Origin of the sequence: Nocardia sp. NPDC051052, from assembly GCF_044456045.1 — a bacterium.
Taxonomy (GTDB): domain Bacteria; phylum Actinomycetota; class Actinomycetes; order Mycobacteriales; family Mycobacteriaceae; genus Nocardia.
This window is the reverse complement of the sequence record NZ_JBITFL010000017.1, coordinates 55,589-112,374: the sequence shown is the minus strand read 5'-3', so window position 1 is coordinate 112,374 and position 56,786 is coordinate 55,589. Positions and strand designations below refer to the sequence as shown.

General features: G+C 66.8%; 54 protein-coding genes (2 of these 54 running past the window's edge). 22 read left to right on the top strand and 32 right to left on the bottom strand.

Annotated features, from left to right (window positions below; translation table 11 throughout):
- Positions 1-820: the 5' portion of a tartrate dehydrogenase gene (locus ACIBCN_RS39335; protein WP_396997286.1), read on the bottom strand. The gene continues 278 nt to the left of window position 1, outside the view; the window shows 820 of its 1,098 coding nt (coding positions 1-820); it begins with the start codon at positions 818-820; the stop codon falls past the left edge of the window.
- Between the two features lie 144 nt (positions 821-964).
- Here ACIBCN_RS39335 and ACIBCN_RS39330 point away from each other — a divergent pair, with 144 nt between their 5' ends.
- Entirely contained in the window at positions 965-1,879 is a 915-nt protein-coding gene (locus tag ACIBCN_RS39330; protein ID WP_396997284.1) for a LysR family transcriptional regulator, read from the top strand.
- A 20-nt stretch (positions 1,880-1,899) separates the two neighbouring features.
- Here the strand turns inward: ACIBCN_RS39330 and ACIBCN_RS39325 are convergent, their stop codons facing one another.
- Entirely contained in the window at positions 1,900-2,331 is a 432-nt protein-coding gene (locus ACIBCN_RS39325; protein WP_396997282.1) for an SRPBCC family protein, read from the bottom strand.
- 647 nt (positions 2,332-2,978) lie between these two features.
- On the opposite strand from ACIBCN_RS39325, the gene ACIBCN_RS39320 reads away from it, so the two are divergent.
- From ACIBCN_RS39320 to ACIBCN_RS39295, 6 genes are read left to right on the top strand one after another with little or no spacing between them, the layout of a single operon-like run.
- Positions 2,979-4,391: a sensor histidine kinase gene (locus ACIBCN_RS39320; RefSeq protein WP_396997280.1), complete on the top strand. Its 1,413-nt coding sequence runs from the start codon at positions 2,979-2,981 to the stop codon at positions 4,389-4,391.
- Complete coding sequence (locus tag ACIBCN_RS39315; RefSeq protein WP_396997278.1) at positions 4,391-4,816, top strand: roadblock/LC7 domain-containing protein; 426 nt, start codon at positions 4,391-4,393, stop codon at positions 4,814-4,816. The genes ACIBCN_RS39320 and ACIBCN_RS39315 overlap by 1 nt, the downstream gene beginning before the upstream one ends.
- The gene (locus ACIBCN_RS39310) at positions 4,813-5,166 is read left to right on the top strand and encodes a DUF742 domain-containing protein (protein ID WP_396997276.1); all 354 of its coding nucleotides are present in this window, start codon (positions 4,813-4,815) and stop codon (positions 5,164-5,166) included. The genes ACIBCN_RS39315 and ACIBCN_RS39310 overlap by 4 nt, the downstream gene beginning before the upstream one ends.
- Positions 5,141-5,746, top strand: coding sequence for a GTP-binding protein (locus tag ACIBCN_RS39305; RefSeq protein WP_396997274.1), 606 nt, complete (start codon positions 5,141-5,143; stop codon positions 5,744-5,746). The genes ACIBCN_RS39310 and ACIBCN_RS39305 overlap by 26 nt, the downstream gene beginning before the upstream one ends.
- Positions 5,743-6,984, top strand: coding sequence for a cytochrome P450 (locus tag ACIBCN_RS39300; RefSeq protein WP_396997272.1), 1,242 nt, complete (start codon positions 5,743-5,745; stop codon positions 6,982-6,984). Before ACIBCN_RS39305 ends, ACIBCN_RS39300 begins: the two co-directional genes overlap by 4 nt.
- 10 nt (positions 6,985-6,994) lie before the next feature.
- The gene (locus tag ACIBCN_RS39295) at positions 6,995-8,224 is read left to right on the top strand and encodes a cytochrome P450 (RefSeq protein WP_396997270.1); all 1,230 of its coding nucleotides are present in this window, start codon (positions 6,995-6,997) and stop codon (positions 8,222-8,224) included.
- Between the two features lie 53 nt (positions 8,225-8,277).
- Here the strand turns inward: ACIBCN_RS39295 and ACIBCN_RS39290 are convergent, their stop codons facing one another.
- The gene (locus ACIBCN_RS39290) at positions 8,278-9,090 is read right to left on the bottom strand and encodes an SAM-dependent methyltransferase (protein ID WP_396997268.1); all 813 of its coding nucleotides are present in this window, start codon (positions 9,088-9,090) and stop codon (positions 8,278-8,280) included.
- Positions 9,091-9,262: 172 nt separating this feature from the next.
- On the opposite strand from ACIBCN_RS39290, the gene ACIBCN_RS39285 reads away from it, so the two are divergent.
- Positions 9,263-9,628, top strand: coding sequence for a VOC family protein (locus ACIBCN_RS39285; protein ID WP_396997266.1), 366 nt, complete (start codon positions 9,263-9,265; stop codon positions 9,626-9,628).
- Here the strand turns inward: ACIBCN_RS39285 and ACIBCN_RS39280 are convergent.
- Together ACIBCN_RS39280 and ACIBCN_RS39275 are read right to left on the bottom strand one after the other, a co-directional pair.
- The gene (locus ACIBCN_RS39280) at positions 9,615-10,733 is read right to left on the bottom strand and encodes a glutamate--cysteine ligase (protein WP_396997264.1); all 1,119 of its coding nucleotides are present in this window, start codon (positions 10,731-10,733) and stop codon (positions 9,615-9,617) included. The genes ACIBCN_RS39285 and ACIBCN_RS39280 overlap by 14 nt on opposite strands.
- Before the next feature lie 294 nt (positions 10,734-11,027).
- A complete protein-coding gene (locus ACIBCN_RS39275) occupies positions 11,028-11,945 on the bottom strand; it encodes a cupin domain-containing protein (protein ID WP_396997262.1) in 918 nt (305 codons plus the stop codon).
- Positions 11,946-12,076: 131 nt separating this feature from the next.
- Here ACIBCN_RS39275 and ACIBCN_RS39270 point away from each other — a divergent pair, with 131 nt between their 5' ends.
- Positions 12,077-12,946 (top strand): alpha/beta fold hydrolase, encoded by an 870-nt coding sequence (locus ACIBCN_RS39270; RefSeq protein WP_396997260.1) that lies wholly within the window; start codon positions 12,077-12,079, stop codon positions 12,944-12,946.
- Between the two features lie 87 nt (positions 12,947-13,033).
- Complete coding sequence (locus ACIBCN_RS39265; protein WP_396997258.1) at positions 13,034-14,608, top strand: Na+/H+ antiporter; 1,575 nt, start codon at positions 13,034-13,036, stop codon at positions 14,606-14,608.
- Here ACIBCN_RS39265 and ACIBCN_RS39260 read toward each other — a convergent pair.
- Entirely contained in the window at positions 14,605-15,168 is a 564-nt protein-coding gene (locus ACIBCN_RS39260) for a dihydrofolate reductase family protein (protein WP_396997256.1), read from the bottom strand. The two genes, ACIBCN_RS39265 and ACIBCN_RS39260, sit on opposite strands and share 4 nt — an antisense overlap.
- Positions 15,169-15,345: 177 nt before the next feature.
- Here ACIBCN_RS39260 and ACIBCN_RS39255 point away from each other — a divergent pair, with 177 nt between their 5' ends.
- Both ACIBCN_RS39255 and ACIBCN_RS39250 read left to right on the top strand, forming a co-directional pair.
- On the top strand, positions 15,346-16,686 hold the full coding sequence (locus tag ACIBCN_RS39255) for an ABC transporter permease (RefSeq protein WP_396997254.1): 1,341 nt from the start codon (positions 15,346-15,348) through the stop codon (positions 16,684-16,686).
- A gap of 193 nt (positions 16,687-16,879) precedes the next feature.
- Positions 16,880-18,007 (top strand): acyl-CoA dehydrogenase family protein, encoded by a 1,128-nt coding sequence (locus ACIBCN_RS39250; RefSeq protein WP_396997252.1) that lies wholly within the window; start codon positions 16,880-16,882, stop codon positions 18,005-18,007.
- Between the two features lie 236 nt (positions 18,008-18,243).
- Here ACIBCN_RS39250 and ACIBCN_RS39245 read toward each other — a convergent pair whose 3' ends face one another.
- Positions 18,244-20,181 (bottom strand): glycoside hydrolase, encoded by a 1,938-nt coding sequence (locus ACIBCN_RS39245; protein WP_396997250.1) that lies wholly within the window; start codon positions 20,179-20,181, stop codon positions 18,244-18,246.
- A gap of 89 nt (positions 20,182-20,270) precedes the next feature.
- On the opposite strand from ACIBCN_RS39245, the gene ACIBCN_RS39240 reads away from it, so the two are divergent.
- The 4 genes from ACIBCN_RS39240 (at position 20,271) to ACIBCN_RS39225 (ending at position 23,882) form a co-directional block, all read left to right on the top strand.
- Positions 20,271-20,942: a response regulator transcription factor gene (locus ACIBCN_RS39240; protein WP_396997248.1), complete on the top strand. Its 672-nt coding sequence runs from the start codon at positions 20,271-20,273 to the stop codon at positions 20,940-20,942.
- Positions 20,939-22,327 (top strand): ATP-binding protein, encoded by a 1,389-nt coding sequence (locus ACIBCN_RS39235; RefSeq protein ID WP_396997246.1) that lies wholly within the window; start codon positions 20,939-20,941, stop codon positions 22,325-22,327. Before ACIBCN_RS39240 ends, ACIBCN_RS39235 begins: the two co-directional genes overlap by 4 nt.
- Before the next feature lie 79 nt (positions 22,328-22,406).
- The gene (locus ACIBCN_RS39230) at positions 22,407-22,874 is read left to right on the top strand and encodes a GNAT family N-acetyltransferase (protein WP_396997244.1); all 468 of its coding nucleotides are present in this window, start codon (positions 22,407-22,409) and stop codon (positions 22,872-22,874) included.
- A 165-nt stretch (positions 22,875-23,039) separates the two neighbouring features.
- Complete coding sequence (locus ACIBCN_RS39225; RefSeq protein WP_396997242.1) at positions 23,040-23,882, top strand: hypothetical protein; 843 nt, start codon at positions 23,040-23,042, stop codon at positions 23,880-23,882.
- A gap of 13 nt (positions 23,883-23,895) precedes the next feature.
- Here ACIBCN_RS39225 and ACIBCN_RS39220 read toward each other — a convergent pair whose 3' ends face one another.
- The 4 genes from ACIBCN_RS39220 to ACIBCN_RS39205 all read right to left on the bottom strand — a co-directional run bounded on the left by ACIBCN_RS39220 (position 23,896) and on the right by ACIBCN_RS39205 (position 26,807).
- Entirely contained in the window at positions 23,896-24,306 is a 411-nt protein-coding gene (locus ACIBCN_RS39220) for an RNHCP domain-containing protein (RefSeq protein ID WP_396997240.1), read from the bottom strand.
- 10 nt (positions 24,307-24,316) lie between these two features.
- Positions 24,317-24,691, bottom strand: a complete 375-nt coding sequence (locus tag ACIBCN_RS39215; RefSeq protein WP_396997238.1) for an RNHCP domain-containing protein — start codon at positions 24,689-24,691, stop codon at positions 24,317-24,319.
- 251 nt (positions 24,692-24,942) lie between these two features.
- Positions 24,943-26,166 (bottom strand): MFS transporter, encoded by a 1,224-nt coding sequence (locus ACIBCN_RS39210; protein ID WP_396997236.1) that lies wholly within the window; start codon positions 26,164-26,166, stop codon positions 24,943-24,945.
- Entirely contained in the window at positions 26,166-26,807 is a 642-nt protein-coding gene (locus ACIBCN_RS39205) for a GntR family transcriptional regulator (RefSeq protein ID WP_396997234.1), read from the bottom strand. Before ACIBCN_RS39205 ends, ACIBCN_RS39210 begins: the two co-directional genes overlap by 1 nt.
- Before the next feature lie 261 nt (positions 26,808-27,068).
- Here ACIBCN_RS39205 and ald point away from each other — a divergent pair, with 261 nt between their 5' ends.
- Positions 27,069-28,175: an alanine dehydrogenase gene (gene ald, locus ACIBCN_RS39200; RefSeq protein WP_396997232.1), complete on the top strand. Its 1,107-nt coding sequence runs from the start codon at positions 27,069-27,071 to the stop codon at positions 28,173-28,175.
- Between the two features lie 44 nt (positions 28,176-28,219).
- Here the strand turns inward: ald and ACIBCN_RS39195 are convergent, their stop codons facing one another.
- The 13 genes from ACIBCN_RS39195 to pruA form a co-directional block, all read right to left on the bottom strand.
- Positions 28,220-28,744 (bottom strand): Lrp/AsnC family transcriptional regulator, encoded by a 525-nt coding sequence (locus ACIBCN_RS39195; RefSeq protein WP_396997230.1) that lies wholly within the window; start codon positions 28,742-28,744, stop codon positions 28,220-28,222.
- 105 nt (positions 28,745-28,849) lie between these two features.
- A complete protein-coding gene (locus ACIBCN_RS39190) occupies positions 28,850-30,244 on the bottom strand; it encodes an amidase (RefSeq protein ID WP_396997228.1) in 1,395 nt (464 codons plus the stop codon).
- 124 nt (positions 30,245-30,368) lie between these two features.
- Entirely contained in the window at positions 30,369-31,649 is a 1,281-nt protein-coding gene (locus tag ACIBCN_RS39185; protein ID WP_396997404.1) for an enolase C-terminal domain-like protein, read from the bottom strand.
- Positions 31,646-33,097, bottom strand: coding sequence for an aldehyde dehydrogenase (NADP(+)) (locus tag ACIBCN_RS39180; protein ID WP_396997226.1), 1,452 nt, complete (start codon positions 33,095-33,097; stop codon positions 31,646-31,648). Before ACIBCN_RS39180 ends, ACIBCN_RS39185 begins: the two co-directional genes overlap by 4 nt.
- 15 nt (positions 33,098-33,112) lie before the next feature.
- Entirely contained in the window at positions 33,113-34,249 is a 1,137-nt protein-coding gene (locus tag ACIBCN_RS39175; protein ID WP_396997224.1) for a mandelate racemase/muconate lactonizing enzyme family protein, read from the bottom strand.
- On the bottom strand, positions 34,246-35,175 hold the full coding sequence (gene kdgD / locus ACIBCN_RS39170) for a 5-dehydro-4-deoxyglucarate dehydratase (protein ID WP_396997222.1): 930 nt from the start codon (positions 35,173-35,175) through the stop codon (positions 34,246-34,248). Before kdgD ends, ACIBCN_RS39175 begins: the two co-directional genes overlap by 4 nt.
- 21 nt (positions 35,176-35,196) lie before the next feature.
- On the bottom strand, positions 35,197-36,162 hold the full coding sequence (locus ACIBCN_RS39165; protein ID WP_396997220.1) for a LysR family transcriptional regulator: 966 nt from the start codon (positions 36,160-36,162) through the stop codon (positions 35,197-35,199).
- The gene (locus ACIBCN_RS39160; protein WP_396997218.1) at positions 36,159-37,190 is read right to left on the bottom strand and encodes a lactonase family protein; all 1,032 of its coding nucleotides are present in this window, start codon (positions 37,188-37,190) and stop codon (positions 36,159-36,161) included. The genes ACIBCN_RS39165 and ACIBCN_RS39160 overlap by 4 nt, the downstream gene beginning before the upstream one ends.
- On the bottom strand, positions 37,190-38,590 hold the full coding sequence (locus ACIBCN_RS39155; protein WP_396997216.1) for a sugar porter family MFS transporter: 1,401 nt from the start codon (positions 38,588-38,590) through the stop codon (positions 37,190-37,192). Before ACIBCN_RS39155 ends, ACIBCN_RS39160 begins: the two co-directional genes overlap by 1 nt.
- 78 nt (positions 38,591-38,668) lie before the next feature.
- Positions 38,669-39,472 carry an NAD-dependent epimerase/dehydratase family protein gene (locus ACIBCN_RS39150; RefSeq protein WP_396997214.1) on the bottom strand — a complete coding sequence of 268 codons (804 nt, stop codon included), beginning with the start codon at positions 39,470-39,472 and terminating at the stop codon, positions 38,669-38,671.
- Between the two features lie 284 nt (positions 39,473-39,756).
- Entirely contained in the window at positions 39,757-41,193 is a 1,437-nt protein-coding gene (locus ACIBCN_RS39145) for an amino acid permease (RefSeq protein WP_396997213.1), read from the bottom strand.
- Between the two features lie 178 nt (positions 41,194-41,371).
- Positions 41,372-42,340 carry a proline dehydrogenase family protein gene (locus ACIBCN_RS39140; RefSeq protein ID WP_396997211.1) on the bottom strand — a complete coding sequence of 323 codons (969 nt, stop codon included), beginning with the start codon at positions 42,338-42,340 and terminating at the stop codon, positions 41,372-41,374.
- Complete coding sequence (pruA, locus tag ACIBCN_RS39135) at positions 42,340-43,977, bottom strand: L-glutamate gamma-semialdehyde dehydrogenase (protein ID WP_396997210.1); 1,638 nt, start codon at positions 43,975-43,977, stop codon at positions 42,340-42,342. Before pruA ends, ACIBCN_RS39140 begins: the two co-directional genes overlap by 1 nt.
- A 135-nt stretch (positions 43,978-44,112) precedes the next feature.
- Here pruA and ACIBCN_RS39130 point away from each other — a divergent pair, with 135 nt between their 5' ends.
- A complete protein-coding gene (locus tag ACIBCN_RS39130; protein ID WP_396997209.1) occupies positions 44,113-45,372 on the top strand; it encodes a PucR family transcriptional regulator in 1,260 nt (419 codons plus the stop codon).
- 15 nt (positions 45,373-45,387) lie between these two features.
- Here ACIBCN_RS39130 and ACIBCN_RS39125 read toward each other — a convergent pair whose 3' ends face one another.
- The 3 genes from ACIBCN_RS39125 to ACIBCN_RS39115 all read right to left on the bottom strand — a co-directional run bounded on the left by ACIBCN_RS39125 (position 45,388) and on the right by ACIBCN_RS39115 (position 48,201).
- On the bottom strand, positions 45,388-45,687 hold the full coding sequence (locus tag ACIBCN_RS39125; protein WP_396997208.1) for a hypothetical protein: 300 nt from the start codon (positions 45,685-45,687) through the stop codon (positions 45,388-45,390).
- A gap of 215 nt (positions 45,688-45,902) precedes the next feature.
- Positions 45,903-46,625 carry a hypothetical protein gene (locus ACIBCN_RS39120; protein ID WP_396997207.1) on the bottom strand — a complete coding sequence of 241 codons (723 nt, stop codon included), beginning with the start codon at positions 46,623-46,625 and terminating at the stop codon, positions 45,903-45,905.
- 445 nt (positions 46,626-47,070) lie between these two features.
- Positions 47,071-48,201: a BTAD domain-containing putative transcriptional regulator gene (locus ACIBCN_RS39115; protein ID WP_396997206.1), complete on the bottom strand. Its 1,131-nt coding sequence runs from the start codon at positions 48,199-48,201 to the stop codon at positions 47,071-47,073.
- A gap of 341 nt (positions 48,202-48,542) precedes the next feature.
- On the opposite strand from ACIBCN_RS39115, the gene ACIBCN_RS39110 reads away from it, so the two are divergent.
- The 4 genes from ACIBCN_RS39110 (at position 48,543) to ACIBCN_RS39095 (ending at position 52,586) form a co-directional block, all read left to right on the top strand.
- Entirely contained in the window at positions 48,543-49,475 is a 933-nt protein-coding gene (locus ACIBCN_RS39110; protein ID WP_396997204.1) for a LysR family transcriptional regulator, read from the top strand.
- A 148-nt stretch (positions 49,476-49,623) separates the two neighbouring features.
- Positions 49,624-49,815 carry a biotin carboxylase N-terminal domain-containing protein gene (locus ACIBCN_RS39105; protein WP_396997203.1) on the top strand — a complete coding sequence of 64 codons (192 nt, stop codon included), beginning with the start codon at positions 49,624-49,626 and terminating at the stop codon, positions 49,813-49,815.
- Between the two features lie 143 nt (positions 49,816-49,958).
- Complete coding sequence (locus tag ACIBCN_RS39100) at positions 49,959-50,963, top strand: acyl-ACP desaturase (protein ID WP_396997201.1); 1,005 nt, start codon at positions 49,959-49,961, stop codon at positions 50,961-50,963.
- A gap of 225 nt (positions 50,964-51,188) precedes the next feature.
- Positions 51,189-52,586: a DUF222 domain-containing protein gene (locus tag ACIBCN_RS39095; protein WP_396997199.1), complete on the top strand. Its 1,398-nt coding sequence runs from the start codon at positions 51,189-51,191 to the stop codon at positions 52,584-52,586.
- Positions 52,587-52,608: 22 nt separating this feature from the next.
- Here the strand turns inward: ACIBCN_RS39095 and ACIBCN_RS39090 are convergent, their stop codons facing one another.
- The 5 genes from ACIBCN_RS39090 to ACIBCN_RS39070 form a co-directional block, all read right to left on the bottom strand.
- The gene (locus tag ACIBCN_RS39090) at positions 52,609-53,298 is read right to left on the bottom strand and encodes a DUF998 domain-containing protein (protein ID WP_396997198.1); all 690 of its coding nucleotides are present in this window, start codon (positions 53,296-53,298) and stop codon (positions 52,609-52,611) included.
- On the bottom strand, positions 53,295-54,467 hold the full coding sequence (locus ACIBCN_RS39085; RefSeq protein ID WP_396997197.1) for a lipase family protein: 1,173 nt from the start codon (positions 54,465-54,467) through the stop codon (positions 53,295-53,297). The genes ACIBCN_RS39090 and ACIBCN_RS39085 overlap by 4 nt, the downstream gene beginning before the upstream one ends.
- 216 nt (positions 54,468-54,683) lie before the next feature.
- Positions 54,684-55,496: a carbohydrate ABC transporter permease gene (locus ACIBCN_RS39080; RefSeq protein ID WP_396997195.1), complete on the bottom strand. Its 813-nt coding sequence runs from the start codon at positions 55,494-55,496 to the stop codon at positions 54,684-54,686.
- The gene (locus ACIBCN_RS39075; RefSeq protein WP_396997193.1) at positions 55,486-56,448 is read right to left on the bottom strand and encodes a carbohydrate ABC transporter permease; all 963 of its coding nucleotides are present in this window, start codon (positions 56,446-56,448) and stop codon (positions 55,486-55,488) included. Before ACIBCN_RS39075 ends, ACIBCN_RS39080 begins: the two co-directional genes overlap by 11 nt.
- A gap of 4 nt (positions 56,449-56,452) precedes the next feature.
- On the bottom strand, positions 56,453-56,786 hold the 3' end of the coding sequence (locus ACIBCN_RS39070; protein ID WP_396997192.1) for a metallophosphoesterase. It continues 530 nt past the right edge of the window; only the last 334 of its 864 coding nucleotides appear in the window; its start codon lies off the right edge, out of view; it ends in the stop codon at positions 56,453-56,455.

Genomic DNA, 56,786 nt, shown 5'->3' with positions numbered 1-56,786 from the left:
ACCGCTCCGGGTTGATGTTTCCGCTCGGCGCGATGCCGATGGTTCCGGTGCACGCGGGCCCGAGATCGGAAAGGATGTCGCCGAACAAATTACTCGCGACAACCACATCGAACCAGTCCGGATGCAGCACGAAATTGGCCGTCAGAATGTCGATGTGATATTTATCCACCTCGATAGCGGGATAGTCCTTCGCCATCGCCGCGACCCGTTCGTCCCAATAGGGCATCGTGATGGAAATACCATTGCTCTTGGTCGCCGACGTGAGATGCCGCTTCGGCCGCCGCTGCGCGAGCTCGAAGGCGTACTTCAGGATTCGGTCCACGCCGGTCCTGGTCATCACCGTCTCCTGGAGCACCGTCTCCCGCTCGGTGCCCTCGAAGATCTTGCCGCCGATACTCGAATACTCGCCCTCGGTGTTCTCCCTGACCACATAGAAATCGACCTCACCGGCCTGCCGACCGGCGAGCGGGCTGTTGATGCCGCGCAGCAGCCGGACCGGCCGCAGGCTGACGTACTGATCGAAGTGCCGCCGGAACTGCAGCAGACTGCCCCACAGGGAAACATGGTCCGGCACCACCTCTGGCCAGCCGACCGCGCCGAAGTAGATGGCGTCGAACCCGGCCAGTTCGTCGAACCACCGGTCCGGCAGCATTTGCCCGGTCGCGGTGTAATACTCCGCGCTCGCGAAGTCGAACTCCGTGAAATCGAGGGTGAAGTCGAATGCCGCCGCGGCGGCTGCCAGCACGCGAACTCCCTGCGGCACGACTTCTTTGCCGATACCATCCCCTGGAATGACGGCAATACGGTGCGTTGAACCCATCGTCGCGTTCTCCGATCTCCTCGATAGCGGCCCCGGAATCCGTTGTTGTGGGGCCGATCACAACGGTAGGCTCGGATATTCTGCGGCAAAAGCACGCAACGGGAAAGAGACACTTTCCTGAATGGAAAAGGCGAGGAGGCCGCCGTGGCCGGTGCAGCCACCGACGACGTCACGTTTTTCGACATCGTCGCTCGTTCGCGGAGCCTGACCGAGGCGGCGCGCGAATTCGGCGTCTCGGTGTCCTCGGTCAGTAAACGACTCGCGCAGATGGAGGCCAGGCTCGGCGTCCTCCTTGTGCAACGCAGTACGCGCAGGCTGACGTTGACACCGGAGGGGGAGCGCTATGCGGCGGGTGCCGCGGTGATCGCCGCGCAGCTCGAAGAACTGGAGGATTCGGTCGCCGAGCAACGTCACGAACTGCGCGGCCGAGTCCACGTCCGGTCGACCATCGGCCTCGGCCGGGCCCACATCGCGCCGCTGGTCGCCGATTTCGTCGAGCGGAACCCGCGGGTGCAGGTGGATCTGGAACTCTCGTCGCTGCCACTGAATATCGCGGGCACCGGCTTCGACATCGACATCAGGGTTGGCGCACTGCAGGATTCGCGATTGACCGCGACCCGCCTGTGGGTCAACCGCCGGGTGCTGTGCGCGTCACCGGAGTACTTGCGGCGCAACGGAACACCCGCGAATCTCAAGGAACTCGAACAGCACGACTGCATCATTTTGCGCGAGAACGAGTCCGACTACGCGCTGTGGCGGTTCGAGAGCGGCGGCAAGGAGGTCTCGATCCGCGTGGCGGGCAACCTGATCAGCAACGACGGCGACGTCATCACCCAATGGTGCCTAGCTGGAAGGGGTCTGGTGATGCGGTCGCTCTGGCACGTCGAGCCGCTGTTGCGTGACGGCTCACTCATCCAGGTACTGCCCGACTTCGCGACACCCAGCGCCGACATTTCCGCGGTCTACGCCGCGGCCGCCCCGCTACCGCGCCGAACCCGTGCCGTCATCGACCATCTGAAGGCCGGGCTCGGCCGCCGAATCACCGCCGCGGCGCGGTAACGCCTGCGGTACAGCCTGATTCAGGCGTACAGCGTGACGAACTTATCCAGCGAACGCTCGATGTCGCCCTTCACCGCCCGCGCGACGCCGGCGCCGATCGGCCCGAACAGCGGCCTGCCGCCGAGCTCGATGTCGACCGTCACCTCCGAGCCGGTGCCCTTCGGCGCCACCAGCAGTTCGAGACCGAGCTTGGTGCCGCCCTTGCCCGCACCGGTCAGCAACAGCCGCCGCGGCGGCTCGGCGGCCTTCACCGTCCATGTCACCCGGTTCCGCAACCCCTTCACCGAGGCGACGCCCACCAACTGGGTACCGACCGTCAGCTCCGCGGGCACCTCGCTGCGCCAGGCCTCATGCATCGTCAGCCACTTGTCCAGGTCGGCCAGATTGGACGTGTGCGACCACGCCTCTTCGGGCGAGATCGGCACATCGACGGAGACCTTCAGCTTTGCCATGGCCGCATAGTATCCGGTACCCGAGGTTCGCCGTAGTTGGTGTCCAAATGCGAGGCTCTGTTCTTTCAGTTCGGCTACATGATCGGCGTCGACCCCGCCCACCAGGTGCGCCCGGGCGACATCTGAGCAATCTTCACCGGATAGGCATCGCGACCGCTCCCGATGGCTTCACCCAAGAACAAACTGGACGTTCCAGCAAACTTCTGGTCGCGATAGCGCTGAATACCCTGTTCTCCCACCCGCTTCGGATAGGCGCGGTTGACACCATGTGCGTGATACGCGGCGCCGCCGATAGATCGGATGATGTGTCCTCTATCGCGATACCGGAAACGCCCCTGGTCACCGCGTGGCAAGCGGCCGTGATCACCAGTGGCGCAGCATTATTGCGCATCGCCCGGCACCCGTCATCTGTTGTCTGCAAACGCAATCATGTGAGTGGATCTGAAGAGAACTGGTTGCATAGCTGCTAATGTCGGAACGTCGGGTTCTGGTAACTGTTCGGACACAATCTGTTGTTCGGCGGGTAGCCGGTCCTCCGACGTGGACCAGATCCGACCAGGGTGTGCTGGTCGGCGTCGCGAGGAAGGCGAGACGAAGCACATGACGGAGAGTCGATTCCTCGGCGCCAATCGACGACGAAAGAACTGATGAATCAAGATATCGCCGTGGTGCTTTCATGGATCCTCGCCGCTGCTCTCGTGGTAGTGGCAGCGGTCGCGTTGTACGCAGTGCAATACGCGCGACAGCAGCGAGCCAGGGCCGAAGCACTCAGCAGAGAGCAACGAGCCGCGGAGGAAGCCGTCGAGCGCTTCGCGACAACCACGATGCCTGCGGTAGCCGAGGCGATCAGACGCTTCGACAGCCAGGCTCCCAGCGTCGAAGTGCCGCCGGGCCTGGAGAATTCGCGCACCGCGCAGGTGTTGCGATGGATCGCCGAGCGCTACGCCGACGACCTGAGCCTGCTGCGGTCCGAGACCAGGGACCAGACCAACCACGAGGCGCAGCAGGCGATGAAGGCCGCCGAGGACAAGATGCGCACCGAGGTGTCCGACGCGTCCAGGCAGGCGACCAGCGCGGCCGTGCGTTCGTTCGGCACCTCGGTGGTCAGTCTCGGCGCCGACGTCAGCCAGGTGGTCAGCTCCGCGTTACGTGAGCACCGCAAGGACGAGGTGTACGAAACCCTCACCCGCATCGATCACACCGTGCAGCAGATGATCCGGCAGGCGCAGTCCTACGTGATCGTCTGCGGCGGTCTGCCCGGTAGACGCTGGCCGGCCCAGGCGCTCACCGACGTCGTCGGTGGCGCGGTCGGCCGCGTCCGTGACTACCTGCGGGTGCGCCCCGGCCAGCTGGACCGGGTGGTCATCAGCCGGGCCGTCGAGCCGCTGGTGCACACCTTGGCAACCCTGCTCGATAACGCGTTGCGCTATTCTCCGCCAACGTCTTTCGTGGATGTCAGCTTCCAGGAGGGGCACCACGGCGTCACCGTGATCATCGACGACGCGGGCGTCCGGATGAACGCCGAGCAGATGGAGGAGGCCAGGCAGGTGCTCGCGCACGAGCGCTCGGTCGACATCCACCAGCTCGGCCCCGCGCCCAAGGTCGGCTTCCCCGGCATCGCCGCGCTGGCCCGTCGCTACGGCTTCACCGTCTACATCGACGGCCCGAACGTCTACGGCGGCATGCGCGCGATGGTCTACATCCCCGAGGCCCTGCTGATGACCCCGCAGCCCGAGCATCAGGAGGTGGTGCCCGCGCGCGAGGTCGAGATACCCGCCGAACCCGTTCCGGCCGCGGCCACCGCCACCGCGTCGCACCGGGCACCGGAGATCGAAGAGCCTAGTGAGAGTGAGCCGTTCGCCGTGCACGAGATCACCAACGGCGGCTTACCCAAGCGACGCCGCAGGACGGTCGCGCTGGCCCCGGTCGGGCCGCGCACCGAACCCGGCCTCGCCCGGCCCGACGTGGCCGCGGCGTGGCACACCGGTTCCCAGAGCGGCCGCGCCGCCGCCACCGATCAGTCCGATAACCCCGATCACACGGAAGGGATGACATCCTGATGGTTACACCGGTGACCGACAGCAGCAACAAGCTGGGCTGGCTACTCGAAGACCTCAGCGTCCCGGGCGTCAGATTCTCGGTCCTCCTGTCCGAAGACGGCTTACGGATCGCGCACTCCGCGGGTATCGAGCGCGACCAGGCGGAGCGTTTCTCCGCCGCCGCGTCCGGCCTGCGCTCGCTCGGCAAGGCGCTCGGGGAGTTCTGCGGCGACGGCGACAACGGTGTGCGGCAGAACATGACCGAGTACGACCAGGGCATGATCCTGATCACCGCCGCGGGCGACGGCGCGCTGCTCGGCGTCGCGACCACCCCCGAGATCGACGTCGCACTCATCGCGCACCGGATGAACGAACTCGCCGGCCGGGTCGGGCACGAGCTGGGCAGCCAGCCGCGCAGGCGTGTTGATGGTGGCGAATTGCCATGACTTCACGGGCCCGGCGTGATCCCGATTTGGTTCGGGCATATGTGCGCACCGGGGGACGCACCCGTCCCACTCGCGAGTTGGACCTGGTCACCTTGGTCCGTGCCGCAAAGGACCCGTCACCGGGTGCCGCGCCCGATGCACGCCGGGTCATCAATCTCTGTAGCCGCCGAGGCACGTTGTCGATCGCCGAGATCGCCGCGTACCTCGACCTGCCACCGTCCGTTGTCAAGATCGTCGCGGCCGATCTGATGGACAACGGTCACCTGGTTACGCCTACCCCGGCCGAAAACCTGCCGGAGATCGCTCTGCTCGAGGAGGTACTTAATGGGCTCCGTGCTCTCGCCGTCTGATCGTCCAGTCGACTATGTGCCGGAGACCGTTACCCGTTCCGTAAAGCTGTTGGTGGCAGGCAATTTCGGTGTCGGCAAGACCACCTTCGTGAGCAGCGTGTCGGAGATCAAGCCGCTGCGCACCGAGGAGACGATCACCGAGGCCAGCGTCGGCGTCGACGACATGGCGGGCCTGCCCGGTAAATCTCAGACGACCGTGGCGATGGACTTCGGCCGCATCACACTCAACCCGCAGCTGGCGCTGTACCTGTTCGGTACGCCGGGCCAGCAGCGGTTCGTCCCGCTGTGGGAAGAGCTGGCCCGCGGCGCGCTCGGCGCGCTGGTGCTGGTCGACACTCGGCGTATCGAGAAGTCCGACGAGGTCCTCTCGGTGCTCGAGGAGCGCGGTGTGCCGTATTCGGTGGCGGTCAACCAATTCGAAGGCTTCAAGAACTTTCCGTTGGGCGAGGTCCGCGACGCGTTGGATCTAGCGCCCGACACACCGCTCACTTCCTTAGACGCGCGTGACCGGGGCACGTGCTTGCGATCCCTGATCACGCTTGTTGAATTCCTGTTCCATCGTCAGGAGTCACGACTTTGACCACGCCCCCGCGTTCCTGCCCGGTCCAGCACGGATCACCGATCGACACCGACGGCCCTCGGGTGTCGCTGTATTCGGAAGAATTCGCCGCCGACCCACACCTCGCCTACCGCGAGATGCGCCGCCAATACGGCTCACTGGTACCGGTGAATCTCGCGCCGGACGTGCCTGCCACGCTGGTGATCGGATATCACACCGCGCTGCGCATCCTCAACGACCCGGACCATTTCCCGGCCGACCCGCGCACCTGGCAGAAGGGTGTGCCCGGGGAGTGCCCGATCCTGCCGATGCTGGAGTGGCGGCCGAACGCGCTGCGCAGCGCGGGGCTCGACCATGGCAAGTACCGGCAGGCCAACGTGGCCGCCATCGCCGAGGTCGACCTGCACAGCCTGCACGCCACCGTCGAGCGGGTCGCCATCCCGCTGATCAACGCGTTCTGTCAGGACGGCGCCGCGGACCTGATCAGCCAGTACGCCTTTCCGCTCACCTTCGCGGTGCTCAACGCCACCCTCGGCTGTTCGCCGGAGATCGGCCAGCAGGTCGCGACCGGCATGGCCGCGATCTTCGAGGGCGTGAACGCCGACAAGGGCAACGCGATGCTCACCGACGCGCTGTTCGATCTGGTGAACTCCAAACGCAAGGAGCCCGGCGACGACATCACCTCGCGGCTGCTCGCCCATCCCGCCAAGCTCGACGACGTGGAGATGATCCATCAGCTCGTCACGCTGTACGGCGCCGGCATCGAGCCGCAGCAGAACCTGATCGTCAATACGCTGCTGCTGATGCTCACCGACGACCGATTCGCCGGAAACGTTCTGGGCGGTAGTCTTTCGACCCGCGACGCGCTCGACGAGGTGCTGTTCACCGACCCGCCGATGGCGAACTATTGCGTGTCTTATCCGAGGCAGCCGATACTGATCGATGGGGTGTGGCTGCCCGCGCACCAGCCGGTCGTGATCAGCATGTCCGGCTGCAACAACGACCCGACCATCAGTGTCGGCGAGTACGTGGACAATCGCTCACATCTGGCGTGGAGCGTCGGACCGCACGCCTGCCCCGCCAGGTCGATGGCCTACCTGATCGTGCAGGACGCCATCGATCAGCTTCTTGATGCGTTGCCAGAGTTGGGGCTTGCCATCCCCGCAGGTGAATTGTCTTGGCGGCCAGGCCCTTTCCATCGAGCACTGGTCTCCCTCCCGGTAGTCTTCCCTAAGTCACCACCGTTGAACGTGTTTTAAGGAGACCCCGATGGACACTGAGCCACTAGTCCTAGACCCAACGGGCACCGACATTCAAGGAGAATCCGCCCGCCTGCGGGAGCGTGGCCCGGCCACCCTGGTGGAGCTGCCCGGCGGCGTGCGCGCGTGGTCGATTACCGACGCCGATCTGCTCAAGCGACTGCTCGTCGATCCGAAAGTGTCCAAGGATGCCAGGCAGCACTGGCCCGCCTTCGCCAAAGGTGAAGTGCCGCAGGACTGGCCGCTGTTTCTCTGGGTGGCGGTGAACAACATGTTCACCGCGTACGGCGCCGATCACCGGCGACTACGTAAGCTCGTCGCTCCGGCGTTCACCCATCGGCGCACCGAGGCGATGCGGCCGCGAATCGACCGGATCGTCGAGCGGCTCATCGCCGAGCTCGCGGCCCTGCCCAAGGGCGAAGTGGTAGATCTGCGTGAGGGTTTCGCGTATCCGGTGCCGATCGAGGTCATCTCCGAGCTGATGGGCGTGCCGGAATCGTTGAATCCCGGCCTGCGCAAGTGCGTCGACGGCATCTTCGACACCGCGCTCAGCCCGGAGCAGTCGCAGGCCAACTACATGGAGATGTATCGCATCCTCGCGGAGTTGGTGGCCTACCGGCGCGAACACCCCGGCGACGACATGACCAGCCTGCTGATCTCGCACCGCAGCGAGGACGACGGCGCCAAGCTGACCGAGCAGGAGCTCATCGACACGCTGCTGCTCGTCATCAGCGCGGGCCACGAGACCACCGTCAACCTGCTCGATCAGGCGATCTACGCGATGGTAACCAGGCCCGAGCAGCGGGCGACCGTGCTCGAGGGTAAGGTCAGCTGGTCGGATCTGATCGAGGAGGCGCTGCGCTTCGAGGCGCCGGTCGCGCATCTGCCGCTGCGGTTCGCGGTCGACGACATCGAGATCGAGGGTGTGCGGATCGCCAAGGGCGAGCCGATTCTGCCCGCCTACGCCGCGGCCAACCGGGACCCGAAGGTGCACGGCGACACCGCCGACGATTTCGACGTGACCCGAGTTACCAAGGACCACTTGGCCTTCGGCCATGGCGTGCACCACTGCCTCGGCGCCCCGCTGGCCAGGCTGGAGGCTGCGCTCGCGCTGCCCGCCATCTTCGCGCGTTTCCCGAACATGCGTTTGGCGGCGGATCCGTCGGAGCTGGGCACCGTGGTCAGCTTCATCTCCAACGGCCACAGCAAGCTTCCCGTGATCCTGGAACCTGCTGATTAGTAACATCATTCGAGCAAGGGGTGCCGCAATCGCGTGGCACCCCTTTCGTATGTTTATACCTTACGTGCCAATCCGGTGACGATCAGCTGCTCCCAAATGGTCAGCGCGCGAGCGGGTTCCGTCTCGTCGGCCGCCGTCAGATCCGGCCGCCAGCTCGCGCAGGGCGTGATGCCCGGTTCGAGGATCTCCAGGTCACCGAACAGCGCCTCGATCTCCTTGTCGGTGCGCCACCGGCCACGCCCGAACGTCGACTGGAGTTTTTCCTCGGCGACGGTCGTCTCCCGGTTCTCGCCTGAACGAAAATGTGAGATGTACACCATGCTCCCGGCCGAGAGCCGCTCGGACCAGTAACGCACCACCGCGGCCGGGTCCTCGTCGTCGTTGAGGTGGTGCAGGATGGCGCTGAAGATGACGGCGACCGGCTGGTCGAAATCGATCATCTCGACGACCTCGCGGTGCTCCCGAATGGTGCGCGGGTCACGCAGATCAGCTTGGAAGACAGTCGTGTTGGTGTCGGTGGCCAGCAGCGCGCGGCCGTGCGCGAGCACGAGGGGATCGTTGTCGATGTAGACCACCTTGGCGTCGGGCGCGTGGCGGCGCGCGACCTGATGCACGTTGTCGGCGGTCGGCAGGCCGCTGCCGAGGTCGATGAACTGCCGCACGCCGTCGCGGGCTAGGTCGCGGACGGCGCGGATCAGCGCCTGCCGGTTGCTGGTGGCGATCGCGACCGAGCCGGGCAGGTTGTCCTTGAAGTGGTCGCCGATCGCCCGGTCGACGGCGAAGTTGTCCTTGCCGCCGAGCAGGTAGTCGTATACCCGGGCGATGCTCGGCTTGGATTGGTCGATCACGGGTGTCAGGTCGCTCATCTCGATTGCCCCCTCCGTTTACTGAACGTGTCCGCTCCATCGTAGGAGGCGCAACGGGCGCGGGTGCCTACTTCATCGGCGAGTCACATTTGACCACAACATGTTTCAGCGTGATGTTTGGCCGCTGTTGCCGCGGGTAGGCGACCAGGATGCCGATCGAAGGAGATTACTCATGACATCTGTCGGGCGTCTGCGCAGCGTGGTGCTGGATTGTCCGGAGCCGCGCAAGCTCGCCGAGTTCTATATCGGTCTGCTCGGCGTCGAATTGACCGCGAACGAGGACGACACCTGGGTTGTCACCGTAGATGGCGAAGGCAGGCGGATCGTCTTCCAGGCCGCGCCGCAATATAAGCCGCCGCGTTTCCCGGATCCCGAAGCGTCCCAGCAGATCCACTTCGATGTGTTGGTCGACGACATCGACGAGGCCGAACCCAAGGCGCTCGCACTCGGCGCAAAACTGGTGCAGCCCAACGATCACGATCAGTTCCGGGTCTATGCCGATCCGGTGGGGCACATCTTCTGCCTTATGTGGTTGTAGCCGCGCGGCACCCGGCCAAGGTGGCCGCCGTCAACTCTGTCACGACATCGCCGACGTCGCGCCGGGCGTGGAAAGCGTTGAGCTGCCGCATTGCTCCGTTGCCGCGAGCAAGCACGGCCGCGAGTGAGTCGGTGACCAGTTGCTGGTCACCGAGCTCCTTGAGCGCCGGGCCGACGTAGCCGAGCAGTTCGGCGAGCAGGCCTACCACCGGCATGATGCGTCCGTGTACCGGGTCGACGGCGTCGCCGTGGAGTCCGGTGCGTGCCGCCTTCCAGTACGCCGCGCGCAAGATCTCGTCACTGACCGGCGGCGGGGAGATGTTGCGCGCCAACGAGTGCTGCGCGGTCATCACCGTCGCGCGCACCAGCGTCGCGAGCAGCACCGTCTCCTCGACCGTCGCGGGCACATCGCTGACGCGGACCTCCACCGTCGGAAAACTCGGCGACGGACGGACGTCCCAGTAGACCATCTTCTTGTCCAGGATGCTGCCGCTCGACAGCATCATCGAGACCATCGCGTCGTACTCGGCGACCGACCCGAAATACGGTGGTGGACCGGCGCTGGGCCAGCGCCGCCACAGAATGCTGCGCCAACTGGCGAAGCCGGTGTCGACGCCGCGATAGATCGCCGAGTTCGCGGTGAGCGCCAGGAACAGCGGCAGCCACGGGCGCAGGAAATTGCTGACCTGCAAGGCGGTTTCGCGATCGGGCACGGCCACGTGCACGTGGCAGCCGCACAGTCCCTGCTCCTGCGCGAGCATGCCGAACGCGCTGGCGATCCGCTGATAGCGGGGTGTGGCGGTGACCGGAAACTTGTCCGGCACGGTGGGTGGGATCGCCACCGCGAGCAGCTGGGCACCGTTCTTCTCCGCGCAGGCGGCGATGCCGCAGCGCAGATCGCGCAATTCCGTCGCCAGCTCGGTGGAATCGGCGTGCACGCCTGTGCTGGTTTCCACCTGGCAGCGGGTGAGTTCGAGTTGGAGATCGATACCGAGTTCGGTCGCGGTCCGCGCGACCTCGACGTTTTTCGCGACAGGCAAGCCGGTGTCGGGTTCGACGAGGAGAAATTCTTCCTCGACGCCGACGGTCGCAGTGTCTGCGTCCATGCAGGTAGGTTACCCGTCCTCGAGGGCCGTACGCGTGGTTTGGCTGCCATGCGGCGCTGGGCGGGAGCACCGCGAGACCGAACGGCCCCGCGGTTCTCCGCGCGCTAGGCCATGCTTGGACCGCCGGGTCAAATGCCGATTAGATCTAGCACTGAACGAACCCAGTGGCTAACCATGCCGATGATCATCGGACTCTCCTTTCACCACTTCAGGGAACTGCGTCGTAAGCACCAGATTGCCGCAGTGCGGCATACCCCAAACGGCGATCGCCCGGACGTCCACCGGACATCTCGTTCACCGCACTGTCAGCTTGCGCCAGCGTTGCGGTGCGTCGCCGTAGCGGCGTTGAAAGGCCCGGCTGAACGCGGCATTGGAGGTGTAGCCGGTGTCGGCGGCGATCCGGGACACCGGGTCGGCGGTCGAGCGCAGCAGCTCGGCGGCGTGGTCGAGGCGGCGCTCGGTGACGTAGGCCGCCGGGGCCTGGCCGAGCAGGCGGGTGAAGCGTTCGGCGAACGCGGAACGGGACATCCTGGCGTCCCTGGCCAGCGTGGTCACGGTCCACGGTTGGGTCGGATCCCGGTGGATAGCGGCCAGCACCGGCCCGAGTGCCGGATCCATCGCCGCCGTGAGCCAGCCCGGCTCGGCGTCGTGCCCCGCGAACCAGGCGCGCAGGGTATGGATGAACAACAGGTCCAGCACCCGCGAAATCATTGCCGCGGCACCGGGATTCGGGCTGGTCACCTCGATCAGCAGCACCGGGAGGATGGCCGCGAGCCACGGCCGGTGGCTCGGGTCCGCCGGAATGTGGATCGCGCGGGGCAGCACCGACAGCAGCGGTGCCGCGATGGCCTCCTGCACCGCGAAGGTGCCGGTGACCCAGCGCGGCGCCTCCGGGTCGGTGAGCTCGGCGTCGAGGCGGAAGGTGTCCGAAGCCCGCAGCGGCCGCGCAGTCGCGCCGGCGCCTGCGCTGAGTGAGTGCGCGTCGCCACAGCCGAGCAACACCAGGTCGCCGGGCCCGAGCAGGATCGGCGGATCGTCACCGACGCGCAGCCGGATGCTGCCGCACTCGACGACGTGCAGCAGCCGGATGCCGTCCGGAATGGTCACCTCGAACGGAGCGGGCGGGGCGAACCGGGCCACGGTGTCCCCGTGCAGCCGGACGGCCTCCAGGATTTCCGAGAACGCGTCGAGGTCCTCGGTCTGGCTGAACACGATCGACGCTCCTGGAGTTTCGGCAAACTATCTCGACTTCTGAAGCATAGCTATTGCCTGATTGTCCGGCTAACTTGGAGCTTGCTCGCCGCGAGAGTCCTGCCGTTCCATCGTTGAAAGGTCGAACAACCATGCGTAACAACAATTCTCGCGACACCGCCAGCCGTACCCGGGCGGCACGTCGCGGCCTGCGCACGGCCGCGCTGACCGTCGCCGCGGTCACGCTGGGCATGACCGTCTCGGCCTGCACCGCGTCCGCCGACAGCGACCCGACGCCCGCGCCGAGCGGCCACAAGCCCGCCGTGCTGCTGGTACACGGTGCCTTCGCCGACGGGTCGAGCTGGAGCAAGGTGGCCGCGCAACTGCAGCGCGACGGCTATCAGGTGACGACGGCGGCGGTGCCGCTGCGCGGGCTCACCTACGATGCCGCGTATATCCGCAGCGTGCTGGACGGGCTGCCGGGCAAGACGATTCTGGTCGGCCACTCCTACGGCGGTGCGGTGATCACCAATGCCGCGACGGGGTCACCCAAGGCGGCGGGACTGGTCTATGTGGCCGCGTTCTCACCGGACGAGGGCGAACCGGTCGGCGCGCTGGACGCGAAGTTCGGCGGACCGGCCACCAAAATCGGTGTCCCGCACGAGTTCCCACTGCCCGGCGGCGGATCCGGTCAGGAGCTGACCATTGCGCCCGACAAGCTCCACGACAACTTCGCGCAGGACCTGCCGGAGAGCGAGACGACTGTGCTCGCCGCCGCGCAGCGCCCGATCGCGGTGGTTTCGTTCATGGAACCGAGCGGTGTGCCTGCCTGGAAGTCGCTGCCGAGCTGGGCCCTGGTCGCCAAGGACGACCACATGATCCCCGCCGACGGACAGCGGGAGATGGCCAAGCGGATGAACGCCACCACCGTCGAAGAGGCGGGCAGCCACGCGGTCGCGCTATCGCAGCCGAAGGCGGTCACAGCGCTTATCGAGAAGGCCGCGGACAGCGTGCAGGGCTGAGCGAGAATCCGCCGAGCGGCAATACAACAGCGTTTCTCAGGAGAACACAGCTGCTTTTCTCAGACAGCCGATCAACACTGTGTTGGCGTGAGTCATCTGGAATTGCCGTTTCTCGTGCTGTTCGGCACGATCCTCGCCCAGCCGATCGGTAGGCGGCTCGGCGTGGCTCCGGCCGTCTTGATGACGGTGTTCGGTTGCGTGCTCGCGTTGATCCCGGCGGTGCCGGATGTGCGGGTCGCGCCGGATCTGATTCTGCCGCTGCTACTTCCGCCGCTGCTGTACGCGGCGGCCCGGCGCACCTCGTGGCGGACGTTCGCGCAGAACTGGAGCGCGATCGCGCTGCAGGCGGTCGGGTTGGTCGTCGCCACCGCGGCGGTGGTCGCGGTGGCGGTGCATCTGTGGGAGCCCGCGGTGCCGTTGGCCGTCGCGTTCGTGCTCGGCGCGCTGGTGGCGCCGCCGGACCCGGTGGCCGTCGGCGCGCTGGCCGGTCGGCTCGGGCTGCCGCGCAGGCTGGTCGCGGTGCTGGAAGGGGAGGGGCTGTTCAACGACGTCACCGCGATCGTGCTGTACGGGATCGCGGTGCAGGCGGTGGTCACCGGTCAGTTCTCCGCGTGGTCGGCGGCGCTGGATTTCGTGGTGTCCGCGGTGGTCGGCGTCGCGGTCGGCCTGGTGTTCGGCTGGGGCGGCAGCTGGCTGATGCGCCGGCTCGACGAGGCCGCCTGGCAGGTGGCGTTGGGTCTGGCGCTGCCGTTCGCGGCCTACCGGCTCGCCGATGCCTGGGGCGGGTCGGCGGTGCTCGCGGTGCTGGTGTGCGCGCTGTATCTGACCGACGCTGCCACCGATTTCGGCGACAGCGACTATCGGCTGATCGGCGACTCGTTCTGGTCGATCATCGAAATGCTCGTCACCGGAATCGCTTTCGGCTTGATCGGGCTGGAACTGGCCACCGTGTTACGCGACGCCGGCCCGGATTGGCCGCGCTTCCTCGGTGTCTCCGGCGCGGTGATCGCCGCGGTCGTCGGCGTCCGGCTGGTCTGGTTGATGGCGACCTGGGCGTTGTTCGGTCGGTGGTGGCGGCGTCGCGAAGCCGACGAGCCGTACACCTGGCGCGAGACCATGGTGACCTGGTGGGCGGGGCAGCGCGGCGTGGCCACGGTCGCCTTGGCCCTGGCCGTGCCGCTCACCACCGAGTCGGGCGCCGACTTCCCCTGGCGCAGCGGAATCCTGTTCACCGCCTTCGCTTTGGTGCTGTTCACCCTGCTGATCCAGGGGCCGACGCTGTCACTCGTGGTGCGCGCCACCGGGGTTCGCGTCGACACTGAGGCGGAGCGGAATATGGAGCGGCAGTTGTGGACTCGCATTCTGCGCGCGGAGCTGAGCCGTCTGCAGGAGGTGGCGCACACCGAGAACCTGCCCGACGAGGTCTATGACCGATTGCATGTCGGCATCGAAAGACGGCTCGCCAGAGCCGATCCCGAGGCCGCCGACGATGCCAAGGCGGCGGCGGAGCGCAGCTTTCGGCTCAACCGCAAGCTCGCCAGGATCAATCAGGAAATACTGACGGCCGGGCGCGCCGAAGCGATGTCCGCCCGGCGGGAACCCGGCGTGCCGCCGGATCTGGTCGATCGAGTGATGCGCCGCCTCGACCTGCGCTCGCCTTAGTAGGGCAGCTTGCTCGGTCGGTACCGCACGTTGACGACCGTCGGCAGATCGTCCGAGCCGATCTCGCGTAGGCGGACCGGCTCGCCGCCGGGGTTGTCGTACAACCGGATACCGTCGCCGAGCAAGACCGGCGCGATGTGCAGGTCGATCTCGTCGATCAGTCCGAGCTCGAGTAGCCGCCGGCCGATCGTCGGCGAGAACACCTCGAGGTTTTTGCCGCCCGCCGCCGCGCGCGCGATCCGCACCGCTTCGGCGACGTCGCAGTTCAGGAACGTGACTCGGTCGTCGGGTCGCGCGTCCTCGGGGTGGTGGGTGAGCACGAAGATCGGCCCGTGCCAGGCACTGCCGTACGGGCGGTCGTCGCCGGCGGCGTCCCAGCCCTTGCGGCCGCCGAGCACGGCACCGGTGGTCTCGACATATTCGCCGACCAGTCCCGGGCGGAACGCGAACCCGGTCATCCAGTCGTGCCCGTTGTTCGGCCCCGCGACGAAGCCGTCCAGCGACATCGTGAAGTGCCAGAGCACCTTTCCGTCGGCGGTCTGCGGTTCGGTGTCCTGCATCGTCTTCTCCCACCGTCTGATTGCGTATTGCAATCGGTAGATTCACCGTAAGGCATCTGCTTGCGTTTTGCAATCAGATGGCTCATCGGCGGTAGTAGGCCTACTTCGCATCCTCACAGCAAACAGCCCGGCGAAGCTCCCGAATCCGCGTCCGGTCTGCTGCTACCGTCCGAGACCGTGACTACGGACAGCGGGGAAGCAGCTCGTTCGGACCGCCGCCTCGGGCTGCGCATGTGGCTCTTACCGGTGGCCACCCTGGCCGTGTTCATGGCCCTGCTCGGCACGATGTACCTCGACTATGTGGTCGATCCGGAAGAGAACATGCACGATTTCCCGATCGCGCTGGTCAATCAGGACGTCGGCGACACCATCGGCGCGCCAGGGCAAGAGCGGCAGGTCAAGTTCGGCGACGAGGTGACCGAGGGCCTGAAGAAGGCGGTGCCCGCGGACAAGATCGACCTACAGGTGCTCCCCGTGAACGAGGCCTCGCAGCGGATGCAGGACAACAAGGTCTACGGAACCATCCTGATCCCGAGCGACTTCAGCAAACGACTGGGCATCCTCGGCGTCGGCAGTGTGATCCCCGGTGACATCCAGCGCCCGATCATCACGTTGCAGACCAATCCGCGCAGCGGCGCCTTCGTCACCGAAATCGTCACCCAGATCGGCAGCCAGGCGCTGGACCAGGTGAACAAGCAGGTCGGCGCGCAGCTCACCGAACAGGTCAAGGCGCAGCTCGCGCCACCACCCGGCGGGTCGCCCGCCCCCGAGCTGAGCGGCGCCACCCGCGTCGCCCTCGCGGAGCCGCTGCAGATCGTCACCGAACCATTCCATCCGCTGCCCAGCGGCACCGGCCAAGGTCTCACGGCCTTCTTCTACGCGCTGCTGCTCCTGCTGGCCGGTCTGGTCGGCTCGATGACCATCCACACGATGATCGACGCGCAACTAGGCTTCGTGCCCACCGAGTACGGGCCGTGGTTCGTGCACTTCCCGCCGACGCCCATCTCGCGGTTCCACACCCTGCTGATCAAGTGGGGCGTGATGGTGGTGACCGCGAATGTTGTTGCGGGCGTGTTCCTTATCGTCGGAAACGCGCTGGGCATGCCGATCGATCACCCGCTCGGGCTGTTCCTCTACAGCGCGCTCGCCATCATCGCTGTCGGCATCACGGGATTGTCGATCCTCGCGGCGGTTGGTTCGGCGGGCCTGCTGCTCAACTTGATCTTGTTCATCATCCTCGGTCTGCCCTCCTCTGGCGGTACCGTGCCGATCGAGGCGACGCCGAAATACTTCGGCTGGCTCGCGTCTTTCGAGCCGATGCATCAGGTGTTCCTCGGCGTCCGCGCGATCCTCTACTTCGACGCCAGCGGGCCGGCGGGCCTCAGCCGGGGCGTCTGGATGGCGGCGCTGGGCCTGGCCGTCGGCCTCATCCTCGGCACCATGATCACCCGGTTCTACGACTACAAAGGCTTGCGCCGCACCGGAACCGGGCGGCCCGCACCGGCATCGCGCGTGTGATGCTGGTTTGTCGAGGATCAGACACCGCTACCTGCGGTGGGCACGCTTGGTGCCGCCTATTGCGGTCTGTCCGACGCGAGGCGCCAGGCTCGTCCGTTCCTGCCGCAGCCGCGGCGTCTCCTGCGTAACCTGAGTCGGCGAGTTGCCCGGCGGCCTTGGTGTCAGCCGATTCCCTTCGACCAGAGAGCGTTTCGTGACTGCTGCTCAGCTTCCTTTTCCGGTCCGCGATGCCGAGCGCAAGGTGCTCGATCGAGTCGCCGAGTTGGCGGAGGGATTTCGGGCCGTCGCGGCCGAATACGACGAGCGGGCCGAGATCGCGGTCGGGCATCTGACGGCGCTACACGACGCGGACCTCGATCGGGCGGTGTTACCCGAACGAGTGGGCGGGCTCGGGCTGAGCTACGCGGCATTCGGGCACGTGGTGTGCGTACTCGCCGAGGCGGACCCGTCGACCGCGACGATCTGGACCATGCACGCGGGCGCGGGCGTCGCGCTCGCGGAACTCACCGGCGAAACGCTCGGCTCGTTCTTCGCCGACGAGTTCCTCGCGGGCAAGCGATTCGCCAACGCGCTGTCCGAACCGGCCAGCGGCAACCGCTTTCTCAATCCACAGCAGGATGCCGTTCCGGCCGCGCGCGGCTGGTCGCTCACCGGGGCGAAACGCTTCGTTTCCGGCTGCGAGATCGCCGAGTACCTGCTGGTGAACGCGCGGGTCGACAATGTGCCGGCTTTCTTCGGCGTGATTCCCGACGAAACGGTCTCGACCATCCCGATCTGGGACACCCTCGGCCTGCGGGCAACGCGCAGCCAGCTGCTGTCCTTCGACCACACCGTGCTGCGCGCCGAATATCGTGGTCGCGCACCGGGCTTCGGTGACTTCGCGGTGATTCCCGCCGGTCTGCCCGCGATCTCCCTCGGCATCGCCGACGCCGCGTTGGACGCGCTGGTCGAGCACGCGCGGTCGCGGGTGATCCTCGGTAAGCCGCTGTCGCATCAGCAGTGGGTGCAGTACGATGTCGCCGACGTGCAGACCAGGCTGGCGGCCGCACACGCCTTATACGAGCGCGCGCTGTGGGAGGCTGACAACGGGCTGCCGAGTTTCTTCCCCAACCTGTCGCGGGCCAAGTACCTGGCGAACAAGGTCGCCGTAGAGGTCGCGCAATTGGGCGTGCGGGTCGGTGGCGCCTCGGGTTACCTCAAACAATCACCCATCCAACGCCATCTACGTGACGCCGAAGCGGGGCAGCTGATGGCGTACTCCACCGAGGTGATCGCAGGCGAGATCGGCAGGCTGGTGCTCGGCGTGCCGGAAGACGAGTAACCCGCGGTTTTCGAGCGCGGACTGCGGGAGAACCTCGGCGTGCTGATCAATTCGGCCAACCGCGACGACGACGCGCGGACCGCCGACCCGAAGAACCCTGCTCACCGACACGTCGTTGTACGAGCCGATTGTCGTGATCCGTGGGATGGAGTCTCTGCCAACGCGATTCACGCCTGCATAACCGGCCTCGGTCAGAGCGGGGGGCCCGGAGCCGGAGGTGCGCCGGGTCCCTCGGTCTATTTGCCGGGGCAGAGTTGCCTCGATGCGCTGTCGGTCGCGAGTTTCGCGTCGACACAGCCCGCCGGTAGGTCGCCGTAGGTCTGTGTGCCGAAGTTGGCGGTGACTGTCAGCGTGCCGTCGCCGAAAGTGCTGCGCTGCACCAGGTGATCGTCGGTGAGCCACTGGAAGTCGGTCATCGGCGCAGTGCCTGCCGCTTGGTGCAGCGGTGCGAAATACTTTTGCAGGCGGGCGATTTCATGGCCGTGCGTGGTGAGCTGCTCCTGGTCCAGCACCAGGTTCAGTGGGGTGTTGTTCAGGATCGCGGTCAGTGCGCGCATCGTTTGTTGTTGCGGCAGTTTGTAGTACGGGAGTTCCCAGCGGTCCAGATTGATCACCGAGTCGTGCAGGACGGTCTCGTACAGCGGGACACGGTAAGCCGGGTCGAACATGGCCTTGGCTGCGGCGGCGGGTAGTTCGGCGGGCTGGAAGAACGTGCGGGGTGCGCGTGCCGGTGCCCAGCCGCCCCAGGTTTCCTTGTCGCGCTCGGCCTTCCACAGCAGATCCGACACCGGTGTCTGAGAGCCGTGGCTGTAGGCGAGCACCGTGCTCGCCCATGCGCCCGCGGACTCGGATCCGAGCACCTGCTTATCGGACAGGTTGCGCATGCGTGCCAGGCGATTGTCGCGGTCCTGTCGCTGGTTCATCGCGTGCTCGGGGCTGTAGTCGTCGAAGAGCTCGCCTGCGGCGTCGACGTCGAGAAAGTACGTGTTCGCACCGTTGGCGGTGATGCTCGCGTATCGGTCGTCGAGTAGGCGTGGATCTTGTGCCAGCGCTTGGGAACTGAGGTAGCAGCCGCGGTTACCGAAGCCGGTTTCGGGTGTGCCGTCCGCGTTGTGCACGCAGCCGGTCGGCCATATCCGGCCGGGCCAGCGCGAGCTCGGGTTGTCGGCGGTGGCGGGGTCTTGTGCGTTGGCGTACGAATCGTAGGGTCCGGCAAGATATCCGGCCTGTTTCGCGGCGTCGATCGCGTCGCGGGTCATCGGGTCGTCGCCGGCGTCGTAGCCGAGCCACATGCGGCTCAGGCCCAGATCCCGCATCTGGCGGATAGCCTCCGGTGTCCGGCCGTCGCCCCAGAGGTAGGCGTGAAATGCGCCCAATAGCTGGGAGATCGAGGGGTTCTGCCGGATCTTGTCTGCGAGCGAACGGAACTGGCCATGTTGGATCAGCCAGGCGCGGTAGTCCTTGGCGGCGGCGACGGGTGAGGCGTCGGTGAGGGCGAAAGTGACTGTGTAGTCCCGGGTATCGGCTCGGGCCGCGAACTGATGTGCGGCCGTTGCGCGCAGCTTTCCATCGGCGGAGGTGACCGTCAGAGTGGTGCCGATGTCGCTCGGGACGAGGTAACTCACGCCGCGTTCGCCGATGCGGTAACCCCAGAACGGCATGGTCAGGCCGGAGGTGAGGTCGAGGGGATTGTCGATCAGTGTGGCGTCGGGGGAGTTCCAGAAGGGGTCGCCGACGGGCAGGGATAAACCCTCACCGCGGGGGAGTCGCAGGGCGGTCGTGGTCGGGTCGGTGCCGGTTACCGGCCAGGCGATGCGCTCGTCGCGGTCGCTGCGCAGGGCGATGCGCAAGCGTCCATCGGCCGAGTCGGCGGAGACGGTCAGCCCCTTGTCCGGGTAGGTCCACGTCGCAAGGTCGCCGGTGATCCGAGCCGGGCCTGCCGCGCCGAGACCGCCCACCGCGCCGTCGGAGATCGCGATGCGCGCGCCGTCGCCGGTGACGCCGGTGATCGACAGCGATGTCGTGTCCACATCCGCCTGGCCGCCGTCGATCGGCACCAGCACGTGATTGCCGCGCTGCTCCGGTCGCGTGCTTCCGGTGTCGCGGTCGCAGGCGGTCAAGCCCGCGATCAGTAACACGGTCGTGAGGGTGGCCCCGATGCTCCGACGTCTCATGCCAGGCACGGTTCCGCGGCCGGATGAGAGTTCGATGAGACGACGCCGGGTCCCGGGCCTGCGCGGATCCGATCCGTAGTATCCGAACAATGCGCGTTTTGGTGGTGGATGACGAAGACGCGGTCCGCGAGGCTCTGGTGCGCGCGATGGACAGCGAGGGCTACGAGACCCGCGCCGCGGGCGACGGCGCCGCCGCGCTCGCCGAGATCGAACGATGGCCGCCGGAGGTGGTGCTGCTGGATGTCCTGATGCCGTTCATGGACGGGCTGACGGCGTGCCGCCGGTTGCGGGCGCGCGGGGATCGCACGCCGATCCTGATGCTCACCGCCCGCGACGCGGTCGCCGATCGGGTCGACGGGCTCGACGCGGGCGCCGACGACTATCTGGTCAAACCGTTCGACCTGGATGAGCTGCTCGCCAGGGTTCGCGCTCTGGTCCGGCGCACCTATCCCGACGACGGTGCCGTGCTGTGCTGCGCGGATCTCGTCATGGACACGACCGCGCACGAGGTCCGTCGCGGCACCCGCCTCGTCGAACTCAGCCGCACCGAGTTCGCGTTGCTCGAGGTGCTGCTGCGCAACGAGGGCCAGGCGCTGCCGCGCGAGACACTCATCGAACGCGTCTGGGGCGCCGGCCTCGGCTCGACCTCGAACTCGCTCGAGGTCTACATCCGGTACCTGCGCCGCAAGCTCGAAGCCGACAACGAACCTCGGTTGATCCACACCCTGCGTGGCATCGGCTACCGGCTGGCTCCGCCGTGAGGCTGCCGGGTTCGCTGCGCGCCCGCATCGCGCTGTTCTGCGTCGCCGCCATTGCACTCGCGCTGGCGGGCATGGGCTTGGCCGCCTATGCCGTGGTCGCCCACGAACTCGACAGCTCCCTCGACCTCGGCCTGCGCCGGGAGGCCACCCGCATCAGCCGCACGGTCGCCACGGACGCCGACGTCGCCACCGCCTCCGGACCGTGCCGATACCTGACCGCTCCGAGCTGCGTCCAGGTCGTCACCGCCGACGGGCGGATCGAATCCGAGCACGACCCGAACCAGCCGTTACCCGTCGACTCGGCCACTATGGCGGTTGCGGCAGGCAGTCGACCGGCCTACTTCAGCGACATCAGCCTCGACGGCTACCGACTCCGGATGTACACCGCGCCAATACATTCCGGTTCCGCAGTGCAAATCGCTCAACGCTCAGACCCCGTCGATACCAGCCTGCGCCGGGTCGCCTACGCACTCCTGGCCGCAGCCGCGATAGGTACCCTGCTCGCCATCGCGGCGGGGCTCTTCGCCGCCCGCCGATCGGTCGCCCCGGTCACCGCCTTGACCACGGCCGCCGAACGCATCGCCGGCACCCGCGACCCTCGCCACCACATCACCGTCACCGGTCCCGACGAACTCCAAAGCCTGGCAGGCAGTTTCAACGCCATGCTCGACGAACTAGACCAGGCCCTGACCGCCGAGCGCGACTCCCGCGCTGCCCAACACCGCCTGATCGCCGACGCCTCCCACGAACTCCGCACCCCGCTCACCGCCCTCCGCACCAATATCGACCTACTCGGCCGAGCCTCCCGCCTCAGCAGCGCGCAACTGGACGAAACAGCGTCCGCCTTACGAACTCAGTCCGACGAACTGTCCGGCCTGGTCACTGACCTCATCGATCTCGCCCGCGCCGACGACCCGTCGGCCTCACCCGAAACTCTCGAAGACCTACGCCTGGACCTGCTCGTCGCCGACTGCCTTCACGCAGCCGAACGTCATTGGCCCACTGTGGCATTCGAATCCGATCTGCACCCCACCACCATCCAAGGCGCGCCCGCCCGCCTGGCCCGCGCCATCACCAACCTCCTCGACAACGCCGCCAAATTCAGTCCACCCCACGCCTCCATCCACGTCGCTCTCCACCAGCACGACCTGACCGTCCGCGACCACGGCCCCGGCATCCCACCCCCTGATCTCCCGCACATCTTCGACCGCTTCTACCGCTCCACCGCCGCCCGCACCAAACCCGGCCACGGCCTAGGCCTCGCCATCGTCAAACAGGTAGCCGACCTGCACGGCGCTACTCCCACCGCCGAGCCAGCCCCGAACGGCGGCACCGTATTCCATCTGACCTTCCCGCCGCCAACGCCTGACCCCCGATCTCAGTGAGCACCGAAACTGCTTCGACCCCAACAGGCAATTGCGAGACCATGGCACAATGCATGATGGATGGCCCGATCGTCTGATAGTGCGCCCCCTGACCCACAGCGACGCTCACCAGGTGGCCGGCTGGCAGTACGACGGCCCGTGGGACATCTATAACCTCATCGCGACCGATGACCTCCCCACTGCCGCGGATGGCTACTCGGCAGTGACCGACAGCGCGACGGGCCGAATCGTCGGATTCTTCTGCACCGGCCCAGAAGCACGAGTTCCTGGCCTCGATGAAGACCTCGACGTGATCGATCTCGGCGTCGGCATGGATCCGAGATGGGTCGGCAAAGGTCACGGCATGGCGTTCGGCGGCACCGTGCTGAGTCACCTCCGCCGAGACCACCCGTCGACCCCGGTTCGCGCGGCGATCCAAGCGTGGAACGGCCGGAGCCGGCAGCTAGTCCGCCAACTCGGATTCGTTGAGCGCGAACAACTTCAGTGCGTCCAGGACGGCCGATCTGTCACCTACGTCGTCGCGATCTTGTCCACCACGGCCCGGTGAACGCGTACTCGCGTGCGCCGCGGTCGCCAACGCGCGGCGATCCCCAGATTTGCCGCTGGCGTGCTGCGCTCGGAAGGGGAAATATAGGCGTGCAAACCGCCTGCGGGGCGGCGCTGCGAAGTCGGGGCGCCGCCGCCATGTTCGGCCACGAGATGGGAGCCGACTGTGCACGACGTCACCGATACCACCGAGGCGCGGCCGGGTACGTCCGCCGACGAGCTCGCCGAAATCTACTCCTGGGAGGTCGTTCATGACGGCGCGACCGTCGAGTCCGGTGAGACGCGGCTCGGCGAGGCGCATCCGCTGACCGGCAGCACCGCGGGTCAGCATTACGAGATCGCGTGCGGGGTGTTCGAGCAGGCGTGCGACAGTGCGGTGGAGGAGCACCGCTATGAGGTGATGATGGCGCGGGTGGAGGAGCGAGCCGAACCCCACCCGGTCACGGTCGTCAGTGTGCATCTCCGCTACGGCGACGGGAGCATCGCGGTATCGATGACCGCGCATCCGCGGCACCGGCCGGTCACCGACACGGACATGGCCGAGTACCGTGACTACCTCGAGTGGGCCGAAGAAGACCACCGGCGCTTTCTCGAGCAGAAGGCGCTCAACGACGAAACCTTCGACCTTCCATGGGAATCTACCGAGGACGTCTGGGCCCCGGACCAAACGATCGACCAGTCCGATCCACGCCTTGCCCGCATCGCGGAACTGGAAGCCGAGGCCGCCGACATCCGTGCGGAGGTCTTCGACCCCGACCACTGCCGTGAACTCCAGTTCCGCGCCGAGCAAAAACTCCGCGAGGCAAGGACTGCGGCGGCCGCGGGCGACGAGACAGCGCTGGCCACGGCCGAACGAGAACTGGCCCACCGCGTCGAACGCGTCACCCGCTGGACCACTCTCCTCGCCGAAACCACCGCCGCCTACCTCCAGGCCGCCGCACTGGACGCCGAAGCCGCGCACGTGCGCCGCGCACTTCAGGCCGACACGCAACCGGCCGAAGCCGGTTAGATACCGGCAGCCGTCATAGCGCCAGCAGTGCGCGATGGCCGATGTGCGGATCGGCCAGTGGGCGCAACGCTATTCGCATCAAGGCGAGGGCGTTGTCGTCGCCGGCTATACGGTTCGCTTTGAGGGAACCGCAGGCCACGCATTGGTGAACGAGCTGCCATTCGCCGTTGTCCCGGGTGGACATGCTCACCGCCGCCATCCGCCCTCGGCACTGCTCGGCTCGATCGCCGGGGACGCGCCGGTCCACGTGGCGACTGGTCAAACAGTGCGGGCAGTGATTGCGGTGGGCGGTACCCGGCGCGGTGACCGATACGTCCATCCGGCATCCGATGCAGCGGAACGCGTCGCCGGATTCGCCTGCGCGGCCGTGCAATACGTCCTTGGCGCGTTGCGGGCGACGGCCCGCCGGTTTCTTGCGTGGCATGTCGCACCCCCTACAGATCGCCGAAGACTTCGAGCGGGAACGGTGGTTCGGCGAGCGGGCGGACGGCCATCCGCATCAGGATGAGCTGGTTGTCGTCGCCGCACACGGGGTGCAGCGCCAGCTCGTGACAGCGGGTGCAGCGATGCACCACGGCCCATTCGCCGGTGCGCAGCACGGCGATCGACAGCGGTGCCATTCTGGCGCGGCAGTCGGAGGTGCCACCCTCGACGTGGTCGTGGGTGTGCCGTGAGTTCAGGCAACTCGGGCAGTGGTTGCGCCGGCTGTTGTCCGGCGCGAGCGTGGCCACGACGAGACCGCAGCGGACGCAGGTGAAAGTGTCGGTGCGCAGTGCTGCGCTATGACCGTGAGAGGTGTTGTCTGACACCCGGATCACTCCTTTGCTGAGGGCTGAATGCAGTAGCAGCAGGAGCAGGCCGAGCGCGCCTCGAAGCTTAGGTAGCGGCTGTGGGCTGTGCGGGCGCGGACGAACCGATGCGGCTCGATTCCACGCGATGAGGCGCGCTCGGCGCGGTCCGGGTCATAGACACTTCTTTCCTTCTCTCGGGCGCTCTACCAGCGCGGCAGCAACCGTAGCAACGGCGGCTCGGGGGCCGCCACTGATTTTGGCGTGGGGGATCAGCTCCGATAGTTCCGGACCACCAGCACCACGCTGCCCGCCGCCGCGAGGATGGCGACCGCGAACATAGCGGGGTAGCCGAAGCCCAACTGCTGATTCAGGAAGGACAGCAGGGCGGGCACGCCGAAGCCGAGGTAGCTCACCGAGTAGAACACCGCGGTCAGCCCGGCCAGATCGTCTGGGCGCGCGATCCGTTCGATTTCTTGCAGGCCGGCGACCAATCCGATGCCGTATCCCGCGCCGAGAACAACCGCCGTCGCCAGCGTCGCCCAGAGCGTCAGCGCGCCGGAAGCCCAAGCCGCCGTGACCATTCCGCAGGTGACGAAGCCCAGCGAGACGACGGCCGCGCGTGCGGTGCCCGGTTTATCGATCCGCCGCGCCACCGACTGGATCGCGAAACCGCAACTCAGCGTGATGACTCCGACGAGCGCCGAGAACGCGATCGGGGCGCCATGAATGTGTGGCGCCATCAGCGCCGGCATGATCGCGTACGCGGTGCCCGCGGAGGTGAACAACCACAGCGCGACCGGCAGTGCCACGCAGCGGAATCGGCGGTGCGCGGCAGCGGGCACCTTCAGATCGTCGATCAGTCGGCCTGGATTCCCCTCAGGGAGTACTGTTTCCGGCGCTCGCGCCACCCACAGTGCGGCGACCAGGCACAGCGTCACATTGATCAGATAGGCGAGGGTGTTCGGCCACGGCGCCCACTGTGCAAGCACCCCGGCGGATCCCGCGCCGACCGCGAAACCCCCGGTGAGACTCATCGCCGACCGTCGCGCCCCGGTACCACCGGGCAGCGCGGGCCCGAACGGTGGCTGCGCGAGCTCCTTCAACCAACTGCTGCCCACCGCCATCGCCAGCCCGAGCGCCACCCCGCACAGCACCCGTCCGGCGGACAGCACCGGCACCGACGCGGACCCGAACGCCAGCAGCAGCGAACCCGCCGCACTGATCAGCGGCGCGGGCTGCAGCAGCGCGCGCCGCCCGAACCGATCCGACAGCGGCCCGCCGATCAACAGCGCGGGCACAATGCCGAGGACGTAGTAGAACAGCAGCAGATCCACCGTGGTGGCGGGCAGCCCGTGGTTCTTGTACATCACCAGCAGCGGGGTGAATTCGTTTCCGCCCCAGGCGATCGCGAACATCGTGGCCGCGACACCCCACCATGCCTTCGCCCTGACCTGGGCGGGCGCGGACCGGACCGCGGTGGTCGGCGTCGCCATCACAGTCCTCGTAGTTCTAGTTGGTGCACGCCGGAGAGGTGCTCGGCCAACGCGGTGGCGAAGCGTTCGACCTCGCCTGCCTCGATCAGCCCGGCCAGGTGGGCGTGCTGTTCGATGATCCGGTCGATGTCGATCGGACCGCGGCGCAGCGCCACGCTGTTCATCCGCCGCTGCCGCTCACGCAGCGAGTCGTAGAAGCTCGCCAGCAGCGGATTGCCCGCCGCGATCACGTACGAGCGATGGAAGTCGGTGTCTACCAGAGCGAACTGGTCGAGGTCCCCGGCCGCGGCCAACTCGCGTTGCCGGTCGAGCGACGATCGGAACAGCGACGTCAGCGCCGTGCGATCGGTCGAGGCCAGCGCGCGCACCGCGGCCGCCTCGACGACGTAGCGGGCGTACGCGACATGCTCGGCCTCATCGGGCGGAATCGGCACCACCAGCGCACCGCGCTTCGGGTATAGCTTCATCCACCCTTCGGTCTCCAGCCGGAGGAACGCCTCGCGCACCGGCGTCCGCGACGTGCCGAGGTCGGCGGCGATCTCGCCCTCGCTGATCAGCTCGCCACCGGCCAGTGTGCCGGTGAGGATGCGTTCCTTGACCTCGCGATAGGCCTGCTCAGCTGATGAATACGTCTTAGACACAAGTTGTATCTTAGGCAGGATGGAGCGCTAACCGACTGTGAGGTTTGTTACCCGCCGGCGCTGCTGACCGAACATCTTGCGAGTGAGGGCGCTCACGTTAGCTTCAATCTGAGGATTCGACGAAAGAACCGGCTTCAATGAGAATTATCTTCATAGATATAGACCTCAACACGCATGATATTCATACTTTTAGCAGTAACGGTCCATATTATGCGGATCGACTATCGACATCCATGAACATCCAGACATTCAGGAGCGCAGGTGAAGATCGGGGTCCCCCGCGAGGTCAAGAACCACGAGTACCGGGTCGCCATTACCCCGGCCGGTGTACACGAGCTCGTGTCGCGCGGGCACGAGGTGTACATCGAGTCCGGTGCCGGTCGCGGCTCGGCGTTCGAGGACGAGGCATACACCGTCGCAGGCGCGCGGGTGCTGAACACGGCCGACGAGGTCTGGGGCACCGCCGAACTGGTGCTCAAGGTGAAAGAGCCGGTCGCCGAAGAGTATTCACGCATGCGCGAAGGTCAGGTGCTGTTCACCTACCTGCACCTCGCCGCCTCCAAGGAATGCACGGACGCGCTGCTGAGCTCCGGCATCACCTCGATCGCCTACGAGACCGTCACCGGCCGCGACGGCTCGCTGCCGCTGCTCGCCCCGATGAGCGAGGTCGCGGGCCGCCTGGCCCCGCAGGCCGGCGCCTACCACCTGATGCGCAACGGCGGCGGCCGCGGCGTGCTGATGGGCGGCGTGCCCGGCACCCCGCCCGCCAACGTGGTCGTGATCGGCGCGGGCGTCGCGGGCGGCAACTCGATCGCCATCGCGCACGGCATGCGCGCCGAGGTGACCGTGCTCGACCTGAACATCGCCCGCCTGCGCGAGATCGACGCGCAGTACAAGGGTCAGGTGCGCACCATCATGTCCAACCGCCTCGAGGTCGAAAAGGCCGTGCGCGAAGCCGATCTGGTGATCGGCGCGGTGCTCGTCCCCGGCGCCAAGGCGCCCACGCTGGTCTCCAATGACCTTGTCGCGCAGATGAAGCCGGGCTCGGTGCTGGTCGACATCGCCATCGACCAGGGCGGCTGCTTCGCCGATTCGCGCCCGACCACGCACGCCGACCCGACCTACCGGGTGCACGAGTCGGTGTTCTACTGCGTCGCCAACATGCCCGGCGCGGTGCCTTACACCTCGACCGTCGCGCTCACCAATGCCACGCTGCCGTACGTGGTGTCGCTGGCCGGGCACGGCTGGCGCGAGGCCGTGGCGATGGACCAGGGCCTGGCGAGCGGTCTCAGCACGCATGGTGGTGTGCTGCTGTCCGCTTCCGTCGCGGCCGCGCACGGGTACGAGGCCGAAAGCCTGGCCGCGTAACCTGTTTCGCGAAGGCGGCCGACCCGGTGGGTCGGCCGCCTTTGTCATGCGGTGGGATTCGTCCTCGGCCGCATGTGCTCGAAGATGAGAATCGTCTCGGTGGAGGCGACCGCCGGATGCTCGCTGAGGTTGTTGAGCACGAACCGGCGCAGCTCGTCGGTGTGCGAGGTGGCGACGTGGATCAGGTAGTCGTCGGCGCCCGCGATGAAGTACACATTGAGCACCTCCTCGAACTCCGACATCTGCTCGCCGAATTCGGCGAGGTGCTGGCGTGCGCTGGCGCGCAACCGCACCGCGATCATGGCCTGCAGGCTCCGGCCGAGCGCGGCCGGATCGATATCGGCATGGAACCCGCGGATGACGCCGCGTTCCACCAGCGCGCGCACCCGCCCGAGGCAGGTGGACGGCGCGATCCCCGCCGCCGCGGCCAGCGCGTTGTTCGTCATACGGCCGTCCCGCGCGAGCTGGTCGAGCAGAATTCGGTCGATATCATCGATCGGCACTCCGGCCGGAGGATGGATCGGCGGCACGGGTGGAGTCGAGCCGCCGGGTGAATCACTCTTACGCATACCTCGACCGTACAGAATCTTGTTCGTGAATCCGCCTTATTTATGAATAATATTCGCCGCCACGCACTCCGCCGTAGCACGCGGGCTGTAATGTCACGCCCGGTCTCAGACCACCGGCCGGGCATGCGGCCGAGCCTGTTCCAGCTGCACGGCGACGGTGAGGATGGTCGTTTCGCCGTTGCTCGGTCCGACCAGCTGTACCGCGAGCGGCAGTCCGTCCGTGCCGATGCCCGCGGGCAGGGAGGCCGCCGGGTGACCGGTCACGTTCCACAGCGTCGTGTAGGCCACCAGCGGAATGGACCGCAGCTGGGCGCGCACCGTGCTCGCGCCGTCGAGCGCGCCGATGCGCGGCGGGCGGCCCGCGAGGGTAGGCGTGAGCAGCAGATCGCACTCGGCGAAGACCCGATCGACCTTGCGCGCCAAGCCTTCTCCCTGCCGGATCGCCCATTCGACGACGGGACGCCGGGCCCAGGTGCCCATCGCGATGGTCTGGCGGGTGCGGCGTTCGAGGCGTTCCGGATGCTCGACATGGTCGGCTTCGTCCCGCACGCCGCCGAAGAACTGAGGGAAGAAGGCATGCAGGGTTTCCGGGTAGTGCGGGTCCACCTCGAACACCGAATGCCCCAGGTCGGCAAGCAGTTTCGCGGTGTCGTGCACCGCGCGCACGTGCTCCGGATCCGGCTTCGCCAGCGCGTTAGGCGATTTCGTGCTGTAGCCGATCCGCAGGCCGGTGGTGGACCGCCGTGCGGCCTGCTCGAACGACATCGCGGGCTCAGGCGCGGTGAACCGGTCGTCGGGGGTGTTGCCGCGGATCACGTCGTACACGATCGCGGAGTCCAGAACGCCGCGGGTCAACGGCCCGGTGACCCCCAGCGACCACCAGAGATGCTCGAACGGCGCGACCGGCACCCGTCCGCGCTGCGGTTTGAGGCCGAACAGTCCACAGCAGGCCGAGGGAATCCGGATCGAGCCGCCGCCGTCGCTACCGATCGCGACCGGGACCAGGCCCGCCGCCACCGCCGCGGCCGAGCCACCGCTGGAACCGCCGGTCGTCCGGTTCCGATCCCAGGGATTGCGGGTCACCCCGTAGGTGCTCGACTCGGTGAACGGCCACTGCCCGAATTCCGGCATCGCGGTCTTGCCGACGATGACGGCGCCCGCGGCGCGCAACCGGCGCACCACCTCGGCATCGGCCTTGGCCGGCGTCGAGTTGGCCCTGGTGCCGAAGGTGGTCACCAGACCGGCGACGTCGATCTCGTCCTTGATCGCGATCGGGATCCCGTGCAGCGGGCCGACGGCACCCGCGGCGCGCTCTCGGTCGCTTTCGATCGCCTCGGCCCGCGCCTGCTCATGGCGCACCTGGGTGAAAGCGTTCAGATCCGCGGCCGCCTCGATGCCGATCAGTGTGGCGGTGACTAACTCCTGCGCAGACAGGACTCCCTGTTCCAGCAGCTCTCGCTGCTCGAGCACGCCCGCCGATACGACGTCCTGGAGATCCATCTACCGCTCCTCTCGGCCACACAGCGCTGCGTGACCAGCACGACGGAACCGTCGGGCCGAAGACCCGACAGTAGATAGCCGTATGACCATTTCGCAATCAATACGGATGCGGATCACAAGGAGTTCAGTATTTCGGCGAACTGGGCGGGCGGTACGCGGAATCGGCGACGCGCATGGCCGCGACGTCGTCGCGATCACGCATGGCGGGCATGGACTGCCAGCGCTCGTGCAGCCGGGCCACCGCGTCCCGGTCGAGCTCGACGCCGAGGCCGGGTATGTCGGTGACCTCGATGGCGCCGTCGGTGAAGGTGAACGGTGCAGTGATGACGTCCTCGGCCTGCCACGGGTAGTGGGTGTCGCACGCGTAGTCGAGGTGCGCGACAGTGGCGGCGACCTGAGTCATCGCCGCGAGGCTGATACCGAGGTGGGTGTTGGAATGCATGGAGATGCCTTTGCCGTAGGCGTGGCAGATCGCGGCGAGGTCGCGGGTGGCGTGCAGGCCGCCCCAGAAGTGGTGGTCGGACAGCACGACCTGGACCGCGTTCGCGTCGAAGGCGGGCCGGATCTCGTCGAGGGCGGTGACAATCATGTTGGTGGCCAACGGCATTCCGGTGCGGCGGTGGAGTTCGGCCATGTCGGCGACGCGGGCGGTGGGGTCTTCGAGGTACTCCACGACGCCGGTGAGTTGTTCGGCGACGGTCGTCGCGGTGGCCGGTGACCAGCCGCCGTTGGGATCGAGGCGCAGCGGGTGCTCGGGGAACGCCTTGGCCAGTGCGGTGATGGCGGCGACCTCCTCCTCGGGCGGGCAAACACCGCCCTTGAGCTTGAACGAGCGGAATCCGCCATGGGCGCTGAACTTTTCGGCCAGCCGGACGACGCCGTCCGGGTCGAGCACCGCGCCCCACTCGTCGGTCGGAGCGTTCGGTGTGGGATGTTCGGCCCACTTGTAGAAGAGGTAGCCGGAGTAGTCGACGCGGTCGCGCACCTTGCCGCCGAGCAGGGCGTGCAGGGGCAGGCCGAGCTCGCGGCCGTGCGCGTCGAGTGCCGCCGTCTCGAAGGCCGAGATCACGCTGAGGCGGACCTTGTCCGTGGTCACCGTGCCGCGCAGGCCGCCCGCGACCGGATTGTCCTCGAGCAGGCGGGTGCCACCCGCGCCGAGCAAACGGATCGCATTGCTGGCGGCGACCGGCATGCCGATCAGGTGCCGCGCTAGTTCCGTTGCACGGGAAAGGTATTGGTGGTCGCCGTAAGTTTCGCCGAGACCGACCGTGCCGCTGTCGGTTTCGATCTCGACGATCAGTCGTGGCGTGTACGGCTGGTGTACGCCACCGACATTGAGCAGGGGCGCGTCGGCGATGAGGATCGGGGTGAGGCGGACGTCGGTGATGACAGGGGACATGGTCAGTCACGCTTTCCGTCGATGCGGCGCGGTAGACGCCAGGGGTTGTCGTCGCGTAGCGCGGGCGGGAGCAGGCTGTCGGGGAAACCCTGCCAGGCGACGGGCCGCAGGAACCGGTCGATCGCGGCGGTGCCGACCGAGGTCGTGGTGGGCGCGGTGGTGGCCGGATAGGGGCCGCCGTGTTGTTGGGCCCAGGTGACCGTGACGCCGGTCGGCCAGTCGTTCCAGATCAACCGTCCGGCCAGCGCGGTGAGCGCGGGCAGCAGCGGGCGGACGTCGTCGATCTCGCTGTCCTCCGCGAAAACCGTTGCGGTGAGGCCCGGTTCGAGCTCGCCGAGCAGCGCCTGTAGCTCGGCGGAATTCGCGTACTCGACAATCAGCGCGGCGGGCCCGAAGCATTCCTGTTGGAGGAGTTCGCCTCCGGCAAGGAAATCGGCGGCGGACACCGTCAACAGTGTTGGTGCGAGCAGGTCGGCGTCGATATCGGGCAGGGAAAGCGCGGTGACAGATGGATGTTCGCGCAGGTCCATGACTCGGGCACGGAAGCCGTGGGCGATGCGGTCGTTGAGTAGCCGTTGTCCGGGTGCGTCACGAACGGCTGTGCGGAGGGCGTCGGTGAGACCATGGCCCGCCGGAAGGAATAGCAGGCCGGGTTTGGTGCAGAACTGTCCGGCACCGAGGGTGAACGAGCCGAGGAAACCTGCCACGATCTGGCGGCTGCGCGCGCGAACGGCCGCAGGCAGCACCACAACCGGATTGACGCTGCCCAGTTCGCCATAGAACGGGATCGGCCGGGGACGCGCGGTCGCGATATCGAACAGTGCCCGCCCGCCCGGCACCGACCCGGTGAAGGCCGCCGCGGCGATGGCGGGGTGACGCAACGCGGTGGTGCCTGCGTCGATGCCGTGAATGACCTCGAAGATTCCGGCGGGTGCGCCCGCCTCGACCAGCGCCTCGCGGACGATCACCCCGGTGCGTGCGGACAATCGCGGATGCCCTGGGTGCGCCTTGAGGACGACCGGACAGCCCGCGGCCAGCGCGGCGGCGGTGTCGCCACCCGCGACGCTGAACGCGAACGGGAAGTTGCTCGCGGCGAACACCAGCGTCGGACCGATCGGGACCACGCTGCGGCGGATATCCGGTCGCGGGCCCATCGGCCACTGTGGGTCGGCGTGGTCGACGGTGGCACGCAGGAACTCGCCGTCTGCCAGCACCTCGGCGAACAGGCGCAGCTGAAAGGTAGTGCGCGCCAATTCGCCACGCAGGCGCGGGTGCTCCGGGAGATGTGTTTCCTCGGCCGCGAGCGGGACGAGGTCGGCGGCGGCGGCATCCATCGCGTCGGCGGCGTGCGTGAGCCACCGGGCGCGCTCGGCCGGAGTCGATTCGGCGAGCGATGACGCGGATTCCGCCGCCGCGCCGATGATTCGGGATAGGTCGTTCGGGTCGGTATCCATGATTCCTCCGAAAGGTCAGGCGCGGACCGAATATTCGGCGACGGTCCAGGCGCGGGCTTGGTCGCTGACGGTCACGCCGAGGCCGGGACGCGCCGACAGGTGCATGCGTCCGTCGGCGATCTCCAGGCGCTCATCGAACAGTGGGTCGAACCATTCGAAGTGCTCGACCCAGGGCTCCCGTGCGTAGGCCGCGGCGAGGTGGACGTGCACTTCCATCACGAAATGCGGGGCCAGTTGCAGGTTTTCGCTGTCGGCCAGGGCCAGCACCCGCAGGAACGGGGTGATGCCGCCGATCCGTGGCGCGTCGGGCTGCACGATGCCTGCTCCGCCCGCGCGGATCAGCTGGGCATGCTCGGCCGCGCTGGTCAGCATCTCGCCCGTCGCGATGGGGGTGTCGAAGGTCGACGCGAGCCGGGCGTGGCCGTCGAAATCGTAGGCGTCCAAGGGTTCTTCGATCCACACCAACCCGAATGGCTCGAACGCCCGGCACATGCGGCGTGCGGTCGCCCGATCCCACTGCTGATTGGCGTCGACCATCAGGGGCACCCGGTCGCCGAGCTTTTCCCGCACCGCGGTGACCCGGGCCAGGTCGACGGCGCTGTCGGGATGTCCCACTTTGACTTTGATGCCGCCGATCCCGGCCGCCAGCGCTTCCGTCGCACGGTCGAGCACCTCCTCGATCGGCGCGTGCAGGAATCCGCCGGAGGTGTTGTAGCAGCGCACCGAATCGCGATGCGTACCAAGCAGTTTGGCCAACGGCAGCCCGGCCCGTTTGGCCTTCAGATCCCACAGTGCGACATCGAACGCCGCGATCGCCTGCACGGCGAGGCCGCTGCGGCCGACCGACGCACCCGCCCACATCAGCTTGTCCCAGATCTTGGCGATGTCGCTGGGATCCTCGCCGAGCAGCACAGGGGAGAGCTCCCGCGCGTGCGCGAATTGCCCAGGCCCGCCTGCTCGTTTCGAGTAACTGATGCCGAGGCCGGTCAACCCGGACGCGGTGGTGATCTCGGCGAACAGCACCGCCACCTCGGTCATCGGCTGCTGCCGCCCGGTGAGCACTTTGGCGTCGCTGATTCCGGTCGGCAGCGGCAGCGCGACCGAGGAGATCGAGACGGCGGTAATGGTGTCCAGCGTTGCCGCGCCGGTCATGCCGCGTCCGTTCCGGCGACGGCCCGGATCAGTGCGCCGAGTTCGCCGCGTTCGTCGTCGGTGAGGTTGGTCAGCGGCGGCCGCACCGGCCCGGCGGGGCGGCCGACCGCGGTCAGCCCCGCCTTGATGATGGATACCGCGTAACCGGGCCGCCGGTCGCGGATATCGAGGTAGGGGATCACGAACTCGCGCAGGTGCTGGTAGACGGTGTCCCGATCCCGCGCCCGCACGGCGCGGTAGAACGCCAGCGCGAATTCCGGCATGAAGTTGAAGATCGCGGAAGAGTAAGTGGTGACGCCCATTTCGGTGTACGGCAGGGCGAAGGTCTCCGCCGTCGGCAGGCCGCCGATGTAGGTGAGCCGGTCGCCGAGTCGAGCGTAGATCCGGGTCATCGTCTCGATATTGCCGACGCCGTCCTTGAAGCCGACCAGGTTCGGGCACCGTTCGGCCATCCGCGCCAACGTCACGTCGTTGCAGGTGGCGTTGGCACGGCTGTAGAAGATGACGCCGAGCGAGGTGGCCGCGCAGATCGTGGCGACGTGCTCGATGAGACCCTCCGGACCGGCCTCGGTGAGATACGGCGGCAGCAGCAGAATGCCCTCCGCCCCAGCGACTTCCGCCGCGCGGGCCTGTTCGACAGCGGCCGCGGTACCCGCGGTGGCTGGCGCGATGACCGGTATCCGGCCGCCGGTCTCGGAGACCGCCGCGCGCACCACCTGATCGATCTCCGACGGTGTCAGCGAGAAACCCTCGCCGGTGCCGCCCGCGGCGAACAGCCCGGCGACGTCGTACTGCGCGAGCCAGGCAATGTGTTTGCGATACGCGGCCTCGTCGAACGCGAGGTCCGCGTCGAAATGCGTGACCGGGAACGACAACAGTCCCTGGCCGAGCGCGGGTCCTAGTTCTTCAGCGGAGAGATGCGACATTGCTTTCCTTTCGATGAGCGTTCACTGGGCGGGCGGTAGCGAGTCGAGCAGCCGCACTACCCGGGGCAGTGCCGGGTTCGCGCAGGCACGCCGCCACACCGCGTACAGGACAACCGGATCGTCGACGCCGTCCAGCGGCCGGAACCGCACGCCGTCGGGGTGCAGATGACTGGCCGTCTCCGGCACCAGCGCCAGGCCACGGCCCGCGGCGACCAGTGCCAGCATGGTGTGCACCTGGGTCAACTCGTGCGTCGACGTATAAGGCACGGCCGCAAGGATTCCCGCGACCAAATCGGCGAAATACCGGGCCGGGCCCGGCGCGTACACCAGCAGCGTTTCGCCGCCGAGCTCCTCGACCGCGATCGGGCCGTCGGCGGCGAGTGGATGGGCGTCGGGCAGTGCCAGCATGAGCCGTTCGGAATGTACGAGCTCGCAATCGAATTCGGTACGGTCGAACGGCGGCCGGGCCAGCGCCAAGTCCAGCTTCCCGCTGCGCAGGTTCTCGAACTGCTCCGAGCTCACCATCTCGCGCAGCACCACCTCGACGCCGGGCAGTCCCTGCTCGATGTGGTTCAGGAACCGGCCGAGGAAGCCGAATCCGGAGGCCGCCGTGAAGCCGATCCGCACCGCGCCCGCGCCGCCCGCCGCGACCAGTCGCGCGGTGCCCGGCGCCCCCTCGGCCAGGGCGAGCAGCCTGCGGGCCTCGATCAGGAACACCTCGCCCGCCGGGGTCAGCTGCGCCTGCCGCTGGCTGCGGTCGAACAGCTCCACTCCGATATCGCGTTCCAGCTTCTGGATCTGCCTACTCAGCGGCGGCTGGGTCATCCGAAGCCGCCCCGCCGCGCGGCGGAAGCTGCCCTCGTCGGCGACCATCACGAACCCGCGCACCTGCTCCAGTGAGACCATGGCTGCCAGCCTGCCCGCCTCGGGCCGATGCCGCGGGTGATCGCGCAGCCACGGGCGCGCGTCGTCGAGGTGGCGGGTCATCCGACGGGTAGCTCGATGATCTCGACCCAGTTAGGGTTGCGGCCGACCGGGACGCGCCGCAGTGCCGTGAGCGCGCCGGTGTCGTGGTCGATGGCGTAGCTGGTGATCGCGTTGGACTTCTGGCCCGCGGCGACCAGGAAGCGGCCGTGCGGATCGATGGCGAAACCGCGCGGCTGAGCCTCGGTGGGGGTGTGGCCGAGGAGTTCTAGCGCGCCTGGCATGGCGCCGACACGGAAGCCGACGAGGGTGTCCGACGTTCGTTCGGACACATAGACGTAGCGGCCGTCGGGCGTGACGTGCACGTCCGAGGTCCATGGGCTGCCGGAAAAGCCGTCTGGCAGAACAGATATCGAAGACATCGGGGTGAGCGTGCCGGTCGGCGGATCGAACAGATAGCTGCCGATCGTGCCGTCCAGCTCGTTGGTCGCGAAGGCGACGCGGCCGCTCGGGTGAAACACGATATGTCGCGGCCCCGCACCGAGTTCGGTCCCTACCGCCGCTGGGCGATGGGGTGTCAGCCTGCCGGAGGTGGCGTCGAACCGGTATTGCAGGATGTGGTCGCCACCCAGGACCGCGACGAACACATGGTGATTCGACGGATCGGCGACGATCGAATGCGCGTGCGGCGCGGTGCCGATGACCTCGTCCGGTTGCGCCCCTACCGTGCCATTCCAGGAGATCGGATTGACCGCGACCTTGTCGCCGCTGTAGGAGGCGCTGAACAGGAACCGCCCGGCCCGGTCGGTGGCGAGGTAAGCCATGTTGTCCGGCAGGGGAGTGCTCGACAAGATCGTCGGCCAGCCCGATGTCGGGTCGATGGCGAAAGCGTTGACGGAGAACGGTTCCGAGCGCAGTCCGGCGTAGAGGAACCGGCGGTCCGGGCTCACCGCCAACGGCATCACCGTTCCGTCCACCGGGACCGACCCCGCCGGCGTGAGCCCGCCGGTGGGATCGAGCAGCAGCACCGAGATCTCGCGACTGTCGGCGTTCGACACATAGACGAGGCGGTGCGTCTCCGCGGTGGGCATCACGCCTGCTCCGTGGCGCGCCCGCCGACCCTGGCCCGCAGATCGAGCTCGATCTGTTCCAGGCTGCGCCCGTTGGTCTCCGGCACGAACCGCTGCACCAGTATGAACAACACCACGCTGACACCCCCGAAGCACCAGGCCGACTTGGCAAGGCCGAGATGATCATTCATCACCGGGAACAGGAAGGTGATCGCGAACGTCGAACTCCACAGCACCACGCTGCCCACACCCATGCCGACGCCACGCACGCGCAGCGGGAAGACCTCCGCCATCATCACCCAGACCACCGCGCCCCAGCCGAGTTCATAACCGGCCAGGTAGACGTTGAGCAGGATCAGTGTGGTCAGGCCGGTGACGGTGTGATTGTCCACGGTGAGCACGATGATGCCGAGCAGGAACAGCGACAGTGCCATGCAGACGTTGCCGAGCAGCAGCAGCGGTTTACGGCCCCACCGGTCGACCACGAAGATCACCCACGCGGTGAACGCCACCTTGACCACGCCGAGCACGATGGCCGCCAGCAGCGAGGTCGAATTGCCGAAGCCGAGATCGGTGAACATCGTTGGCGCGTAAAGGTTTACCGCGTTCACGCCGGAGAACTGCTGGCCGACGGCCAGAATCAGCGCGACGACCAGCGCCGGCCTGGCCCAGGGTGCCCACAGGTCGCGCAGGCGGCCCTTCTGCTGCACGTCCAACTGGTTGACCGTGCGAATGCTGTTGAGCTCGGCGTCGATCTCGTTCGACCGGTGGGTGCCCGCCAGCACGGCGCGCGCCTCGTCCTCGCGGCCCGCCTTCACCAGCCAGCGCGGGGTTTCCGGCAGCACCGTCAGGCCGAGGAACAGTACCACCGCGGGAATCGCGGCGACGCCGAACATCAAGCGCCAGTTGCCCGATCCGGACAACGCCCAGTCGACGATGTAGGCGATCAGGATGCCGGACACGATCATCAACTGGTTCAACGTCGACAACGCGCCGCGCGCCCTGGTCGGTGCCAGCTCCGACAAATAGGTGGGCACCGTCGCGGAGGAACAACCGACCGCGATCCCGGTGATGAACCGGGCGATCACCAGCATGGTCACATTCGGTGCCGCCGCGCAGCCGAGCGCGCCGATGCCGAAGACCACCGCGGCGATCATGATGGTGCGCCGCCTGCCCAGCCGATCGGTGATCCGGCCCGCGATGGCCGCGCCGATGATCGCGCCTGCGGCCAGGCAGCCGCCGATCACGCCCTTGGTCACCGAGGTCAGCTCCCAGGCGTCCTTGATGAACAACAGCACACCGGAGATGACACCGAGGTCGTAGCCGAACAGGATGCCGCCGAGCGCGCCGAAGAAATAGAGGAAATGAACATTGGTGCCGAGGGCCGATTTCCGTGCCTGCACCGTCGATTTGTCTTGCATTGTGCTGCGCTTCTTTCGCGGTCGAGCAAGTGCCCGCAGCGTCACACGCCGAGCGGGCTGTATCAGTGAGCGATAACCTCAGAGGGGATTCGGTGTGCCGAGCGGGGTTTCGAGAAATGCCCCGCCGATGAATGCCGGCCCGGCTCCGTCGGGGATCTCCGCCGCGAATTTCTCGGCGTCGTCGAGACTGCGGTAGCCGAGCTCCTCGGCCTCCCGTAGCGACACGACCGCGCGGGTATTCTTCGACACGCCCCAAATCACCCGGAAGCCAGGGCTTTCCGCGCTCAGGCACGCCTCGAACAACCTTGCCCCGTCATCGGGCGACAGCCACATCGACAGTCCGCGAACATCATTCGGCCGCTCGAAGCATGACCCGATCCGAACGCAGACGACGTCCATGCCGAACCGTGAGTGATAAAGGCTGCCCAGCGATTCGATCACGGCTTTGCTGAACCCGTAATAGGTATCCGGCCGCGACGGCGCCTCTCCGGCAATGCCATCCGGGCCCGCCTCGCCGACCGCGCGGTATCCGACCGCGTGATTGCTCGACGCCAGCACGACCCGCGAGATCCCCGCCTGTCGCGCGGCCTCCAGAACCGTATGCGTCCCATCGATGTTCGCCGCGAGCACGCGCTCCCAGCTGTCCTCGCGACTGATTCCGCCGAGGTGGATGATCGCATCCACCTCCCGGCAGGCGGCCGCCATGGTGTCGGCGTCGGTGAGCGACCCGGTGACGATCTCGACCCGCTCATCGGTGGTGGCGGCGGGGAGTTCGGTCAGATCCAGCAGGCGCAGGACGCGGTCGGGGCGGCGTAGCCGCGGCCGCATGAGGGTGCCGATCCCGCCGCCCGCGCCGGTGATCAGTATCCGGTGATAGCTCATGTCGCCTCGGCTCCGTTCCGCCGATAACCGAATAGGTCTGGGGATAGCCAACTTTCACACATCATTGTCCTCCTGGGTGCACTGGCGAGTGTGGGGTGGATCACTCGCCGAGTGACGTGTCAGAAGGCTAAGGCGCTGGACTGATGCCTGTCCAACACTCTTTCTATATCGACTGATGCCAGCCGAGTATCAACTCCTGCTTGGAAAACAAGGCTGGGTGGGCGGCCATCGGCCAACCCACCCAACCGGCCCGAGAGACTGGCGTCAGTGCCCCTCGGAATTCCTCAGACGACCTCGGCGGTATCCGCCGAACCCGTGCGCTCCAGCTTGGAATGCGTGCGCGAGTAGGTGAAGTACACAACCAACCCGACCACCAGCCACACCAGGAACCGCACCCAGGTCTGCCACGGCAGTGACCAGATCAGGTACAGCGAGAACCCGATGCCGATCAGCGGCACCACCGGCATGAACGGCAGCTTGAACTCGCGCGGCTCGTCGGGCCTGGTGCGCCGCAACACGATCACGGCCACCGACACCACGATGAAGGCCATCAGGATGCCGATATTGGTCAGCTCGGCGACCACGGTGATATCCAGCAGACCCGCCATCACGGCGGCACCGATGCCGACGATCCAGGTCACCCTGGTCGGCACCTTGCGCACCGGATGCGTCTTGGCGAACCACTCCGGCAGCAGCCCGTCACGGCTCATCGCGTACCAGACGCGTGTCACGCCGAGCATGAAAGTGAGCACCACGGTCACAATGCCGACGATCGCGCCGATCGCGATGATGTTCGCGATACCCGGCATGCCGACGGATTCGAACGCCGTGGAGAAGCCACTGGTCGGGCTGATCTCGGTGTACTTCTGCATGCCGGTCAACACCAGCGTGGCCAGTACATACAACACCATCGCGATGGCCAGCGAATAGAGAATGGCCTTCGGCAGGTGCTTCTTGCCGTCCGTCGATTCCTCGGCGGCCGTGCTCATCGCGTCGTAGCCGAACACCGCGAAGAACACGGTGGCCGCGCCGGTCCACACCGCACCGGAGCCGAACGGGAAGTACGGCGTGTAGTTCGAGCTGTCGATGTGGAACACACCGAGCACCACGATCAGCACCACCAGGGCCACCTTGATGCCCACCGCGATGGTCTCGAACCGGCCCACACTCTTGATGCCGCGCGAAAGCAGCCACGCCGTGCCGAGACAGAACAACATCGCGAAAACGTCCACCACGTGCCCGCTGCCGGTGCCGTGCGCACCCATCATCCAGTCCGGCAGCGTGATGTCCACCTGCCCGAGCAGGAAGCGGAAGTAGCCGGACACGCCGATCGCGACCACCGCCGCCACCGCGATGTACTCCAGCAACAGGTCCCAGCCGATGAACCAGCCCGCGATCTCGCCGAGCGAGACATACCCGTAGGTGTAGGCCGAACCGGCCTTCGGCACCATCCCGGCGAACTCGGCGTAGCAGAGCGCCGCCGCCGCGCTGGCGACACCGGCGATCAGGAACGAAATGAGCACCGAAGGACCGGTGACGGAGTGCGCGACCGCGCCGGCGAGGGTGAAGATGCCCGCGCCGATGATGCCACCGACGCCGATCGCCGTGAGCTGCCACAGACCCAGCGACCGTGACAGCTGTTCATCGGCAGGGCCATCGTCGTCGACCTGCCCCATGGGTTTGCGGCGCAGCATTTGGCCGCGCAACTCCGCGATGGACATGTTGTTCCTTTCGTCCTCCGCGCCACGCGACAATGCGTAACGCAGATCACACTTCGAGCTGTGGTTACTAAATACGACCACAGCGCGACTGTGATCGGCGAGTTGGCCAAATATTGTTCAGCGTGGTTGGCCAACCGGACGGGCGACCGCGCGCCTCAGCGCTCGGCCGCGCCGCCCGTCACCGCTGACTGCCGGGTTTCAACGAGCGCAGGAAGAACGCGACGTTGGCCGGGCGCTCCGCCAGCCTGCGCATGAAGTAGCCGTACCACTGGTCGCCGTACGGCACGTAAACCCGCAGGTGGTTGCGCTCTTCGACCAGCCTGCGTTGTTCGGCGTCGCGGATGCCGTACAGCATCTGGAACTCGAACTCGTCGGGCTTGCGGTGCGTGGTCTCGACACACCGCTGCGCCTCCGTGATGAGCGCCGGATCGTGCGTCGCGACCATCGGGTAGCCGTCGCCGAGCATCAGAACGCGCAGGCACCGCAGGTAGGACGCGTCGACCTCGGCGCGACCCTGGAACGCGACCGAGGCCGGTTCCTTGTAGGCGCCCTTGCACAACCGGATGCGTGACCCGTAACCCGACATGTCCCGGCAGTCACCCTCGGTGCGCCGCAGGTATGCCTGCAACACGGTGCCGAGGCTGGGGAAGTCGGCGCGCAGTTCGCGCACGATGGCCAGGGTCGAATCGGTGGTCGTGTGGTCCTCGGCGTCGATGTTCACCCAGGCGCCCGCCTCCTCCGCCGCCGCGCAGATCCGGTGCGCGTGCTCGAGCGCGATCGCGTGCCCGTCCTTGGGCAGCGACTGGCCCAGCGCCGACAGCTTGAGCGAAACCTCCAGCGGGCGTACGGCTTTCGTCGCCACCTCGACATTCAGCTGGCTCAACGCGGACAGCATGTGCAGGTAGTGCGTGACGGTGGTACGGGCCTGCTCGATCTCGGTGGTGTCCTCGCCGAGATAGTCGATGGTGACATACCGGCCGGAGCCGAGCAGCGCCTCGACCGCGGCCACCGCCTGGGCCGCGGAGTCACCGGCGACGAACCGGTCGACCAGCTTCTTGGTCGTCGGCATCTTGGTGATGGTGCGTTCCATCCGCGGCGAGCGGGACGCGGCCAGCATGGCGGGACGCAACAGAGCGGAGAAGGCCATCAAAGCTCCTGGTGCGGGTAGCGGTGATCGGTCGCCGGGACGAACGTTTCCTTGATGGTGCGAGCGGAGGTCCAGCGCAGCAGGTTCTGTGGCGAGCCTGCCTTGTCGTTGGTGCCGGAGGCGCGCGACCCGCCGAACGGCTGCTGGCCGACGACCGCGCCGGTGGGCTTGTCGTTGATGTAGAAGTTGCCCGCGGCGAAGCGAAGACCCTCGGTGGCCGCGGCGATCGCGGTGCGGTCGTCGGCGATGATCGCACCGGTCAGCGCGTACGGCGAGCCCTTGTCGACCAGCTCGAGGGTCTGTTCGAAGGAGCCCCGGGCCGAGTCGTCGTAGACGTGCACGGACAGGATCGGGCCGAAATACTCGGTGCTGAACGCCTCGTCGGTGGGGTCCTCGCCGAGCAGCACGGTCGGGTCGACGAAGTAGCCGACCGAGTCGTCGGCGTGCCCGCCCGCGGCGATCGACAGACCCGGCGTGGCCTTCGCACGGGCGATGGCCTCGGCGTTCTTGTCGAAGGCGCGCTTGTCGATCAGCGCGCCACCGTAGTTGCTGAAGTCGGTGACGTCGCCGTAGCTCAACGTGGCGACCTTGTCGACGAACTCGCGACCCATCTTGGCCCACACCGACTTCGGGATGAACGCGCGCGAGGCGGCCGAGCACTTCTGGCCCTGGTAGTCGAACGCGCCGCGGATCAGCGCGGTGGTCAGCACCTCGGGATCGGCCGAGCTGTGCGCGACGACGAAGTCCTTGCCGCCGGTCTCGCCGACCAGACGCGGGTAGGAGTTGTAGTCGGTGATGTTCGCCGCGACCGAGCGCCACAGGTGCTGGAACGTCGCGGTGGAGCCGGTGAAATGGATGCCGGCCAGGCGGCGGTCCGCCAGCGCGACGTCGGAGACCTTGGGTCCCGCACCGTTCACCAGGTTGATGACACCGGGCGGCAGGCCGGCCGCTTCGAGCAGTTTCATCGTCCAGTACGCCGCGACCGACTGGGTCGTGGCCGGCTTCCAGACCACGGTGTTGCCCATGAGCGCGGGCGCGGTCGGCAGGTTGCCCGCGATGGCGGTGAAGTTGAACGGGGTGATCGCGTAGACGAAGCCGTCCAGCGGACGGTACTCGACCTTGTTCCACACGCCGGGGGAGGAGATCGGCTGATCGGCCAGGATCTGCCGCGCGAAATGCACGTTGAACCGCCAGAAGTCGACCAGCTCGCACGGGCTGTCGATCTCGGCCTGGTACGCGGTCTTCGACTGGCCGAGCATGGTTGCGGCGGCGATGGTCTCGCGCCACGGGCCGGCCAGCAGGTCGGCGGCGCGCAGGAACACCGCGGCCCGATCCTCGAACGACAGTGCCCGCCACGCGGGTGCCGCGTCGGTGGCCGCGGTTATCGCATCTTGCACGTCGCTCGGCTCGGCGGAGGTGAGCGTGCCGAGCACGGCGGCATGCCGGTGCGGCTGCACGACCTCGATCGTCTCGCCCGAACCGCGGCGGTGCTCGCCACCGATAACGTGGTGCACGTCGGTCGGGGTCGCGCCGAGCTCGGCCAGTTTGGCTTGCAACCGTGTACGTTCCGCACTACCGGGGGCGAACGTGCCGACCGGCTCGTTGACCGGCCGCGGGGTGGACACGATGGCGTCCATAGTTCCTCCTGCTGGATGTGGCAAGCGATATGTACTGAGGTCAGCCGAAGTCAACACCGGAAAAGTGCCCGGGAAATGGGCTAAAAGGACAAAGATGGGATGAGTGTGTTGTCGAGTTGGCCGAAAGGCGTAGTCGTGGCTGTTGATAGTGGGCTTGTTGCCGCGGACATAGACCTGTTCGGTTTGGCGCAGATCGTTGCGCAGAACGCGGGTGGCATGGTGTCGATCGAGGACCCGCAGTCGCATGTGCTGGCCTATTCCGCCTCGGACGAGGCGGCGGACCAGATGCGAGTGATGTCGATCTTGGGTAGGGAGGGGCCGCGCGAGTACCTGGCGGTGCTGCGGAAGTGGGGAGTATTCGATCGGCTGCGCCGCACCGACGAGGTCATCGATGTGCCGGAGCACAAAGACCTGAACATCAAGCGCAGGCTCGCGGTGAGCGTCCGGCATCCCGCCGACGGTGCCGCGCGGGCGCCGCGGGTGCTCGGCACCATCTGGTTGCAGCAGGGAGACCGGCCGTTCAAGCCCGACGCCGCCGAGATCCTGCGCGGAGCCTCGGCCATTGCGGCCCGGCTCATTTCGCGCAGTCTCGACGCGCCGTCCACCGAGGCGTTGCTGGTGCAGCGGCTGTTCGGTGCGGGCGGTTCCGTCGATGTCGCGTCGGTGGCCGCGGCGCTGAACCTACCGCTGACCGGTCCGGCCGCCGTGGTGGGCTTCGCGCTCACCGCCACCGAAACCGCGCCTGCCACCGAGCCTGCCGCCTTGGGGAACATGCTTCGGTTGCGCGCCAGCTCATTTCGCAACGACTCGGTGACCGCCAGTCTTGGCGACCGCGTTTATGTTTTGCTGCCGAGCTATAAGGCCGCGCACGCCGTTACCGCTTGGACGCGCCAACTGGTCGAGCAGCTCGAATCCAAACGCGCGCTGGCACTTCGAGCGGCCATTGCCTGCCCGGTGCCCGACCTGAGCAGTGTCGCCGACGCGCGGCGCGAGGTCGATCGAGTCCTCGACAGTACCGTCGCCACCTACCCCCGTGGGCGCGTCACCACCCTCGCCGATTCGCGCACCGCCGTGCTGCTCGGGGAAATCCTCGACCTCGTCGGCAACCGCCCCGAACTGCACGATCCTCGGCTGCGCGCGCTCTCCGACTACGACCGCAAGCATTCCGCCAGCCTGCGCGAGAGCGTCGACATCTACCTGCGCGAACACGGCGACGTCCGCAACGCCGCCACCGCCCTCCAGGTCCACCCGAACACGTTGCGCTACCGCATCCGCCGGGTCGAAGAGATCCTCCGGATCGACCTCACCGACCCCGGCGACCGGCTGCTCCTGGAAATCCAGCTCGCCCTGCACCGTCGCGCGCACGGTCGCGAGGGCGGACCTACCCCCGACTGATCCGCCGCATCCCCCTCAGCATTTCCCCGTGGCCGCGTCCCGAATTCCGGCAATGGTGGACTGCCGGTCCACCTCACTGAGCGCGGGCCATTGCGCCGACTGCGGCAACATCGAAATAGTCTCCTCCGCGGTCTTGTTCGCGGAGTCCTGACTAACCTCCTTCAACTTACTCAACACCGGCAGATAGTTCTGACACGACTTCCCCCGCACCTCCGCGTTCAACGGCGGGCTGGCCGGTGCATCCGAACCCCCCGACGAACTACATCCAGAAAGCGCCAACGCAACCCCAATAGCCAGCAAGGCAATGCTTTTCATCGTGATCTCCTCATCAGAATGGGGAGACCCTACCCGCCCCCACCACCCTCGTCCACGCAACTTCGGGCGTCGAGCAGCGCGTGGAGCGCATGCCGGATTGCGGCGGATTGGGACAACCCGCGTCGTTCGGTGAGGTGATGACGGGCTTGCTCCCCAATCGACTGGGGAGCGCTGGCGGCGGCGCATCGTGCCATGCTTCACACGATGTTCGGAATTCAGGCAGTGCTCGGAAAGTGGTGGCAGGCGGCGCGAACGACGCGGAAATCTGGCCCGATTACTGGCTCGCTGGTGGTGGTGGCCGGGTTGCTGATTTCGGGGTCGGCGGCGCAGACCGTGGCGCATCCGAACACCCCTGAGGACAATTCGGCGCTGTCGATCAGCTTGCCTGATCCGACGAGCGACCAAACGGCTGATCTTGTTCCGGCGGTGCCGCATACGGCAGATGGGGCCGCGCCGGAGGACCCCGGCTCGAGCATGCCCAGCGCGGACACCATGCCGATCGAGCCGCTGGACCCTGCGCCCTCGACCGAGCCGCTGGACCCTGCGCCTTCGACGGACCCGCCAGACACTGCGCCCATCACCGAGCCGTTGGACTCCACGCCTGCTACCGATCCGCCGATCACCGCCGATCCGCCGATCACGACTGACCCGCCGATCACGACCACAACGGATCTGCCGACACCCACATACACGACGGACTCGCCGACCCCCTCCGCAACAACACAGCCGCCGAAGATCGAACTATCCATCGAGGTGACGATCGATATCGGCGGCCGAACGCCGATCCCGTGCACGTTCGTCTGTCCGTCGCCCTCGCCGTCGCCGTGGCCCTCGCCGGTCTCAGAACCCTGCCGCACCACGCCGACACCGACCACCAGCCCGCGCCCGACCGTATCGGTGTCGCCGAAGACCTCCACCAGTCCACCCAGAACATCCACCCCGACAACAGTTTCCACGTCGAAGCAAGCAACCGGAACCGCCCGAGCAACGACGTCACCACCGCGTCCGTCCGTCTCGTGCCGACCGACAACGGTCCAGCCCTACAGTCAGCGCTCGACAACATCCGCCCCGACAACAGCTTCGACTCCGACCCGAACACCCACCACCCCAACACGCCCAACTCAAACCACGTCAGCACACCCCACCCCGAGCCGCTGATCCATCGTCCATCTTGCCCAAGAAAAGACCCAAGAAAAAAGAGAGCGCCGAAACCGACCACCCGCCGCGGATTCCCGGCGCGACGGGCAGTGCGCGCCAGGGGCGAGGAACGGGGGTGCAGACCATGTCTGCGGTCTATCAGGGGTTTGACCAGCCGGTCTCGGCTGAGGACAACTCTCGCCGCACCCACCAACGGTCCACTAACGACAAACCAACGGCCGCATCTCAGCTCGGCGAATCCGGCACCAGCATGAAGGTCAGTTCGTAGTCGCCGATCCGGATCACCGCCCCGTCGATCAGCACGCCGGTATCGACAATGCGCATCCCATCGACGAAAACCCCGTTCGAGGACAGCAGATCCTTGATCAGATAGGTGAGTCCGTTGTGCAGGATCGCCGCGTGGTGCCGGCTGACCTTGCCGTGCTCGAGCACGATGTCGTTGTCCGACAGCCGCCCGACGCGGGTGACGGTGCCGGTGATGGGGTAGGTCCTGCCGGAACGTTCCCGCAGCAAAGCCTGTTGGTCGCCGGAACTTTGCTCGACTATGGTCGTCGCCCCGATCGGGGGTGCGGCGGCTTGCGCGCCGCTATCCAGGGGGTCCTGGCGCAGGATGCGCGCCTCCAGCTGGCGGATGGGCAGGCTCGGATCGATGCCGAGTTCGTTGGCGAGGGTCGCGCGCAGTCGTCGGGTGGCTTCGAGCGCGTCGGACTGGCGGCCGTCCACGTACAAGGCGGTGATCAGCTGTTCCCAGAGCGGTTCGCGCAGTGGATATTCACCGACGAGCAGCGCGAGTTCGGACACGACGGCGTCGGCTCGGCCTTGTGCGATATCGGCCTCGGCGCGCGCCTCGATGGCACCGAGGCGGTCGTCGTCGAGCACGGTGGCGTACGCGTCGGCGAAACCGAGCCCGCGCAGATCGGCGAGCACCGGCCCGCGCCACTGGTCGAGCGCACTGGTCAGCAACTCACTGGCTGCCTGGAATTGGCCCGCGCTGAGCGCCCGCAATCCCGCTTCTTTGCGCACCCGGAATCGTTGGACATCGCTGGCGCCGTCGGCGACCGTGACCCGGTAGCCGGGCCCGACCTGCGCCAGCACCGCCCGCGCATCGATGCCGTTGTCGCGCAACGGTTTACGTAGGTTCGAGATGATTGTGTGCAGGCTGACCCTGATGTCCGGCGGCGGGCTGTCCTCCCACACCGCCTGCGCCAGCGCCTCCACCGATACCGGCCGATTCGCGTTGATCACCAGATATGCCAGTACCGCCCGCTGCTTCGGCCCGCCGAGAGCCTGCCCGACACCGTCGATCGCCAGCTCCACCGCACCGAGCACGCCGAACTGCGCGCGAATCCCGGTCATAGCCCCTCCTCCCGACGTGACACCTTCCACACGGTACCGAGCGGACGCGGTGATCGGTGCGCCCGGCCGGTAGGAATCGCGTGTGCTGACATCGCTTGATCGGCCGTGTTGTGCCTGGCCCGCAACGTTTTCCGGCCCTGCCCGGTGAGTCGGGGGCTTGCCAGGCGAGGTCCGATCGGGGAGGCCGGATGGTCACAGGATTCGACGTAGCACATTCCGCCGCCGGACTGGGGCTAGTTCACCCGTCGGCAACGGTCCCGGCAACATCCGTGCGATCGCGGTTCATCCGGGGTTACCGGACGCAGCCTACTTTTCGGGGTACGCGGAAAGGAGCGGGCGGCATGGAGTTCCGACATCTGGTTTCATTCATCACTCTTGCCGAAGAGCTGCATTTCGGCCGCGCCGCGCAGCGCTTGCATCTGACGCAGCCCAGTCTCAGTGCCCAGCTGCAGAAGCTGGAGAAGTCGCTTGGCGTGCAACTGGTCGCACGCACCTCGCACGAGGTCAAACTGACCCCGGCGGGACGGGAGTTCGAGGGTCAAGCCCGGATCATCGTGGCCCAGATGGACCGAGCCGCCCAGGTCGCCAAGGCCACCGCGGCGGGGCGGGCGGGCACCCTCGATATCGGTTATAACCTGCCGGCCAGCAGGCATGTGCTGCCGGACGCCTTGACGAAGATGACCGAGCAGCACCCCGACATCGTGGTGTCGCTGTGGGAGAAACGCACCGGGCCGCAGCTGACCGCGCTCTCCGACGGCTCGCTCGACCTGGCCATGGTGTACGGCCACCCGAGCACCACGGATTTCCGGTATCGGCGCCTGCTGCACCGGGTTCCGCTGGTGGCGGTGGTCGGCAGGCGGCATCGGTGGGCTGACCGGCCCGGCGTGTCGTTCGCCGAATTGGCGGGCCAGGAGTGTGTGCTGTTCGCCCGCGAACAGTGTCCGGCCATGTACGACTCGATCTTCCGCGCGGCGGCGGATACCAGGATCACCCTGTCGGTCGCGCAGACCGCGGACGATCCCGGCGCGACTGCGCACATGGTGTCGGTGCGGCCGGTGGTCGGGTTCGCCTCGCTGCCGCGCGCGATTTCGATGGGTATGGGCGCGCCGGGAAGTAGTTTGGTGGCAGTGAAATTGCTCGATCCGGTGCCGACTTTGGATTTGTACGCGGTGTGGCGTGCGGACGAGTCGAATCCGGCGGTATCGCTTTTCCTGGAGTGCGTGGATTCACCTGGAGCGGCACACATCGATATTGCCCGAGCGGTGTCGGCCTAGTCCCTTCGATAGGCTGTGGCGTTCGCGCGGTAGGAACCGCGATATCGACCGGGCGATAATTCGCTGTCGGCGAACAGAATTCGACATTGTGAACACAGTGTCTGTCACCGCGAGGCCCAGCACCTCGAATAGTGCTCCAGGTGGTTCGGTGACGACCCGGACGATCCGCAAGGTGCTCGTCGCCAATCGCGATGAGATCGCCGTCCGAGTCATCCGCACCTGCGCCGAACTCGGCATCGACACCTTCGCGGTGCATTCGGTCTCCAACGCCGATTCTGCGGCGGTTCGGCGCGCCGACCAGGCGGTCCGGATAAGGCCGCGACCAACGACACCGCCTTGATCGACACTGCCACCAGTTCTGGGGGCAGGAGAACGGCCGGTTGAATTGCCACCTACGGATCCGTAGGCTCGCGGAGGTTGTCGCGCTGGCGGTCGTGTTCGGCCAGGCGCAAGGTGAGCCAAAACGTCTGAGGGGTAACGCAAATGGGGAGACTTCTGACCCAGCTTGAGCTGCTCACTGAGCTCGAGCCGATTGCGGCGGAGAACGTCAATCGACACCTGTCGATGGCGAAGGCCTGGCACCCGCACGACTACGTGCCGTGGGACGAGGGCCGTAACTTCGCCGCGATGGGCGGCGTCGACTGGGACCCCAGCCAGTCGCAGCTGTCCGACGTCGCCAAGGCGGCGATGATCACCAACCTGCTCACCGAGGACAACCTGCCCTCCTACCACCGGGTGATCGCGGAGAACTTCTCTCAGGACGGCGCGTGGGGCACCTGGGTGGGTCGCTGGACCGCCGAGGAGAACCGGCACGGCATCGTGATGCGCGACTACCTGGTCGTTACCCGCGGCGTCGACCCGGTCGAACTGGAAAACGCCAGGATGATCGCGATGACCACCGGCTTCGATCCGCTGGCCGTCGCCAAGTACGGCACCATCGATCCCAGCGAGGTGCCTGACGCCGGATTCCTGCTCGGCGTGGCCTACGTGACCTTCCAGGAACTCGCCACCCGGCTCAGCCACCGCAACACCGGGCGGGTCTGCAACGACCCGATCGCCGATAAGATGCTGCAGCGCATCGCCGCCGACGAGAACCTGCACATGATCTTCTACCGCAACATGTGCGGCGCCGCCCTCGACCTGGCGCCCGACCAGGCCATCGAAGCCATCGCGTTGACCCTGATGAACTTCCAGATGCCCGGCGCGGAAAACCCGAACTTCCGGCGCTACGGCGCGCTCATGGCCAAGCACGCCATCTACGACATGCGTCAGCACCTCGAAGACGTGGTGATGCCGGTCTTGCGCATCTGGAAGATCTTCGAGCGCACCGACTTCACCGCCGCTGGCGAGCAGACCCGCGAAAAACTCGCGGATTACCTCGCGAAGTATGAACGCGACATGCTCAAGTTCGAGGAGCGCCGCGACCGCATCGCCGCTCGCCAGGCGGCCAAGCGCGACTCGGCCGCGTTGACCACGACGCTGAGTTGATCAGCACGCTGCGTTGATCAGTAGCTGCTGTTGATCGTCAAAGCCCTTGGCTTCACATACCTTTCAATGTGAAAACCTGCAGATCAGATAGGTTTTTTGCTGGCGTTAATCGCGGGGGCTCGATAGGGTTAGAACATGAGTTCGAGCAGCGTCGCGCAGCAGGACCGGGTCGCCGACCCGCTGCTCGGCGCTGTTTCCGACCTGCTCGATCGGTCGTTGACTGTGATGTCCGACGACGCGATCATCGAGTTGCTGCGCGACGTCGAGCAGGCCACTCGGATGCTTGCGGCCGTGGGGCATCGGTTGATCGTGCAAGCCTCGGACCGAAATCTGCCGAATCAGACCGGTACCCGCACCGTGAAGAAATTTTTGATGCACATCCTCCGGCTGTCCAGCCCTGACGCTGGTGCGCGTGTCGCGGCAGCGATGTCGCTGGGGTCCTGGCATGACATGGCAGGCGAGGCACGCGAGGCGCGGTTGCCCGCGACTGCGGCGGGGCAAATCGACGGCGAGGTCTCGGTCGATCACGCGCGGCAGATCGCGGCGGTGATGAAGCGGGTCCCGGGTTCGACGGCGAACACGGATTTCGAGGCCGCGGAACAGCTTCTGGCCGATTTCGCACGGACCGGCTCGCCCGATGACATCCCTAAGCTGGGCGAGGCGATCCTGGCGCATCTGGACCCGGACGGGGAACGCACAGACGATACCGATCGTGCACGAATGCGTGGTATCACTATCGGCCGTCAGCGTGCCGATGGGATGTCGCCGATCAAAGGTGAGATTACCCCGACCCTGCGTGCGCTGCTGGATCCGGTCATGGCCAAACTCGCTCGACCCGGTATGAACAACCTGGATGATCCTGCGAGTCCTTCCGGAGATGGTGAATACGTCGATCTGGACGAGCTCGCTGCCGCGGCCCGGCGGGACGCCCGCAGTGTCGCGCAACGCACCCATGATGGTTTCGTGGCCTTGTTCACGCATTGTGTCGCACCGGAGAAGCTGGGGTCGCATCGCGGGCTGCCGGTCTCGACCATCTTGACGATGAGCGTCGCGGATGTCGAGAAGGCCGCAGGGGTCGCGACCACCGCGACCGGGGGCATGGTTCCCATGAGTGAGGCGTTGAAACTGGCTGAGGGGGCGCAGCCGTTCTTGATGGTGTTCGATGCCCAAGGTGTGCCATTGCATCTAGGGCGCACCAAACGTTTGGCTTCTGCCGCACAGCGATTGGCGTTGATCGCCGCTGTGCGTGGCTGCTCGCGCCCCGGTTGTGATGCGCCCGCGAGTGTGTCTGCCACTCATCACGTCACGGACTGGAGCAAGTCCGGCGCCACCGATATCGGCAACGAAACTTTGGCCTGCGATAGCTGTCACGCGATGGTCCACGACGGGCCCGGTGGCTGGAAAACCGTGGTGCTGGGACCGGAGTCGACGCATCCTGGCCGGGTCGCCTGGATTGCACCACCGCACATCGATCCCAGTGGGATCCCGCGAATCAACAACCGCCACCATCCCGGCGAACTGCTCGCCGAAGCGCTCTCTCGCGTCCAAGATCGGAAAGAGCAAGAGCGACAACAACACCGGGAGCGATTGCGACAAGATCAGTCGCTAGACGGCGCCGCCTGAAACCTGGGGCACCCTAGGACACTCAGGTGGTCTGGCGCTGGATTCTGGGCAAGGCGATGAGGAGGGCGACGCCGGTGACGATTCGCCAGACGACGAACGGATCGATGGCGAGGCGTTCGGCGGTGCCTGCGCCGAGGCCGAGGTGGTTTGGGGCGAGGCTGGTGATCATGCCGATGATTGTTATGACGATCAGGGCGAGAGTCGCTGCGGTGTAAGCGCGGTGGGTTCGATAGTGGCAGGCGATGATGATCATGATCGCCAGGCCGGACAGGAGTTCCAGGTAGGCGCCGGTTGGGTGCAGGACGGCGCGCAGGTGGTTGCCGCCGGGAACTTCGCCTGCGCTGCCCGGAAAGGTTCCGACCAGGACTATGCCGAGACAGTTGATCAAAGCAAGATAGGGAACCGCCCGTCCGGCAAAGGTTTTCGGCAGTAGTGGGGCGAGTAGCAACGCTGCGGCAAGTACGAGAACGCCGAGCAGGACGAACTCGGCGGACATCCACGCGTGCCACGGCGAACAGATGTAGCGGGGAGTCGATGCGCCGTATTGCGCCATGTCGCCGAAGCATTCGGGGACGCCGAGGTCGCTGATCATGTTGTCGGGCCAGCTGTACGGGTGCGCGTCGTGCCACCGGTTGCCGACGATCAGTTCGGCGATGTAGTAGCTGATCGTCAGGATCAGCAGAGCCGCACCGGTTTTCAGGCGGGCGGTCAACGGCGGCAGGTGGTCGGGGGGACGGGGGCACCGGCGAAGCGGTCGTTGATCCACGCGGTGACCAGATCGCCGCGAGCACGCCAGGCTTCGTGGCCGCCGGGCAGCACGTGGTCGACGAGGTCGATGCCGAGACCGCACATGTCGGCGACGGCCTGGTTTCCCCACGCGGTGTTGACGAGGTCGTCGCTGTTGCCGCGCGAGATAAAGGTCGGAATGTCGGTGGCGACCTTGGGCAGATTGCCGCCTGATTCGTAATCGTCCAGTGCTTGCCGCGCACCATCGTCGACGAACGACGCGGCGGCGGGCGTCGCGGCCTGGCCGATGGCGAGGTCTTTCAGCGTCGTCTGCCCAGTGCAGAGTCCTTCGAGCCGGGGCGCTGCCGAGAGCAGCGCGCCGTGCAGGACCCTGTCGTAGGAGTAGTCCGGGTGGTCATATCGGACGGCGGCCACTAGGTAGGGCAGCAGCAGGTACTGGCCGACGGTCAGCGTGTTCGTTGCCGCGGCCTGCGCGAGTTCGCTGCGCAGTGCGGGCGAGAGCAGCACATTGCCGAGGATTTTCAGCTCGGGCGCGTAGGCCTTGGCTGTCTCGGCCGCGGATTCCGTGGCCCGTCCGCCCTGAGACAACCCGACGAGGACAACCTCTTTGGTCACCGGCAGCCCGAGTTGCTGCGCGGCCCGAACGGAGTCGAGCACGTCGTAACCCGAGGACTCGGCTTCCAAATATGGCGCCGAGCCGGGGCCGTCGAGACCCTGATAGTTGGTCATCACCACGGCTTTGTGCGCGTCGAGCAGATTGGCGACCGTAACGTCGTTGCCGAATAGCTCGGGCGAATTCGTCGGCGCGCAGTCACTGGCCACCCCGGAGGTGCCGTGCCCATAGGCGATCAATGGCCAGCCCCCATCTGGCGCGGCGCCTTTCGGCAGATACACCGCACCCGACACTTCGATGGGCGATTTGTCCGGAGCGGTAGAGATGTACCGGAAGTACGTCGCCGAACCAGCGGCCGCCGCGATCTTGGGACCGCCATTGGTCAGCGGCCGCTGCGAAAGAAGCGTGCCCGGCTTTTGCGGCGTCTCGGCTGCGGTGTCCGAGGAAGACCCGCAACTAGCGGCGACCAGCACCGCGGCGGCGGCCAGGGAAACCCACGTCAGTGCCCTCTTCGGACGCACGATCCATTCGCTCCTTCGACTCTGCTGCGCACCGTTTGCTTTCCCCGCGTCGTCCCGAGCTCTGCGTCAACGAATCGCTCGGCGCTCCATGGCGCCCGGTCGATCGCAGGCCGTGACGTTCCCAGCAAGATCAGGATGTCCTGTGATCGCGGTCTCCGCACTGTCGAGTGAGCGGAATCTCAGTTTGCGTACCGATTCGTAACCGACCACCTGAAACTACTTAAGTCCCGACCTTACGAAAGCGTTCACGATGTGGCGTTGCAATAACAGGTACATCACCAGGACCGGAAGGCAGGCGAGGCTCGCCAGCGCCATCATCGGTCCCCACTGATCACCCTCGGTGCCCATGAAACTGCGCAGCCCGAGTTGGAGCACGCTGTTGGATTGGCGAAGCACCACCGCGGGCCAGAAATATTCGTTCCAGGCATTGATGAACAGCAGGATGCCGAGCGCGGCCAGCGCGGGCCGCAGGTTGGGCACCACCACGGTCCACAGGATGGACCAGGACGAGCGCCCGTCGATCTTGGCGGCGGCCACGAGCTCCTTGGGGAAGCTCGCCATGTGCTGACGCAACATCAGCACCGCGAGTGCCGAGCACAGGGTCGGCAGCACGACCCCGATCAGCGAGTTGATGAGCCCGAGCTGGGTGAGCAGCACATAGTTCGGCAGCATGGTCACCTGGAACGGCACGAGCCAGGTGCCGACGAACGCCAGATACAGGATCTTCTGGAACGGGAACGTGTACATCGCGAACGCGTAGGACGCCAGCAACGCGACGAGCAGCTGCCCTACCGCGGACAGCGCCGCGATGAAGAAGGTGTTGCCGATGAGGCCGAGCACGTCGACCTTCTCGGCCGCCTCGGTGTAGTTGGCGAACGAGATCGGCCAGGGGATCGGCGACAGCGAGGTGACGTCTTCCGGCCTGCGCAGCGAGGTCGCGAACAGCCAGTAGATCGGGAAAATACACACCACGGCGGTCACCGCCAGCAGCACGTGGCTGCCGGCCGTGCGTAGACGATCAATCATCATGGAAGGCCACCTTTTCCGAGATCCACACCAGAATCCCGGCGATCACACCGAACCCGGCGAACAACAGCACTCCGGCGGCCGCGCTGAGCCCGGCATCGAAGCTGTGGAAGGCGTAGTCCCACAGCAGGTAATAGATATTCGTGGTGGCCTGCGCGGGACCGCCCTGCGTCATCGAGTCGATAAGCGGGAAAGTCAGAATGGGACTGAGCAATACGGTGGTCAGCACCAGGAACATCACCGTGGGGGACAGCAGCGGCAAGGTGATCCAGCGCCGAATCTGCCCGGGGCTCGCGCCGTCCACTTGGGCCGCCTCGTGGTAATCCCCACTGATACCGGCCAGTCCGGCCCACACCACCAGCACCGAGAATCCGAGCAGCTGCCAGCCGGTGATCGCGATGATCACGAGGTGCGCGGTGCTCACGTCGTACACCCAGTTGCGGTTCGAGCCGATCAGCTGGTCGACGAACCCGCTACCCGGATGTAGCAGCCAGCGCCAAACCGCCGCTGCCGCAACGGGAGCGACCAGGAATGGCACGAAGATGAACGCCTGATAGATCGTCCTGGCCCGGCTGTGCACCCGCTTGCTCGCCAACGCGATGAGCACTGGAAGTAGCACGGTGAACGGCAACATGCCGACGATCAAGGCACCCGTGCGGCCGATCGAATTCCAGAATGCCGGAAGTTCCATCAGCCGTTCGTAATTGCCGGTACCAACGGGCTTCATCGGTGAGGTCGGCAGGAGATTCCAGGAGTAGGTGGACAACTCGAACGCCTGCACCAGCGGCCGGTAGGTCCACACGACGAGCAGGAACAGCGCGGGCGCCAGATAAAGGTACGGCACCACGAACCGCCCCGCCCGGCGGAACCGGGCGAGGCGGTGCGGCGACGACACCGGGGGAGTGAGCGGGGCGGCCACTTCCTCGGCAGCGCGCGGGGTTTCGATGACGAACATCGACCTACCTGGTCTCCGCCGCGGCCAACGCGGCGAGCTGATCGAGCACGTCCTGTTCCATTCTGTCGTAGACGGTTTCGGCGGGGGTCGCCTCGATCGCGGTGGCCACCAGCGACGATCCGAGCAGATCGATACGGCTGTAACCGAATCCGACCAGCCCGCGGTGCCGGCCGACCGGCGCGATCGGATCGATCCGATACGACATCGCCGGTCCGATCCAGACCGGGATGCCGCCGAGCGCGGCCGCACCGGTCAGGTGGTTGTGCCCGCAGATGATCAGCCGCACATCGGATCCCGAGAGCACCTCCGCCAGCAGCTCGGGCCGTTCGAGCTTCAGG

Excerpts from the sequence above, each read along its gene's own strand:
- ACIBCN_RS39325 (WP_396997282.1), bottom strand. The coding sequence starts at position 2,331 with ATGGCAAAGCTGAAGGTCTCCGTCGATGTGCCGATCTCGCCCGAAGAG.
- ACIBCN_RS39320 (WP_396997280.1), top strand. The coding sequence starts at position 2,979 with ATGAATCAAGATATCGCCGTGGTGCTTTCATGGATCCTCGCCGCTGCT.
- ACIBCN_RS39315 (WP_396997278.1), top strand. The coding sequence starts at position 4,391 with ATGGTTACACCGGTGACCGACAGCAGCAACAAGCTGGGCTGGCTACTC.
- ACIBCN_RS39310 (WP_396997276.1), top strand. The coding sequence starts at position 4,813 with ATGACTTCACGGGCCCGGCGTGATCCCGATTTGGTTCGGGCATATGTG.
- ACIBCN_RS39305 (WP_396997274.1), top strand. The coding sequence starts at position 5,141 with ATGGGCTCCGTGCTCTCGCCGTCTGATCGTCCAGTCGACTATGTGCCG.
- ACIBCN_RS39295 (WP_396997270.1), top strand. The coding sequence starts at position 6,995 with ATGGACACTGAGCCACTAGTCCTAGACCCAACGGGCACCGACATTCAA.
- ACIBCN_RS39290 (WP_396997268.1), bottom strand. The coding sequence starts at position 9,090 with ATGAGCGACCTGACACCCGTGATCGACCAATCCAAGCCGAGCATCGCC.
- ACIBCN_RS39285 (WP_396997266.1), top strand. The coding sequence starts at position 9,263 with ATGACATCTGTCGGGCGTCTGCGCAGCGTGGTGCTGGATTGTCCGGAG.
- ACIBCN_RS39280 (WP_396997264.1), bottom strand. The coding sequence starts at position 10,733 with ATGGACGCAGACACTGCGACCGTCGGCGTCGAGGAAGAATTTCTCCTC.
- ACIBCN_RS39270 (WP_396997260.1), top strand. The coding sequence starts at position 12,077 with ATGCGTAACAACAATTCTCGCGACACCGCCAGCCGTACCCGGGCGGCA.
- ACIBCN_RS39260 (WP_396997256.1), bottom strand. The coding sequence starts at position 15,168 with ATGCAGGACACCGAACCGCAGACCGCCGACGGAAAGGTGCTCTGGCAC.
- ACIBCN_RS39245 (WP_396997250.1), bottom strand. The coding sequence starts at position 20,181 with ATGAGACGTCGGAGCATCGGGGCCACCCTCACGACCGTGTTACTGATC.
- ACIBCN_RS39240 (WP_396997248.1), top strand. The coding sequence starts at position 20,271 with ATGCGCGTTTTGGTGGTGGATGACGAAGACGCGGTCCGCGAGGCTCTG.
- ACIBCN_RS39220 (WP_396997240.1), bottom strand. The coding sequence starts at position 24,306 with ATGCCACGCAAGAAACCGGCGGGCCGTCGCCCGCAACGCGCCAAGGAC.
- ACIBCN_RS39210 (WP_396997236.1), bottom strand. The coding sequence starts at position 26,166 with ATGGCGACGCCGACCACCGCGGTCCGGTCCGCGCCCGCCCAGGTCAGG.
- ACIBCN_RS39195 (WP_396997230.1), bottom strand. The coding sequence starts at position 28,744 with ATGCGTAAGAGTGATTCACCCGGCGGCTCGACTCCACCCGTGCCGCCG.
- ACIBCN_RS39190 (WP_396997228.1), bottom strand. The coding sequence starts at position 30,244 with ATGGATCTCCAGGACGTCGTATCGGCGGGCGTGCTCGAGCAGCGAGAG.
- ACIBCN_RS39180 (WP_396997226.1), bottom strand. The coding sequence starts at position 33,097 with ATGGATACCGACCCGAACGACCTATCCCGAATCATCGGCGCGGCGGCG.
- ACIBCN_RS39175 (WP_396997224.1), bottom strand. The coding sequence starts at position 34,249 with ATGACCGGCGCGGCAACGCTGGACACCATTACCGCCGTCTCGATCTCC.
- kdgD (WP_396997222.1), bottom strand. The coding sequence starts at position 35,175 with ATGTCGCATCTCTCCGCTGAAGAACTAGGACCCGCGCTCGGCCAGGGA.
- ACIBCN_RS39165 (WP_396997220.1), bottom strand. The coding sequence starts at position 36,162 with ATGACCCGCCACCTCGACGACGCGCGCCCGTGGCTGCGCGATCACCCG.
- ACIBCN_RS39160 (WP_396997218.1), bottom strand. The coding sequence starts at position 37,190 with ATGCCCACCGCGGAGACGCACCGCCTCGTCTATGTGTCGAACGCCGAC.
- ACIBCN_RS39155 (WP_396997216.1), bottom strand. The coding sequence starts at position 38,590 with ATGCAAGACAAATCGACGGTGCAGGCACGGAAATCGGCCCTCGGCACC.
- ACIBCN_RS39150 (WP_396997214.1), bottom strand. The coding sequence starts at position 39,472 with ATGAGCTATCACCGGATACTGATCACCGGCGCGGGCGGCGGGATCGGC.
- ACIBCN_RS39145 (WP_396997213.1), bottom strand. The coding sequence starts at position 41,193 with ATGTCCATCGCGGAGTTGCGCGGCCAAATGCTGCGCCGCAAACCCATG.
- ACIBCN_RS39140 (WP_396997211.1), bottom strand. The coding sequence starts at position 42,340 with ATGGCCTTCTCCGCTCTGTTGCGTCCCGCCATGCTGGCCGCGTCCCGC.
- pruA (WP_396997210.1), bottom strand. The coding sequence starts at position 43,977 with ATGGACGCCATCGTGTCCACCCCGCGGCCGGTCAACGAGCCGGTCGGC.
- ACIBCN_RS39125 (WP_396997208.1), bottom strand. The coding sequence starts at position 45,687 with ATGAAAAGCATTGCCTTGCTGGCTATTGGGGTTGCGTTGGCGCTTTCT.
- ACIBCN_RS39115 (WP_396997206.1), bottom strand. The coding sequence starts at position 48,201 with ATGACCGGGATTCGCGCGCAGTTCGGCGTGCTCGGTGCGGTGGAGCTG.
- ACIBCN_RS39110 (WP_396997204.1), top strand. The coding sequence starts at position 48,543 with ATGGAGTTCCGACATCTGGTTTCATTCATCACTCTTGCCGAAGAGCTG.
- ACIBCN_RS39100 (WP_396997201.1), top strand. The coding sequence starts at position 49,959 with ATGGGGAGACTTCTGACCCAGCTTGAGCTGCTCACTGAGCTCGAGCCG.
- ACIBCN_RS39095 (WP_396997199.1), top strand. The coding sequence starts at position 51,189 with ATGTCCGACGACGCGATCATCGAGTTGCTGCGCGACGTCGAGCAGGCC.
- ACIBCN_RS39080 (WP_396997195.1), bottom strand. The coding sequence starts at position 55,496 with ATGATGATTGATCGTCTACGCACGGCCGGCAGCCACGTGCTGCTGGCG.
- ACIBCN_RS39075 (WP_396997193.1), bottom strand. The coding sequence starts at position 56,448 with ATGTTCGTCATCGAAACCCCGCGCGCTGCCGAGGAAGTGGCCGCCCCG.